General features: G+C 71.8%; 56 protein-coding genes (2 of these 56 cut by a window edge). 39 read left to right on the top strand and 17 right to left on the bottom strand.

The genetic code is table 11. The annotated features are described in order from the left end of the window. Positions 1 to 38: the 3' end of a GDSL-type esterase/lipase family protein gene (locus ACQPZZ_RS18500; RefSeq protein ID WP_432933650.1), read on the top strand. Its footprint begins 1,249 nt before the window's first position; the window shows 38 of its 1,287 coding nt (coding positions 1,250-1,287); its start codon lies beyond the left edge, outside the window; the stop codon is at positions 36 to 38. 70 nt (positions 39 to 108) lie between these two features. Further along, entirely contained in the window at positions 109 to 600 is a 492-nt protein-coding gene (locus tag ACQPZZ_RS18495; protein ID WP_432933648.1) for an AraC family transcriptional regulator, read from the top strand. On the opposite strand, the gene ACQPZZ_RS18490 is transcribed toward ACQPZZ_RS18495, so the two are convergent. Beyond that, positions 593 to 1,084, bottom strand: coding sequence for a metallophosphoesterase family protein (locus tag ACQPZZ_RS18490; RefSeq protein WP_432933646.1), 492 nt, complete (start codon positions 1,082 to 1,084; stop codon positions 593 to 595). The two genes, ACQPZZ_RS18495 and ACQPZZ_RS18490, sit on opposite strands and share 8 nt — an antisense overlap. A 131-nt stretch (positions 1,085 to 1,215) precedes the next feature. Here ACQPZZ_RS18490 and ACQPZZ_RS18485 point away from each other — a divergent pair, with 131 nt between their 5' ends. Beyond that, positions 1,216 to 1,356 carry a hypothetical protein gene (locus ACQPZZ_RS18485; protein WP_363637441.1) on the top strand — a complete coding sequence of 47 codons (141 nt, stop codon included), beginning with the start codon at positions 1,216 to 1,218 and terminating at the stop codon, positions 1,354 to 1,356. An 86-nt stretch (positions 1,357 to 1,442) separates the two neighbouring features. Here the strand turns inward: ACQPZZ_RS18485 and ACQPZZ_RS18480 are convergent, their stop codons facing one another. Together ACQPZZ_RS18480 and ACQPZZ_RS18475 are read right to left on the bottom strand one after the other, a co-directional pair. Then, positions 1,443 to 1,922: a hypothetical protein gene (locus ACQPZZ_RS18480; RefSeq protein WP_432933644.1), complete on the bottom strand. Its 480-nt coding sequence runs from the start codon at positions 1,920 to 1,922 to the stop codon at positions 1,443 to 1,445. A gap of 126 nt (positions 1,923 to 2,048) precedes the next feature. Beyond that, positions 2,049 to 3,002, bottom strand: a complete 954-nt coding sequence (locus ACQPZZ_RS18475; protein ID WP_432933642.1) for a Ppx/GppA family phosphatase — start codon at positions 3,000 to 3,002, stop codon at positions 2,049 to 2,051. Positions 3,003 to 3,146: 144 nt separating this feature from the next. Between ACQPZZ_RS18475 and ACQPZZ_RS18470 the strand changes: the two genes are divergently transcribed. The 5 genes from ACQPZZ_RS18470 (at position 3,147) to ACQPZZ_RS18450 (ending at position 9,905) form a co-directional block, all read left to right on the top strand. Next, positions 3,147 to 4,895 (top strand): RecQ family ATP-dependent DNA helicase, encoded by a 1,749-nt coding sequence (locus tag ACQPZZ_RS18470; RefSeq protein WP_432933640.1) that lies wholly within the window; start codon positions 3,147 to 3,149, stop codon positions 4,893 to 4,895. 112 nt (positions 4,896 to 5,007) lie between these two features. Beyond that, complete coding sequence (locus tag ACQPZZ_RS18465) at positions 5,008 to 5,286, top strand: hypothetical protein (protein ID WP_363637433.1); 279 nt, start codon at positions 5,008 to 5,010, stop codon at positions 5,284 to 5,286. A 219-nt stretch (positions 5,287 to 5,505) separates the two neighbouring features. Further along, positions 5,506 to 7,908: a Tex family protein gene (locus ACQPZZ_RS18460; protein ID WP_432933637.1), complete on the top strand. Its 2,403-nt coding sequence runs from the start codon at positions 5,506 to 5,508 to the stop codon at positions 7,906 to 7,908. A gap of 532 nt (positions 7,909 to 8,440) precedes the next feature. After that, a complete protein-coding gene (locus ACQPZZ_RS18455; protein WP_432933635.1) occupies positions 8,441 to 8,989 on the top strand; it encodes a hypothetical protein in 549 nt (182 codons plus the stop codon). A gap of 85 nt (positions 8,990 to 9,074) precedes the next feature. Continuing rightward, complete coding sequence (locus tag ACQPZZ_RS18450) at positions 9,075 to 9,905, top strand: hypothetical protein (RefSeq protein ID WP_432933633.1); 831 nt, start codon at positions 9,075 to 9,077, stop codon at positions 9,903 to 9,905. Between the two features lie 194 nt (positions 9,906 to 10,099). On the opposite strand, the gene ACQPZZ_RS18445 is transcribed toward ACQPZZ_RS18450, so the two are convergent. The 3 genes from ACQPZZ_RS18445 to ACQPZZ_RS18435 all read right to left on the bottom strand — a co-directional run bounded on the left by ACQPZZ_RS18445 (position 10,100) and on the right by ACQPZZ_RS18435 (position 14,320). Then, positions 10,100 to 11,341, bottom strand: a complete 1,242-nt coding sequence (locus ACQPZZ_RS18445; RefSeq protein WP_432933631.1) for an allantoate amidohydrolase — start codon at positions 11,339 to 11,341, stop codon at positions 10,100 to 10,102. Continuing rightward, entirely contained in the window at positions 11,334 to 12,974 is a 1,641-nt protein-coding gene (hutU, locus tag ACQPZZ_RS18440; RefSeq protein ID WP_432934434.1) for a urocanate hydratase, read from the bottom strand. Before hutU ends, ACQPZZ_RS18445 begins: the two co-directional genes overlap by 8 nt. Before the next feature lie 185 nt (positions 12,975 to 13,159). After that, positions 13,160 to 14,320, bottom strand: a complete 1,161-nt coding sequence (locus tag ACQPZZ_RS18435; protein ID WP_432933629.1) for a MurR/RpiR family transcriptional regulator — start codon at positions 14,318 to 14,320, stop codon at positions 13,160 to 13,162. Positions 14,321 to 14,489: 169 nt separating this feature from the next. Between ACQPZZ_RS18435 and ACQPZZ_RS18430 the strand changes: the two genes are divergently transcribed. Further along, complete coding sequence (locus tag ACQPZZ_RS18430; protein ID WP_432933627.1) at positions 14,490 to 15,608, top strand: MBL fold metallo-hydrolase; 1,119 nt, start codon at positions 14,490 to 14,492, stop codon at positions 15,606 to 15,608. A gap of 23 nt (positions 15,609 to 15,631) precedes the next feature. Here ACQPZZ_RS18430 and ACQPZZ_RS18425 read toward each other — a convergent pair whose 3' ends face one another. After that, positions 15,632 to 16,006 (bottom strand): STAS domain-containing protein, encoded by a 375-nt coding sequence (locus ACQPZZ_RS18425; protein ID WP_432933625.1) that lies wholly within the window; start codon positions 16,004 to 16,006, stop codon positions 15,632 to 15,634. 142 nt (positions 16,007 to 16,148) lie between these two features. Here ACQPZZ_RS18425 and ACQPZZ_RS18420 point away from each other — a divergent pair, with 142 nt between their 5' ends. The 3 genes from ACQPZZ_RS18420 (at position 16,149) to ACQPZZ_RS18410 (ending at position 18,622) form a co-directional block, all read left to right on the top strand. Beyond that, complete coding sequence (locus ACQPZZ_RS18420; protein ID WP_432933623.1) at positions 16,149 to 16,544, top strand: hypothetical protein; 396 nt, start codon at positions 16,149 to 16,151, stop codon at positions 16,542 to 16,544. 94 nt (positions 16,545 to 16,638) lie between these two features. Then, on the top strand, positions 16,639 to 17,313 hold the full coding sequence (locus ACQPZZ_RS18415; protein ID WP_432933621.1) for a DUF6766 family protein: 675 nt from the start codon (positions 16,639 to 16,641) through the stop codon (positions 17,311 to 17,313). 109 nt (positions 17,314 to 17,422) lie between these two features. Continuing rightward, entirely contained in the window at positions 17,423 to 18,622 is a 1,200-nt protein-coding gene (locus ACQPZZ_RS18410; RefSeq protein WP_432933620.1) for a hypothetical protein, read from the top strand. 52 nt (positions 18,623 to 18,674) lie between these two features. Here the strand turns inward: ACQPZZ_RS18410 and ACQPZZ_RS18405 are convergent, their stop codons facing one another. Together ACQPZZ_RS18405 and ACQPZZ_RS18400 are read right to left on the bottom strand one after the other, a co-directional pair. Further along, positions 18,675 to 19,259, bottom strand: coding sequence for a hemerythrin domain-containing protein (locus tag ACQPZZ_RS18405; RefSeq protein ID WP_432933618.1), 585 nt, complete (start codon positions 19,257 to 19,259; stop codon positions 18,675 to 18,677). A gap of 129 nt (positions 19,260 to 19,388) precedes the next feature. After that, entirely contained in the window at positions 19,389 to 20,726 is a 1,338-nt protein-coding gene (locus ACQPZZ_RS18400) for a cellulose-binding domain-containing protein (RefSeq protein ID WP_432933616.1), read from the bottom strand. A gap of 590 nt (positions 20,727 to 21,316) precedes the next feature. On the opposite strand from ACQPZZ_RS18400, the gene ACQPZZ_RS18395 reads away from it, so the two are divergent. Beyond that, complete coding sequence (locus ACQPZZ_RS18395; protein WP_432933614.1) at positions 21,317 to 22,345, top strand: ROK family protein; 1,029 nt, start codon at positions 21,317 to 21,319, stop codon at positions 22,343 to 22,345. 127 nt (positions 22,346 to 22,472) lie between these two features. After that, a complete protein-coding gene (locus ACQPZZ_RS18390; protein ID WP_363637405.1) occupies positions 22,473 to 22,823 on the top strand; it encodes a hypothetical protein in 351 nt (116 codons plus the stop codon). 32 nt (positions 22,824 to 22,855) lie between these two features. Here ACQPZZ_RS18390 and ACQPZZ_RS18385 read toward each other — a convergent pair whose 3' ends face one another. Then, complete coding sequence (locus ACQPZZ_RS18385) at positions 22,856 to 23,551, bottom strand: Lrp/AsnC family transcriptional regulator (protein ID WP_432934432.1); 696 nt, start codon at positions 23,549 to 23,551, stop codon at positions 22,856 to 22,858. A 139-nt stretch (positions 23,552 to 23,690) separates the two neighbouring features. Between ACQPZZ_RS18385 and ACQPZZ_RS18380 the strand changes: the two genes are divergently transcribed. The 6 genes from ACQPZZ_RS18380 to ACQPZZ_RS18355 are packed head-to-tail and all read left to right on the top strand — an operon-like array spanning position 23,691 to position 29,966. Continuing rightward, positions 23,691 to 25,286 carry an ABC transporter substrate-binding protein gene (locus ACQPZZ_RS18380; RefSeq protein ID WP_432933611.1) on the top strand — a complete coding sequence of 532 codons (1,596 nt, stop codon included), beginning with the start codon at positions 23,691 to 23,693 and terminating at the stop codon, positions 25,284 to 25,286. A 22-nt stretch (positions 25,287 to 25,308) separates the two neighbouring features. Next, entirely contained in the window at positions 25,309 to 26,334 is a 1,026-nt protein-coding gene (locus ACQPZZ_RS18375; RefSeq protein ID WP_432933609.1) for an ABC transporter permease, read from the top strand. Beyond that, on the top strand, positions 26,331 to 27,206 hold the full coding sequence (locus tag ACQPZZ_RS18370) for an ABC transporter permease (protein WP_432933607.1): 876 nt from the start codon (positions 26,331 to 26,333) through the stop codon (positions 27,204 to 27,206). The genes ACQPZZ_RS18375 and ACQPZZ_RS18370 overlap by 4 nt, the downstream gene beginning before the upstream one ends. Further along, positions 27,203 to 28,006 carry an ABC transporter ATP-binding protein gene (locus tag ACQPZZ_RS18365; protein ID WP_432933605.1) on the top strand — a complete coding sequence of 268 codons (804 nt, stop codon included), beginning with the start codon at positions 27,203 to 27,205 and terminating at the stop codon, positions 28,004 to 28,006. Before ACQPZZ_RS18370 ends, ACQPZZ_RS18365 begins: the two co-directional genes overlap by 4 nt. Continuing rightward, the gene (locus ACQPZZ_RS18360; protein ID WP_432933603.1) at positions 28,003 to 28,965 is read left to right on the top strand and encodes an ABC transporter ATP-binding protein; all 963 of its coding nucleotides are present in this window, start codon (positions 28,003 to 28,005) and stop codon (positions 28,963 to 28,965) included. Before ACQPZZ_RS18365 ends, ACQPZZ_RS18360 begins: the two co-directional genes overlap by 4 nt. Continuing rightward, on the top strand, positions 28,962 to 29,966 hold the full coding sequence (locus tag ACQPZZ_RS18355; RefSeq protein WP_432933601.1) for a M24 family metallopeptidase: 1,005 nt from the start codon (positions 28,962 to 28,964) through the stop codon (positions 29,964 to 29,966). The genes ACQPZZ_RS18360 and ACQPZZ_RS18355 overlap by 4 nt, the downstream gene beginning before the upstream one ends. A 75-nt stretch (positions 29,967 to 30,041) precedes the next feature. On the opposite strand, the gene ACQPZZ_RS18350 is transcribed toward ACQPZZ_RS18355, so the two are convergent. Next, complete coding sequence (locus ACQPZZ_RS18350) at positions 30,042 to 30,626, bottom strand: DJ-1/PfpI family protein (protein WP_363637391.1); 585 nt, start codon at positions 30,624 to 30,626, stop codon at positions 30,042 to 30,044. Positions 30,627 to 30,807: 181 nt separating this feature from the next. On the opposite strand from ACQPZZ_RS18350, the gene ACQPZZ_RS18345 reads away from it, so the two are divergent. After that, on the top strand, positions 30,808 to 31,476 hold the full coding sequence (locus ACQPZZ_RS18345) for a hypothetical protein (RefSeq protein ID WP_432933599.1): 669 nt from the start codon (positions 30,808 to 30,810) through the stop codon (positions 31,474 to 31,476). Between the two features lie 417 nt (positions 31,477 to 31,893). Then, on the top strand, positions 31,894 to 32,019 hold the full coding sequence (locus tag ACQPZZ_RS18340; protein WP_432933597.1) for a hypothetical protein: 126 nt from the start codon (positions 31,894 to 31,896) through the stop codon (positions 32,017 to 32,019). Positions 32,020 to 32,375: 356 nt separating this feature from the next. Here the strand turns inward: ACQPZZ_RS18340 and ACQPZZ_RS18335 are convergent, their stop codons facing one another. Beyond that, positions 32,376 to 32,570, bottom strand: a complete 195-nt coding sequence (locus tag ACQPZZ_RS18335; RefSeq protein ID WP_363637385.1) for a CsbD family protein — start codon at positions 32,568 to 32,570, stop codon at positions 32,376 to 32,378. 229 nt (positions 32,571 to 32,799) lie between these two features. On the opposite strand from ACQPZZ_RS18335, the gene ACQPZZ_RS18330 reads away from it, so the two are divergent. Then, positions 32,800 to 33,237 (top strand): SPW repeat protein, encoded by a 438-nt coding sequence (locus tag ACQPZZ_RS18330; RefSeq protein ID WP_432933595.1) that lies wholly within the window; start codon positions 32,800 to 32,802, stop codon positions 33,235 to 33,237. Positions 33,238 to 33,498: 261 nt separating this feature from the next. Further along, positions 33,499 to 34,458: a glutathione S-transferase family protein gene (locus ACQPZZ_RS18325; protein WP_432933593.1), complete on the top strand. Its 960-nt coding sequence runs from the start codon at positions 33,499 to 33,501 to the stop codon at positions 34,456 to 34,458. Here ACQPZZ_RS18325 and ACQPZZ_RS18320 read toward each other — a convergent pair whose 3' ends face one another. Next, positions 34,459 to 35,631, bottom strand: coding sequence for an aminotransferase class V-fold PLP-dependent enzyme (locus ACQPZZ_RS18320; protein WP_432933591.1), 1,173 nt, complete (start codon positions 35,629 to 35,631; stop codon positions 34,459 to 34,461). 190 nt (positions 35,632 to 35,821) lie between these two features. Between ACQPZZ_RS18320 and ACQPZZ_RS18315 the strand changes: the two genes are divergently transcribed. The 3 genes from ACQPZZ_RS18315 to ACQPZZ_RS18305 all read left to right on the top strand — a co-directional run bounded on the left by ACQPZZ_RS18315 (position 35,822) and on the right by ACQPZZ_RS18305 (position 38,080). Further along, positions 35,822 to 36,130 (top strand): helix-turn-helix transcriptional regulator, encoded by a 309-nt coding sequence (locus ACQPZZ_RS18315; protein WP_363637377.1) that lies wholly within the window; start codon positions 35,822 to 35,824, stop codon positions 36,128 to 36,130. A gap of 168 nt (positions 36,131 to 36,298) precedes the next feature. Next, on the top strand, positions 36,299 to 37,273 hold the full coding sequence (locus ACQPZZ_RS18310) for a TerC family protein (RefSeq protein ID WP_432933588.1): 975 nt from the start codon (positions 36,299 to 36,301) through the stop codon (positions 37,271 to 37,273). Positions 37,274 to 37,393: 120 nt separating this feature from the next. Beyond that, positions 37,394 to 38,080: a 4'-phosphopantetheinyl transferase family protein gene (locus ACQPZZ_RS18305; protein WP_432933586.1), complete on the top strand. Its 687-nt coding sequence runs from the start codon at positions 37,394 to 37,396 to the stop codon at positions 38,078 to 38,080. 111 nt (positions 38,081 to 38,191) lie between these two features. On the opposite strand, the gene ACQPZZ_RS18300 is transcribed toward ACQPZZ_RS18305, so the two are convergent. Then, positions 38,192 to 39,133 carry an SDR family oxidoreductase gene (locus ACQPZZ_RS18300; protein WP_432933584.1) on the bottom strand — a complete coding sequence of 314 codons (942 nt, stop codon included), beginning with the start codon at positions 39,131 to 39,133 and terminating at the stop codon, positions 38,192 to 38,194. A gap of 122 nt (positions 39,134 to 39,255) precedes the next feature. Here ACQPZZ_RS18300 and ACQPZZ_RS18295 point away from each other — a divergent pair, with 122 nt between their 5' ends. From ACQPZZ_RS18295 to ACQPZZ_RS18275, 5 genes are all read left to right on the top strand, one after another. Further along, positions 39,256 to 39,822: a TetR/AcrR family transcriptional regulator gene (locus tag ACQPZZ_RS18295; RefSeq protein ID WP_432933582.1), complete on the top strand. Its 567-nt coding sequence runs from the start codon at positions 39,256 to 39,258 to the stop codon at positions 39,820 to 39,822. A gap of 316 nt (positions 39,823 to 40,138) precedes the next feature. Then, on the top strand, positions 40,139 to 41,032 hold the full coding sequence (locus ACQPZZ_RS18290; RefSeq protein WP_432933580.1) for an SMP-30/gluconolactonase/LRE family protein: 894 nt from the start codon (positions 40,139 to 40,141) through the stop codon (positions 41,030 to 41,032). A 74-nt stretch (positions 41,033 to 41,106) separates the two neighbouring features. Next, positions 41,107 to 42,120, top strand: coding sequence for a zinc-dependent alcohol dehydrogenase (locus ACQPZZ_RS18285; protein WP_432933578.1), 1,014 nt, complete (start codon positions 41,107 to 41,109; stop codon positions 42,118 to 42,120). 40 nt (positions 42,121 to 42,160) lie between these two features. After that, positions 42,161 to 45,124 (top strand): FAD-binding and (Fe-S)-binding domain-containing protein, encoded by a 2,964-nt coding sequence (locus ACQPZZ_RS18280; protein ID WP_432933576.1) that lies wholly within the window; start codon positions 42,161 to 42,163, stop codon positions 45,122 to 45,124. 256 nt (positions 45,125 to 45,380) lie between these two features. Then, complete coding sequence (locus ACQPZZ_RS18275) at positions 45,381 to 45,803, top strand: hypothetical protein (RefSeq protein ID WP_363637362.1); 423 nt, start codon at positions 45,381 to 45,383, stop codon at positions 45,801 to 45,803. A gap of 50 nt (positions 45,804 to 45,853) precedes the next feature. Here the strand turns inward: ACQPZZ_RS18275 and ACQPZZ_RS18270 are convergent, their stop codons facing one another. After that, positions 45,854 to 46,480: a MarR family winged helix-turn-helix transcriptional regulator gene (locus tag ACQPZZ_RS18270; protein ID WP_432933573.1), complete on the bottom strand. Its 627-nt coding sequence runs from the start codon at positions 46,478 to 46,480 to the stop codon at positions 45,854 to 45,856. 81 nt (positions 46,481 to 46,561) lie between these two features. On the opposite strand from ACQPZZ_RS18270, the gene ACQPZZ_RS18265 reads away from it, so the two are divergent. The 7 genes from ACQPZZ_RS18265 (at position 46,562) to ACQPZZ_RS18235 (ending at position 53,060) form a co-directional block, all read left to right on the top strand. Further along, positions 46,562 to 47,743: a flavin-dependent oxidoreductase gene (locus ACQPZZ_RS18265; protein WP_432933571.1), complete on the top strand. Its 1,182-nt coding sequence runs from the start codon at positions 46,562 to 46,564 to the stop codon at positions 47,741 to 47,743. Then, a complete protein-coding gene (locus ACQPZZ_RS18260) occupies positions 47,740 to 48,189 on the top strand; it encodes a DUF3237 domain-containing protein (RefSeq protein ID WP_432933569.1) in 450 nt (149 codons plus the stop codon). Before ACQPZZ_RS18265 ends, ACQPZZ_RS18260 begins: the two co-directional genes overlap by 4 nt. Positions 48,190 to 48,222: 33 nt before the next feature. After that, positions 48,223 to 49,815: a CocE/NonD family hydrolase gene (locus tag ACQPZZ_RS18255; protein WP_432933567.1), complete on the top strand. Its 1,593-nt coding sequence runs from the start codon at positions 48,223 to 48,225 to the stop codon at positions 49,813 to 49,815. A 309-nt stretch (positions 49,816 to 50,124) separates the two neighbouring features. Continuing rightward, entirely contained in the window at positions 50,125 to 50,424 is a 300-nt protein-coding gene (locus ACQPZZ_RS18250; protein WP_432933565.1) for a DUF6247 family protein, read from the top strand. Beyond that, entirely contained in the window at positions 50,421 to 50,678 is a 258-nt protein-coding gene (locus ACQPZZ_RS18245; protein WP_432933563.1) for a hypothetical protein, read from the top strand. Before ACQPZZ_RS18250 ends, ACQPZZ_RS18245 begins: the two co-directional genes overlap by 4 nt. Before the next feature lie 873 nt (positions 50,679 to 51,551). Then, the gene (locus tag ACQPZZ_RS18240; protein WP_432933561.1) at positions 51,552 to 52,070 is read left to right on the top strand and encodes a hypothetical protein; all 519 of its coding nucleotides are present in this window, start codon (positions 51,552 to 51,554) and stop codon (positions 52,068 to 52,070) included. A 57-nt stretch (positions 52,071 to 52,127) separates the two neighbouring features. Beyond that, positions 52,128 to 53,060 carry an HNH endonuclease gene (locus ACQPZZ_RS18235; protein WP_432933559.1) on the top strand — a complete coding sequence of 311 codons (933 nt, stop codon included), beginning with the start codon at positions 52,128 to 52,130 and terminating at the stop codon, positions 53,058 to 53,060. Between the two features lie 198 nt (positions 53,061 to 53,258). Here ACQPZZ_RS18235 and ACQPZZ_RS18230 read toward each other — a convergent pair whose 3' ends face one another. Further along, positions 53,259 to 53,819: a hypothetical protein gene (locus tag ACQPZZ_RS18230; RefSeq protein WP_432933557.1), complete on the bottom strand. Its 561-nt coding sequence runs from the start codon at positions 53,817 to 53,819 to the stop codon at positions 53,259 to 53,261. A 295-nt stretch (positions 53,820 to 54,114) separates the two neighbouring features. Continuing rightward, on the bottom strand, positions 54,115 to 55,488 hold the 3' portion of the coding sequence (locus ACQPZZ_RS18225) for a hypothetical protein (protein ID WP_432933555.1). It continues 735 nt past the right edge of the window; only the last 1,374 of its 2,109 coding nucleotides appear in the window; the start codon falls outside the window, past its right edge; it ends in the stop codon at positions 54,115 to 54,117.

Here is a 55,488-nt window from a genome sequence, read left to right as displayed (position 1 = left end):
CATACTCACGGTCTGCGCGGACAGCCGTCCCGCGGTGATGGCGCCAGCTACTTCTTCGCGGGTCCGGCCGGTGAATCTGCGGATGCGGGTCCGGCCGGCCCCGGCCTGGTGTGCCGCGAACAGCGCCTCGGCCTGCTCGAAGGCAGTCAGCCCGCGCCGGTAGTCGTCGTCGTTCTCGACCGCCATGTCGATGAACTGCCCGGCGCGGTCGTCGGCTTTGGCCAGGTCGATCAGGCACAGCAGGTCGGGCTGCTGCTGGTGGCGGGCGGCGGCCAGGCGCCGGTTGCCCTTCCTGGCGCCAACCTGAAGGCAGCGAACCTCGACCGCCGGCAGACCGTGGACGAGCTCGCCCACCGCGCGCACGTGTCCCGCCGGACGTTCATCCGGCGCTTTCACCAGGAGACGGACACGTCGCCGATGGCCCGGCTGATCGCCGCCCGCGTCGACTGGCCTTCCGGGCGGCCTTCCACCGCCATGTCGGCATCTTCCCCGCGAACTACCGGGCCGGCCGGACCGCTACGAGCGCCACACCCTCGTCGTCGCCGGCTACGGCCGCCGTCTCGGGTGACAGAGCGGTTCGGGCAGACCTCCGTCAGGTGACGGGGACGATCTCGGCGCGCCGCAGCAGGCCGCCCTCGACGTCGAGTATTCCGATGGTGCCGTGCGGCTGACGGCGGCGGTCGGTGGGCGAGCCGGGATTGAACACCCGCACTCCGTCGCCGGTCACGTCCATGGGAATGTGCGAGTGGCCGAAGACGACCAGGCCGGCCTCCGGAAAACGGCGCCGCATCCGGGCGGTCCGCCCCGCGGCCTGGCCGCTGTCGTGGATCATCGCGACCCGGAGGCCGCCGAGGTCGAGTTCGAGCGTCTCGGGGGCGCCCCAGGCGGCGACGTCCGGTCCGTCGTTGTTGCCGAGCACCGCATGGACCCGGGCGTACGCGGACAGCTCCACCAGGACGTCCGCGGTGCAGACGTCTCCGGCGTGCAGGATCAGGTCCGCCCCCCGCAGGTGCCCGGCGACCGCGGGCGGGCAGGACTTCCAGCGCCGGGGAGCGTGGGTGTCCGCCAGCACGACGACCTTCACCCTTCCATCATCCCTCCCTGAGAAGAGGTGCCAAATCTCATATTCGGGGAATAGAGACCCACGTCCCGCACGACCCTCAGTCCTGCACCCCTACACCGGTCTCCCCCGGCCGGTCCCGCTCGGGAGGAACGATGAGCAGGCAGATCGCCGACGGCTTCCAGGCCCCCACCCTGTCCGAGCTCGAGGCACGCGTACGCGGGCTGGAGAGTCAGGTCGCCCACCTCACCGAGCTCGTCAACACCCTGTCCGGCCAGAGTGGGGAGAGCCGCTGACGGCATCCCTGCAAGAGGCGGCCGCAACGACGGCGTCCCCGCCAGGGAAGACCTGACGGGGACGCCGGCACCGGTGTGGGCCGCGGCTACACGCGGCGCGCGGAGGCGGCGACGGCCCGGACCTTGAGGTCCGCGCCCCGGCCCGCCGTGAGCCCGTTCACGTGTCCGTCGCCGGACCCGTTGACGTGCCCGTTGGCGGGTGCTTTGCCGGACGCGCCGGCGGACCCGTTCGCGGGTGCCTTGCCGGACGCGCCGGCGGACCCGTTCGCGGGTGCCTTGCCGGACGCGCCGGCGGACCCGTTCGCGGGTGCCTTGACGGGTTCGATCACGGACCCGTCCACGGGCGCACCGGTCTTTCCGGACCCGGCGGCCCGGAGGTCCCGCCCGCGCCTGTCCGTGCCCGTGCCCGCCGGGACGGGGGCCACCCGTCCGTAGGGCTCGCGCCCGGTGCTCACCGCCATCGCGCCCAGCCAGACGAGGGTCGCGATCGCGATCACCACCACCGCTCCGAGCACCAGCACCGCCACCGCCGCCAGGGAGACCACGGCTCCCAGCAGCTCCACCATTGAGATTCCTCCAGAGGTCGACCCCGATTACGGCACTCCGGCGGCCGGCGGAAGATCACCTGCCACGTAGAGGAACGAAAATTGCCGGATATTGGTGCCTTGCCCCGTTTGGATGACTCTCATACCTTACTGATCGGCCAGCGAGGGCCTGCCCATGGGCAGGCCGTCGAGCCTGCGCAGGATCACACCCTCCCGCAGCGCCCACGGGCAGATCTCCAGCACCGGCAACGCGAACAGGTCCATCGCGGCGTCCGCGACGACCGCGCCGGCGAGCAGCTGCGCGGCCCGCCCCGCCGACACTCCGGGAAGCTCCGCCCGGCGGGCCGCCGGCATCGCGGCCAGCCGGGCCGTCCACTCGGCCAGGGCCTCATGCGTCAGCGTCCGCTTGACGTACGGGCCCTCGCTGGACGGCGCCGCCCCCGCGATGCGCGCGAGCTGGCGGAACGTCTTGGAGGTGGCGACCGCGTGGTCCGGCCTGCCGTACTTGGCGACCGCCCCGGCGGCCCGCCCGATCTCGGTGCGCACGTGCCGCCGCAGCGCGCGGATCTCCTCCGGACCCGGCGGGTCGGCGGTGAACCAGTCGCGGGTGAGCCGCCCCGCGCCGAGCGGGAGGGAGACGGCGACGTCGGGCTCCTCGTCGATGCCGGAGGCGATCTCCAGCGAGCCGCCCCCGATGTCGGTCACCAGCAGCCTCCCCGAGGACCAGCCGAACCAGCGGCGTACGGCCAGGAACGTCAGCCTGGCCTCGTCCTCCCCCGACAGCACCTGGATGTCCACCCGCGTCTCGGCCTTGATCTGGGCCAGCACGTCCTCGCCGTTGACCGCGTCGCGGACCGCCGACGTGGCGAAGGCGACCAGGTCCTCCACGCCCTTGTCCTCGGCGATGCCGGCCGCTTCGCGTACGAAGGCCCCCAGCCGCGCCGCGCCCTCCTCGCTGAGCCTGTCGCCGTCGACGAGATGCTCGGCCAGCCGCAGCTCCTCCTTGTGGGAGAACGCGGGTATGGGCCGGGCACCCTGATGCGCGTCCATCACCAGCAGGTGCACCGTGTTGGAACCGACGTCCAGGACTCCGAGTCGCATGCCCCCGACGCTACCGTCCGTACCGGGGAGATCCACTCGCCCGCACGGCTCATTCCGGCGCGACGTCCACGAGGTGACGCTATTCCGGTTCGGCCCTTTTCCCTCGGGTAGTTGCAGGCCGACCAGGCGAGGGAGTGCGGTGGCATGAGCGTCAGGCAAAGGTACGGGGGCCTGTCCGGCGGAAGGACCGGTGACAGGCTCGGCGGGACGGGGGGCGGCTGGTCGAGGGACTGGTCGGGAAGCTGGGCCAGCGGCTGGGCCGGGGGCCGCTTCGGCCGCCGTTTCGGGCGCAGAAGCAGGCGCCTGCGGGCCACGGCCAGGGAGGCCTTCGGCTGGCAGCAGTTGCGCCCGGGTCAGCAGGAGGCGATGGAGCTCCTGCTCGCGGGGCGCGACGTGCTGCTCGTGATGCCGACCGGCGGCGGCAAATCGGCCGTCTACCAGGTGCCCGGGCTGCTCCTCGAGGGACCGACCGTCGTCGTCTCGCCGCTCATCGCCCTGCAGCGCGACCAGGTCATGGGCCTGCTCAAAGCGGGGGCCGCGGGCGCGGTGGCGGTCAACTCGGCCGGTTCGGTCGAGGCGGGGCTCGACCAGGTCACGGCGGGCCAGGCCGAGTATGTGTTCCTGTCGCCGGAGCAGCTCGCCAAGCCCGAGGTGGTCGAGCGGCTGGCCGAGGCCCGGCCCTCCCTGATCGCCGTCGACGAGGCGCACTGCGTGTCCGCCTGGGGCCACGACTTCCGGCCGGAGTATCTGCGGCTGGGCAAGGTCATCGAGCGTCTGGGCCATCCTCCGGTGATCGCGATGACGGCCACGGCCGCGCCGACGGTGCGCGAGGAGATCGTCGAGTCGCTCGGCCTGACCGGGGCGCAGCAGATCGTACGGGGATTCGACCGGCCCAACCTCCACCTCGAAGTGCACCGGTTCACGAGTGACGACGACAAGCGCAGGACCCTGGCCAACCACGCCGCCGGCCTGGACGGCGTCGGGCTCGTCTACGTGGCGACGCGGCGTCAGGCCGAGGAGTACGCGGAACTGCTGAAGGAGCGGGGCCGCCGGGCCGAGGCGTACCACGCGGGGATGAAGACGAAGGACCGCCGCCGCATCCACGAGCGGTTTCAGGACGGCGACCTCGACACCGTGGTGGCGACCTCGGCGTTCGGGATGGGCATCGACAAGCACGACGTGCGTTACGTGCTGCACGCCGCGCCCCCCGAGTCGCTCGACGCCTACTACCAGGAGATCGGCCGGGCGGGCCGTGACGGCAACCCCGCCGACGCCGTGCTGTTCTACCGGCCGGAGGACCTGGGGCTGCGCAAGTTCTTCTCCGCGGGCCGGGCGGACGAGGCCCTGATGCGGCGCGTCGCGACGCTGGTCCACGAGCACGGGGGCGAGGTGGCCGCCGCCGATCTGCGCGAGCTCCTCGGCGTCGGGGCCGCCAGGCTGACCTCGCACGTCAACCTGCTTGAGCGGGCGGGCGCGGTCGAGGTCACCCACGGCGGCGCCCTGAGCTACGCGCCGGACGGCCCGCCGCCGGACGAGGCCGCCGCCCGCGCGGTCGAGATCGACGACCTGCGGCACCGGATGGAGGACTCCCGGCTCGAGATGATGCGCGGTTACGCGGAGACGACCGGCTGCCGCCGCCGCTTCCTGCTCGAGTACTTCGGCGAGCCGTACGAGCGGTCGTGCGGCGACTGCGACACCTGCCGCTCCGGGACTGTGACCCCGCCGGAGGCCGGCGACGGGCCGTTCCCGATGCACGCGAACGTCCGGCACGCCGAGTGGGGACACGGGATCGTGATGAGCCGCGAGCAGGATCGGATCACGGTGCTGTTCGACTCCGTGGGCTACAAGACGCTGGCACTCGGCCTGGTCGACGAGCTGCTCGAAATGGTGTGACAGGCGGCCCGGCTGACCAATCATTACCCAGCGTGACCTTGTCGCCACTTGCGGTGATTTGGCCCGATGCCGAGACTCATAGACGGGGGGCGTGAGTTCGGGGGTGGTACCGGTGCGGGAGCGAACCAGCACCAGGGAGACGTGGCCGTTCGAGTGCCTGCGTTGCCTGCGGGTCTGGGCGGAGGAGTACGTCGTCCACCGCGGGCGCGACGAGCACGGTGACGACCTCGTCGTCTGGACCCGGGACGACGCGGCCGTCCAGCCGCCCTGGTCCGGGATGGTCTGTCCCGGATGCGGCTGCGGGACCGTGACCACCTTCCCCACCGGTTATCTGGCCCACCATCCGGAGATCACGCTGGGGCGGCCCGCCCTGAAGACTCCGGCGCCGTAGACGCCCGCCCGGCGGGCGGCCGTTCGCAGGTGACCGTCGGGCGACACCGCGCGGGCGGGACGGGGTGACCGGGCCCGAAGGGGCGAAGCAGGCGACCGGCGCAACTGCGGATTCGCCTGCCCGACCCGGTTGTCCACAGGCAGGACGAGCGGGCCCGCCGGATCCGGCAGAATGAGAGCCCCGGAAGAGGGCGGACCCGGAAGAAGGCGGAACAGGATCGTGACGACGTCCATTCAGCAGCGGATCGCCGAAGAGCTCGGCGTGCGCGAGAGCCAGGTCACCGCGGCCGTCGACCTGCTCGACGGCGGGGCGACGGTGCCGTTCATCGCCCGCTACCGCAAGGAGGCCACCGGCGCGCTCGACGACGCCCAGCTGCGCACGCTGGAGGAACGGCTGCGCTACCTGCGCGAGCTGGAGGAGCGGCGGACCGCGATCCTCGAGTCGATCCGCTCGCAGGGCAAGCTCGACGAGGCCCTGGAAGCGCGGATCATGGAGGCCGACTCGAAGGCCCGGCTGGAGGACATCTACCTGCCCTTCAAGCCCAAGCGCCGCACGAAGGCCCAGATCGCCAGGGAGCTGGGGCTGGAGCCGCTGGCCGACGCGCTGCTCGCCGACCCCTCGCTCGACCCTCAGGCGACGGCCGGGACGTACGTGCGGGAGGGCGTGGCCGACGCCGCCGCCGCGCTGGAGGGCGCCAGGGCCATCCTGGTCGAGCGCTTCGCCGAGGACGCCGATCTCATCGGCGACCTGCGCGAGCGGATGTGGTCCCGGGGACGGCTGGTCTCCCAGGTGCGGGAGGACAAGCAGGAGTCCGGGGCCAAGTTCTCCGACTACTTCGACTTCTCCGAGCCCTTCACCCGGCTGCCCTCCCACCGCATCCTCGCGATGTTCCGGGGCGAGAAAGAGGAGGTGCTCACGCTCACCCTCGATCCGGAGGCCGAGGAGCCGAACGACTACGAGGCGCGGATCGCCCGGCGGTTCGCCATCGCCGACCAGGGACGCCCGGCCGACAAGTGGCTGCTCGACACCGTGCGCTGGGCCTGGCGGACCCGCGTCCTCGTGCACCTGGGCATCGACCTGCGCACCCGCCTGTGGCAGGCGGCCGAGGAGGAGGCCGTGCGCGTGTTCGCGGCCAACCTGCGCGACCTGCTGCTGGCCGCCCCGGCCGGGGTGAGGTCGACCATGGGCCTCGACCCGGGGCTGCGCACCGGTGTGAAGGTCGCGGTCGTGGACGGCACCGGCAAGGTCGTGGCGACCGAGACGATCTACCCGCACGAGCCGAAGCGGCAGTGGGACCAGTCACTCGCGGTGCTGGCCCGGCTGGCGGCCGAGCACAAGGTGGAGCTGATCGCCATCGGCAACGGCACCGCGTCGCGGGAGACCGACAAGCTCGCCGGTGAGCTGGTCAAGCACATGCCGCACCTCACCAAGATCGTGGTTTCCGAGGCCGGGGCGTCGGTGTACTCGGCGTCGGCCTACGCCTCGCAGGAGCTGCCCGGCCTCGACGTCTCGCTGCGCGGCGCGGTCTCGATCGCCCGGCGCCTGCAGGACCCGCTCGCCGAGCTGGTCAAGATCGACCCCAAGTCCATCGGCGTCGGCCAGTACCAGCACGACGTGTCCGAGGTGAAGCTGTCACGCTCACTCGACGCGGTGGTGGAGGACTGCGTGAACGCGGTGGGCGTGGACGTCAACACCGCGTCCGCCCCGCTGCTGACCCGGGTCTCCGGCATCAGCGCCGGGCTGGCGGAGAACATCGTCGCGCACCGGGACGCCAACGGGCCGTTCCGCTCCCGGACGGGGCTGAAGGACGTGCCGCGGCTCGGCCCGAAGGCGTTCGAGCAGTGTGCGGGCTTCCTGCGCATTCCTGGCGGCGACGACCCGCTCGACGCCTCCAGCGTGCACCCCGAGGCGTATCCCGTGGTGCGCCGCATCCTCGACTTCACCAAGAGCGACCTGCGTACGCTGATCGGCAACACCTCCGCGCTCCGCACGTTGAAGCCGTCGGACTTCGTCGACGACACCTTCGGCCTGCCGACCGTCACCGACATCCTCAAGGAACTGGAGAAGCCGGGCCGCGACCCCCGCCCGGCGTTCAAGACCGCCACCTTCAAGGAGGGCGTCGAGAAGCCCTCCGACCTGTCGCCCGGCATGATCCTGGAGGGCGTCGTCACCAACGTGGCCGCGTTCGGGGCGTTCGTCGACATCGGCGTGCATCAGGACGGCCTGGTCCACGTGTCCGCGATGTCGACGTCGTTCGTGAAGGACCCGCGCGAGGTGGTCAAGCCCGGCGACATCGTCCGCGTGAAGGTGCTCGACGTGGACCTCCAGCGCAAGCGCATCTCGCTCACGCTGCGCCTGGAGGACGAGACCGCGGGCAACGGCCGCAGGGGCGGGCCGAACGGCGAGGCCCGCGACGACCGGCAGGGCGGCCCGCAGGGTGGCCGGCGCGGCCAGAACCAGTCCCGGCAGAACCAGTCTCGCCAGAACCAGGGCGGCAAGGGCGGGTCGGGCCGCGGCAACGGCCGGGGCTCGGACGGCGCGCCGCTCGGAGGGGCCATGGCCGAGGCCCTGCGCCGGGCCGGTCTGACCGACCCCGGCTCCGGTGACCGCCGCTCCCGCTGACGGGCCTGAACGACCGTTCCCACTGACGCGTTCCCCCGTCCGCCGCCGCTCGCGCCCGGCGCCCGCCTTCGGTGCGCCGGCACGCCGTGCTCGCCCGCACCGGGCCGCACTGCTCGGAGGACCGCAGGGTCGTGACCAGGCGGATGCCGCGCGCACCCATGGAGGAGAACAGCCCGGGCAGGCCGGCGATCCGGCAGATGTCGGCCGCCTCGTCCGGCGAGACGGTCATCGGCGGATCGAGCCGGCCGCCCATGCGTTCGGCCTCGCTCTCGGCGGCCTCCGGTCGGCCAGGCCGGCGATGAGCGGGGCGGCCGGACGCAGGGTAGGCGTCCGCGAAGGCTGGAGTCTTACCAAAGCGTGGTTCGCCAGTACCTGGACGACGGTTGGGGTGAGAGCCGAGGGATCTCCCGGGCAGGCCGGCCCGGCCATGGCACGCGGCTCGCGCCGGGGATCACCGCCGAGAATCTGCTCGTCGATGCCGAGACGGCCGCACCGTCTACGGGGATCCAGCACCTGGGAGAGGGCCGGCTCAATGAGTGAGCGAGGGAAGAAGCGGGTGGTGGCCAGGAAGCCCGTGTCGATCGTCCTGACCGTTCTGGTGCCGGGGGCTCTGGCCCTCATGGGCATGTCCGTGATCTTCGGCGCCGGGATCGTCCACAACCTCGCGGACGTGCTCGTCTTCTCCCTGATCATGGGGGAGAGTTCGTTCGTGATCTGGTTGCTCGCCTGGCACTCGAAGATCCGGGCGACCCCCCGCAGCCTGTTCGTCGACAATTTCCTCGTCGTCCATGAGATCCCCTGGCAGCACGTCAAGGACATCGCCCTCGGCAACGGCATCGTCGTCGTCCTCGACGACGGCACGGCGATCGGCTCGCTACAGTTCGGCGGATCCGTACTCGGCGGCATCACCGGCTACCCCACCTTCCGCCGCCCGCTGCGCCGCCTCCGGCAGGCCCTCGCCACCTACAAGGGCAACGGCGAACGCGAGGCCCGTGAGAAGAAGACCTACGTCAAATTCCCCTGGATCGCCGCCCTGGCCTGGTTCCTCCTCTATGCCATCCCGTCGTTCCTCCAGCTCTGAGGAATCCGTTCCGGCAGCGGGCGCATGAGGCAGCACTCGTAGTCCGTGTCGCTCTTGTGACGAGTGGCCGGACCGAGGTGAAGGTGTGGTCCGTCATGGTGTCATCGGCGTTCAGGCCGTCGACACCGCGCGCCAGGGTCGCGGCGAAGTGGGCGGCCTGGGATCCGGCCGGCAGCCGCAGGCGGATCTTGGACCACTGTGGGAAGACCATCGTGAATGCCATGAACGTCGGCCGGGCGTCGGGGCAGTCCCGAGGGCCCGCGTCCGCCGGCGACGGAAAATGCCCCGCGAGGCAATGGACGCGGGGCACAGGGCTGATCAGGAACGATGGCCGGTCATTCAGTCACTGCTGCTGTTGCTGTTGCTGCTGACCACCGCCACCCTGCTGTTGTTGCTGTTGTTGCTGCTGATGACGTCTGCGCCTCTCTTGCTGCTGCTGTTGCTGTTGTTGCTGCTGGCCTCCGAAGCCCTGCTGCTGTTGCTGCTGTTGCTGCTGATGACGTCTGCGCCTCTCTTGCTGCTGCTGTTGCTGTTGTTGCTGCTGGCCTCCGAAGCCCTGTTGCTGTTGCTGTTGTTGCTGCTGCTCCCGCCGGTGGTGACGGTGATGGTGCCTGCCGCGGCATCTGCCTCCCGGGCAGTCCCCCGTGGTCGACGGCCGGATGACCTGCTCGGTCGTGCCGGCGGCGTTGGCGGGCTGCGTCTGGATCGCGACAGGGGCGACGAGGGCCGAAGCCGTCATGACGGCAGCAGCCAATGCTTCTTTGAACATGGGTATCCCTCCGTCGGCTCCGTGCTGAGAAAGCGGACGACATCCGAATTCACGGAGCTCGAATCGATCCATCGAACCTTGGATCTGGACCCTGATTCTCACGCTAGAGGCAGCAAACGCCCCAGTCGCCCATCAGGGGGCAAATAAGCATTTTTGGCATCGAAAGTATATGGGCCCGGGAACGCCGCGATTTCGGCCTCCACTCGAACGGACCGGCGATTGCGGCTTTGCCGAGACCCGGAGGGAATTCCCCCTTATTTGGGATTCCCATTGTTGCTTCGGGGGTCTCGGGCGCTCTCACGACCGCCCGGCATCGCCCGTGATTGCGGCCCTCCGCGTGCTCAGCGAGCCGCGCCAGGGCCGACGGCCGTCGTGAGCAGATCCTCCAGGACGACGGCGAGGGCGGCGACCCCGGCGAGGCAGTCGGCCTCCTCGGCGTGCTCGTACGGCGAGTGCGAGACCCCCGTGGGATTGCGCACGAACAGCATGGCCGCCGGAACCACGCCGGCGAGGATGCCCGCGTCGTGCCCGGCCCCGGTGGGCAGCACCGGCGCACCGCCGAGGACGCGCGCGACACGGTCGCGCAGGGCCACGTCGAAGTCCACGACCGCCGTGTAGGACTCCCGGGTCACCTCGGCCCCCTCGGCGGCCCGCGCCGTCTCCTCGACGAGCCTGTCGAGCAGGGCGGCTTCCGGCGCCCGGCAGTCGAGCCAGGCGCTCACCAGCGACGCGATGGCGTTGGTGCCGTTGGGCTCGACCCTGACCCTGCCGAAGGTGGCCAGGGCCCCCAGGCGCTCGGCGCCCGCCCGAGCGGCCAGCACGGCCGCCGCGTAGGCCGGCATGGGATCGCGCCGGTCCTCCAGCCGGGTGGTGCCGGCGTGGTTGGCCTCGCCACGGAAGTCGAAGCGCCAGCGGCCGTGCGGCCAGATCGCGGAGGCGACGCCGACCGGATGCGGTGTGGCGGCGAGACGGCGGCCCTGCTCCACGTGCAGTTCCACGAAAACGCCGATCCGAGCGAGGCGCTCGTCGTCGCGCCCGGCGGCCTCCGGGTCGCATCCCGCCCGTTCCATCGCCGCGGCCAGGGTGACGCCGTCGGCGTCGCGCAGCTCCCGCGCCGCCTCCGCCCCGACCGCGCCGGTCATCAGCCGCGATCCCAGGCAGGCCAGGCCGAACCTGGCGCCCTCCTCCTCGGCGAAGTTGACCACCGCGAGCGGCCGCTCCGGGCGCACGCCCCGGGCCCGCAGGGCGTCGAGTGCGGCGAACGCCCCCGCCACGCCCAGCGGGCCGTCGTACGCCCCGCCGTCGGGCACCGAGTCCAGGTGGGATCCGGTCACCACGGCGTCGCCGGCCGCGGGGTCGCCCATCCAGGCCCACTGGTTGCCGTTGCGGTCGGTCTCGTACGTCAAGCCTCTCTCGCGAGCCTGCCCGGCGAACCAGGCCCGGCACTGCGCGTCGGCCGCCGTCCAGGCGTGCCTGCGGTATCCGCCCGTCGCGTCGCACCGCCCCACCGGGAGCAGGTCGCGCCACACCCGGCGGAAGCCGTCCGCGACCTCCTCAGGCAGGGCCCGCGCCCCCTCAGCCATCGGTGTCCGAGCCGCGCTCCCCCGCCCCCGCCATCGGAACGCGTACGCCTCGCTCACCGGCGACCTCGGCGGCCCGGTCGTAGCCCGCGTCCACGTGCCGGATCACGCCCATGCCGGGGTCGTTGGTCAGCACCCGGCGGATCTTCTCCCCCGCGAGCGGCGTCCCGTCGGCGACGGTGACCTGTCCCGCGTGGATGGAACGGCCGATGCCGACCCCGCCGCCGTGGTGGATCGACACCCAGGACGCACCGGAGGCGACGTTGACCATGGCGTTGAGCAGCGGCCAGTCGGCGATCGCGTCGGATCCGTCCAGCATGCCCTCGGTCTCCCGGTAGGGCGAGGCCACCGAGCCGCAGTCGAGATGGTCACGGCCGATCACGATGGGAGCGGAGATCGCCCCGGAGGCGACGAGGTCGTTGAACCGCTCGCCGGCCCGGTCGCGCTCGCCGTACCCGAGCCAGCAGATCCGCGCGGGCAGGCCCTGGAACCGCACCCGCTCCCCCGCCATCCTGATCCACCGGGCCAGCGGCTCGTTGTCCGGAAAGAGATCGAGGATCGCCCGGTCGGTCGTCGCGATGTCGGCCGGGTCGCCGGACAGCGCCGCCCACCGGAACGGGCCCTTCCCCTCGCAGAACAGCGGCCGGATGTAGGCCGGCACGAACCCGGGGAAGTCGAACGCCCGGGCGTACCCGGCGAGGCTCGCCTCGCCCCTGATCGAGTTGCCGTAATCGAACACCTCCGCGCCGGCGTCCCGGAAGCCGACCATCGCCTCGACGTGCCGGGCCATGGACTCACGGGCCCGGCGGGTGAAATCCTCGGGGTCCTCGCGCGCCAGCGCGGCCATGTCCTCGAACGCGACGCCGAGCGGCAGGTACGCCAGCGGGTCGTGCGCGCTCGTCTGGTCGGTCACGACGTCGATCTCCGCGCCCCCGGCCAGCAGGGCGGGCACGGCCTCGGCGGCGTTGGCCACCACCCCGATCGACAGCGGGCGGCGCGCGTCCCTGGCCTCGTACGCCAGGCGCAGCGCCTCGTCCAGGCTCTCGGCCCGGACGTCCAGATAGCGGTGACCGATGCGGCGATCGACGCTGCGCGGGTCGCAGTCGACGCAGATCGCCACGCCGCCGTTCATCGTGACCGCGAGCGGCTGCGCTCCGCCCATGCCGCCGAGCCCGGCGGTGAGCGTGATCGTCCCGGCGAGACTGCCGCCGAACCGCTTGGCCGCGACCGCCGCGAACGTCTCGTACGTCCCCTGCAGAATGCCCTGGGTGCCGATGTAGATCCACGAACCGGCCGTCATCTGGCCGTACATCGTGAGCCCGAGCCGCTCCAGCCGCCGGAACTCCGGCCACGTCGCCCAGTCGCCCACGAGGTTGGAGTTGGCGATGAGCACCCGGGGAGCCCATTCGTGGGTGGTCATCACGCCGACCGGGCGGCCCGACTGCACCAGCAGCGTCTCGTCGCCCCGCAGCGTGGCGAGCTCGCGCACGATGGCGTCGTACGACGGCCAGTCGCGGGCCGCCTTGCCGCTGCCGCCGTAGACGACGAGCCGTTCCGGATGCTCGGCGACCTCGGGGTCGAGGTTGTTCATCAACATGCGCAGGGCGGCCTCCTGCGGCCAGCCGCGCGTGTTCAGCGTGCCGCCGCGCGGAGCCCGGACAGGAGCCCGAACGTCCGAAACACGAGCGTCCCGAGCACGAGCGTCCCGAGCACGGTCGCCTGGAGCACGGGCGCCGGGGACGCTGCCACCATCGTCAGCCACGGGTCCTCCTTCCGACAGTGCCGCGCACGAGTTCATTCATCGTCGGTGAATGAATAGATTCAGTCAATGAGGAACACCCCGCGGGCGGCGGCCGACGCCTCGAACGCCTCCAGTCGGGCCTGCGCTCCGGGCAGCTCGTCGCACATGGCCTCCAGCAGCACCCGGCCCAGCATCATCGGCGCGCACGCCGTGTCGAACACCAGGTGCGTGCCCACGGCGGCCGCGAGGAGAACGTCCGACAACCCGGCGAGGGACGGCACGCGCCTGTCCGCGACCGTGACGACGCTCAGGCCGGCCGTCCGGGCGGACCGGAGGGCGTCCCCCAGTTCGGCCGGGTAGCGGGGCAGGGCGAAGCACAGCAGGGCCGTCGCCCCGGCCGCCGCGGCCTGCTCGACCCGGTCGGCGAGAAGGGATCCCGCCTCCTGCAGAAGCCGTACGTCGGGGTGGACCTTCGCGGCGAAGTAGGCGAACCCGGCGGCCTGCGCCGCGCCGGCCCGCAGGCCCAGCACGAGGAGCGGCCGCGAGGCGGCGAGCAGACGGGCGGCCGCGGCGACGGGTCCGGGGTCGTCCAGCGACCGGGCGAGGGCGCGCAGGTTGTCGATCTCCGCCAGCACGGCCCGCCGGTATCCCTCGCCCGGGCCCTTCCCCCGGGCCACGTCCCGGTTCGGCGCCGCGGACGCGGCGTCCGCGTAGCCGTCCGGTCGCGGCGACGGCCGATCCGAGCTCCCTGAGCCCCCTGAGCCCCCCAAGCCCCCCGAGCCCCTCAGGTCCCTTGAGTCCCTCGAGTCCCTTGAGAGGGCACGGAGCGGCTTCGCGGGGCCCGGCCGCGGGCCCCCGGCCCGCCCGGTCGCGCCACCGCCGGGCCGTACGCCCAGCTCCCGGAACCTTCGCCGCAGGGCCGGGTACCCGTCGTAACCCAGCGCCATCGCGAAGCGGGTCACCGACGGCTGGCTGACCCCGGCCAGCTCGGCCACTTCGATGCTCGACAGGAACGGCGCCTCGGCGGCGTGCTGCGCCAGGCAGTGAGCGATCCTGCGCTGCACGGGCGTCAGCCGGCGCCCCTCGAACAGCCGCAGCAGCCGCGACGCGGCGTCGCCGTCGTCGCCGCGACCGTCGCGGTCCTCGCCGTGGTCGCCGTGGCCGTCGCGGTCCTCGCCGTGGTCGCCGTGGCCGTCACGGTGGCCGGGCGGGCCGTCGTCCGCGTTGTGGCCGGTGTTCATCGTCCCCCCACGCCTCGGCCCGTCCGCGCCGGACCGGTCGGCCTGCATACTTTTATTCACCACGCAGTCTCCAGCGAGGCGTCGTCCACAGGCAAGGCACCGTCTGCGCGCACCGGCCCGGGGATTGCCTAGGCTGATCGGCAGAATCCAGCAAGGGAGATTTCCGTCGATGACCGGTGGATTGAGAAATGGTGACCTTGGCCGTCGCGTGGGGCTCGTCGCGGGAGCGGCCGCCCTGGCGGCGGCGGTGTGGGTGCTGCGGGACGTCCCCGCCGCGCTGGGCGCGCGGCCGTCGGGCGAGCGGGCACTGCGGGTGCGGCGCTCCAAACAGTTCCGCGACGGCGCGTTCCGCAACACGACGCCCAGCCCCGTCCTCCCTCCGGGGACCAGGCAGCAGGTCGCCCGCGAGTTCCTCAGCCGGACACAGCGCAAGCCCCGCCTCCCCGTGCCCCTGATGACCCCCGGCCCCTCCCAGGGCGGCGACCTCGACGCCGTCTGGTACGGCCACTCCTCCGCCCTGATCGAGATCGAGGGCCGGCGGGTGCTGTTCGACCCGGTGTGGAGTGATCGCTGCTCCCCGGCGTCGTTCACCGGGCCGCGCCGCCTGCACCCCCCGCCGGTGCCGCTGTACGAGCTGCCCGAGCTCGACGCGATCGTCATCTCGCACGACCACTACGACCACCTCGACATGGACACCGTGCGACTGCTGGTCCGCACGCAGTCCGCGCCGTTCCTGGTGCCGCTCGGAGTCGGCGCCCATCTCGAGCGCTGGCGGGTGCCCGCGTCCCGGATCATCGAGCTGGACTGGAACGAGGAGACCACGGTGTCCGGCCTCCGGTTCGTGGCGACTCCCGGCCGTCACTTCTCCGGCCGCGCGTTCCGCCGGGACCAGACCCTGTGGGCCTCCTGGGTCGTCGCGGGCGAGCGCAGGCGGGTCTTCTACAGCGGTGACTCCGGCTACTTCGACGGATACGCCGCGATCGGCGAGGAGTACGGGCCGTTCGACCTGTCCGTGATCCAGATCGGCGCCTACAGCAAGGGCTGGCCGGACATCCACATGACGCCCGAGGAGGCGATCCTCACCCACCTCGACCTGCGCGCCCGGGTGCTGCTGCCGGTGCACTGGGGCACGTTCTCGCTCGCCCCGCACGCCTGGAACGACCCGATCGACCAGCTGTGGCGGGAGGCGAAGGCCCGCGACGTGCGGCTCGTCGTACCGCGCCCGGGCGAGCGCGTCACGGTCGACGACCCCCCGCCGGTGGACGGCTGGTGGCAAACGATCATGTAGTGGAGCCGATCCGCGCCGGCCGGTCAGTTCATCTCGGCCGCGCCGGCGGGCATGCCCGCCGGATGGCGCAACGCGTCGGCGCGGGTCGGATACATGGTGAGCCGCGCGGTGAGACCGAGCAGCGAGAACAGGTGGAGCATGTGCGGGCTCATCCCGCAGACGGCGCCGTCTCCGTCCTTCGGCGGGGTGCGGACGCAGGCGTCGATGAGCACCCGCAGGCCTGCGCTGTCGATGAACCGCAGGCTCTCCAGGTCGAACAGGAGGCGCGTCGCGGGGCGGGCCAGCAGGGGGGCCACCTGCTCACGCAGCATGGAGACCGTGAGCACGTCGAGCTCGCCGCTGAGGGTGATAAGGGTGAAGGGGGGCGACTGCGCCACCGACACCTGGAAATCATGCAAGGGTCCCACCTCCGCTGGTGAGATGACCCACCCGGAACTCCTTCCGGACGCGCCCATATTACGCATAAGGGGCGATTGATCCCATATATGTGACAGAAAGTCTCTTCAGGTTTCACTCGCGTCCCACGGGTAGTCGCGATCCATGGGCATACGAGCAACGGCGGTCGTCTGCCTCGCGGCCACCGCACTGGTCTCCACGGGGTGCGCCTCCGTGGACGACGCGGCGGTCACCACGACCGCGGAGCGGTTCCTGTCCGCGGCCGGGCAGGGCCAGGGAGGGCAGGCATGCCTGCTCCTGGCACCCAGGGCCGCGGAGTCCCTGGACGACTGCGACAAACAGATCGTGTCGGTCGGGCTGCGGGTGGGCGCGGTGCGCGGCGTCGACATCTGGGGCGACGAGGCGCGCGTGCGGGTGGACGGCGACACGATCTTCCTGCACCGGTTCCCCGACGGCTGGCGGGTGCGGGCCGCGGGCTGCGAATCTCGCCCGGATCAGTCGTACACACAGCAGCCGTACGACTGCGAGGTGAGCACGTGAACGGCGCGCGCACGCTCTACGCGGTGCTACTGGTCACGATCGCGCTGGGCCTCGCGTACGTGATCGTCATCGGGCTCGCTCGGAGGTAGCGGCGGTGAAGCGTCTGATCAGGGACAACGCGCTCGCGCTGTGCTTCCTGCTGCTGTTCCTGCTGAGCCTTGCCGGGCAGTCGGTCGCGGGCGCGGCGGCGTTCAACGAGGAGCAGGTGGCCGGCGGCGGCTCCCCCGTCACCTGGGCCGAGTACGTCGCCTCGTCGAGTTTCGCCGTGGACGTGGCGGAGAACTGGCAGTCGGAGTATCTGCAGTTCTTCCTCTGCATCCTCGTCACCGTCTGGCTGGTCCAGCGCGGCTCGCCGGAGTCGAAGAAGCGGGGCGAGCAGGGCCTGGAGTCCGACGCCGACCAGAAGGTCGGCCGCCACGCCGAGCCCGGCTCCCCCGCCTGGGCGGCGGCGGACGGCTGGCGGCGGACGGTCTTCAGCCATTCCCTGGGCATCGTGATGGGCGTGCTCTTCCTGCTGTCCTGGCTGGCCCAGTCCGTCGCCGGACTGGCGGCCTACAACAACGAGCAGCTCGCCCGGCTGGAAGATCCGGTCAGCTGGATCGGCTATGTGACCTCGCCCGACTTCTGGAACCGCACCCTGCAGAACTGGCAGTCGGAGTTCCTGGCGGTCGCCTCCATGGTCCTGCTGGCGATCTTCCTGCGCGAGCGGGGCTCACCACAGTCGAAGAAGGTCGGCGACCCGCACGTCGAGACGGCCTCCACCGGCTGACAGACTTCACGCCACCGGTGACAATCCCGGTCAAAGCTCCGAATGTCCGCGTTTGTCGCATTCCACGATTTGGGTACGCCCAGCGCCAATCGTGGGGAGGAGCACCGAGATGACGTTCAACCCGCTGCAGGAGCGGGGAATCCCGCTGGATCGGCAGCTGCGCAACTGGCGCGAGCTGAATGTCACGCCGATCGATCCCGACCGCGCCGATCCCTACACCCGGTGCCGGATCATCACGATGAACGGGATCGAGATCGAAGCGATCATGTTCAGCCACCATTTCGCCAGGCGGTGCCCGGACCTGGAGGTGCGGCAGCGCCTGGCGGAGGTGCGCTACATCGAGGCCCAGCAGCAGAAGGCAGTCAACTGGCTGCTGCCGGGGCTGGCCTCGGTGCTGGAGACGACCCTCGCCTACGAGCAGGTGGCGGTGGATCTGACCGCCTGGGTGGCCCGGATGGAGCCCGACCCCTATCTCAAGCAGGCCTACCAGTTCGGCGTGCTGGAGGACTTCGATCACCTGTACCGGTACGCGAACCTGTACGAGATGATCGAGCACCGCAAGGCCGAGAAGATCGTCGACCGGCTGACCGAGGTGATGCCTGGCCGGCCGACGACGATGCACCACCGCCACCCGGCCGACAACGTCCGCGAGCACTACAACCGGGAGACGACGCAGGCGATCTCCAAGCTGCACGCGCTGACCATCATGTCCGCCGAGCAGCAGACGATGAACTTCTACATGAACGTCGGCCCGATGTACATGGAGCCCATCGCGCGGCAGCTCTACCAGGAGATCGGGCTGATCGAGGAAGAGCACGTCACCCACTACGAGTCGCTGCTCGATCCGGGCGAGTCGTGGTGGGAGCAATGGCTCAATCACGAGTACAACGAGTGCTACCTGTACCACTCGTTCATGGAGACCGAATCCGACCCGAGGATCAGGGCGATCTGGGAGCTGCATCTGAACATGGAGCTGGAGCACCTGCGGATCGCCGCGGACCTGTTCCGCCAGCACGACGGGCGCGATCCGGAGCAGCTGGTGGCCCGGGAGTTGCCGAAGCCCGTGACGTTCGAGCCGAACAAGGAGTACCTGCGCGAGCTGATCGCCACACAGATCGACTACACGACCCTCGGGACGGGGTACGTCCAGGAGGCCCACGAGCGCTTCCAGCGCTGGCAGGAGCAGCTCATGGGCGGGGAGGAACCGCCCAGCGAGCGCATCATCGACGAGAACCGCGCCAAGTCGGGCGACGAGTACCGCCTGGAGACCGAGGGCACCCACCCCCTCTACAGCCTGCGCACCCACTGAGGCGGCGTCCCGGCCCGGAGCCGCGCCTACGGACCCGGGCCGGGGGCACGCCCTATCGGCGGCGCAGCGCCTGGCGGATGAGGTCGCGCGCCCTGTCCATGATCGCCGCGGGCGGGCCCAGCAGCAGGTTTCGCGTCATCGACTCCACGCCGGGATGCGGACGGGTCGGGGCCATCGCCTCGGCGGCCCGCACCCCGAGGGCCATCGCCCGCCGCTCCGCCGCCGTCGTCTCGGCCCGGAGCTTGGTGAACTCGTAACGCTCCTCGGCCCGGGCGTGTGTGAGCACGGCGATCCGCAGCCTGTCCAGCTCGGGCATGAAGCCGGGGTGCTCCGGGCCCATCTCGTCCAGCCTGCTGAGGATCTCCTTGGCCTCGCGCTCCTCCTCGAGCCGGTCGGCCACAACTCCCGCTCCCCCGTCCACCCGCAGCCGCGTGTAGGGGTGCACGATCTCCTCCTCCGCCGTCTCGTGGACGGCCAGCATCCGCAGCAGCCGCCGGAACGGCTCACGGCGCTCACCCGGCGGGGCGTGCTCCACCTCGTCGAACATGTCCCTGATCATCGCGTGCTGATGGACGAGCAGGTCGACGACGTCGGCTTCCTTCATCAGTTCGGGTATCGGGTGCTGCACGTCGGTCATGTCCCTCTCCCCTCGGATACGGGCGCCCGGCCTCCCCGCGGGAAGGCCGGGCGCCCGGCGAAACGGGACCACGGTCGAGCGTGACCGCGCATGGCGGACACCCGGCTATCTACCCCTGACGTGCGGTGATCAGCAGCCGATCGGGCTCGATCCCAGCGCCACGTCGTCGTACCAGATCGTGTCCGAGTCGCCGCCGTAACTCTCCCAGCCCAGGCGGAACGTCGTGGGCCGCGGCGAGGTGGAATGGCGCAGCCACTGAGCGTCCACGTCGGTGGTCGGCGTGCCGTCCACCCTCAGGCCGGCGATTTCCTGGTCGTCCAGGTACGTACGCATGGCCTGCTGCGTGGTGTCGATCTGGAAGCGCAGGCACACCCAGCGGTTGACGGGCAGCGGGGTGCTCAGCGCGACCCCGTTGGGGCTCTGCTCGGGCAGCGTGGCGTCGTCGGACTCCCGGTTCCACTGGAGAGCGCCGTTCTGGCCGCCGATCCGCAGGTCCTTGCCGCCGTCCCTGGAGTCCGACATGGTGATCATCGCGACGTGGCCCGCCGGGAGCGCGGTCGTGTGCCGCAGCCACATGCGCCCGTACACCACGGGCGAGATGGAGGAGACGTTCTTGGTCGTCGCGGCGAAGATGTGGTTGCAGTAGTTGCCGCCGCCGTTGATCTTCAGCGACTTGCCGCCGCTGTGCACGGTGCTGGAGTCGATCGTGGCGGTGCCGGTGCCCGAGCAGTTCGGGGTGGTCACCTGCCACTCCCCCGACGGCGTGCCCGACTGGTCCTCGAAGCCGGAGCAGACGACCAGTCCGTTGCCCGAGCAGCCGGACGGCGAGGGCGTCACCGAAGGACTGGGCGAGGGCGACGGGGACGGCGAGGGAGACGGCGAAGGAGACGGGGACGGGGACGGGGACGGCGAGTGGTCGACGGTCGGGGACGGCGTCGGCGAGGGTGAAGGAGACGGCGACGGCGAGTGGTCCACGAACGAAGGAGACGGAGAAGGCGACGGCGAGGAGGAGGCGCCGCCGCACGGCACGCCGTTCAGCGACCAGTCGGACGGCGTCGTGAGGCTGCCCGACCAGGTGCCCTGGAAGCCGAAGTCGGCCGTCTGCCCCGTGGCGAGCGAGCCGTTCCAGGTCTCGTTCTTGGCGGTGGCGACCGCGCCCGACTGGCTGACCTTGGCGCTCCACCCGTTGGTGATCTGCTGGCCCGCGCCGACCGTCCAGCTCAGCGTCCAGGAACTGACCGCCGAGCCGAGGTTGGTGAGCCGCACCGACGCGGTGTAGCCGCCCGGCCACTGGTTGGCCGTGTAGTCCACCTTGCACACGGGTGCCGCGGAGGCGCTGCCGGGCACCAGCACGACCACGAGGCCGGCGACCAGCGCGGCCAGGGCCGCGACCAGGCGCGCCGCCGGAGAGCCCGGCAGGCCGCGGGCGGCGGGGCGGACCCATCGGACGGGACGGAACTGCTTCATGCGTACCTCGTTTTCTGCGCATCTGCTCGTTGGCACGCCGCCCGGCACGCGCCGCGCTCCCGCACCGGGCACGGGCGGCCGATCCCGCTCGGACCGCGGCAGGGGACGGGCTCCCTCCTGCGCGTACGGCGGCAGTGACGACACCGGGGACGACACCGGGGACGCCACCGGAGACGACGCCCGGGACGACGGCGGAACGTGCGGTGGGACGACGGTGGGCCGCGCATGAGCCGACCGGCCGGCGACGCGCGCCCGGGTCGCGACGCTGCGGCCCCGGACGCAGATGTTTTCTCCGCGTGGCGGAGCCGGTCAACGGAGGCCGCCGGTCCCCGGCCGGCCCGCCCGCCCGGTGACGCCCCCCGGCGCAGCTCACGGGCACCGCGGCGGCCGGAGACGGCCGGGCGCGGCCACGGGACGAACTGAATCTTTCACCATGGGCACCCGCGTGAGGGCCGCGGTGGCCGGCCGAAGCCCGCACCGTGCGCGCCCGGTGCGGCACGTGCCCGGCCTGTCGCGCCCCGACCGGTGCCCGCGGGCGCCGGCTCTCGTAGTCTTCGCACTGACACGCACGAACGCAAAGGACATCCCCCATGGCAGATGCAGGGTCCTGGGTCGTCGTCGGGCTCGACAACGGCGGGACGAGCAACAACGCGACCGTTCTCGACGCCTCCGGGCGGTTCCTCGTGGACCGGATGGTCGAGACCCCGAGCCTCGTACGGGAGGGTCCCGAGGTCGCGGTCGAGCAGCTCCTGGTAGCCCTCGACAACGTGCTGGAGCTCACCGGCACGCCGCGCTCGACCGTGCGCGCGGTGGGCCTCGACACCCCCGGCCCGGCCAGCGCCGACGGCGTGATCTCCTCGAAGGGCGCGACGAACTTCGTCGATCCCGGCTGGTTCGGCTTCGACTTCCGGGGGGCGCTGGAGGCCCGGCTGGGGGTGCCCGTGGTCTACAACAACGACGGCAACGCCGCCGCCCTCTACTCCCACCACGTACGCTTCGGGCCGGACGCCTGGCAGCACTCGTCGATCTCGGCGATCGTCGGCACCGGTCTCGGCGGCGGCGTCGTCCAGTCGGGGCACGTGGTGAAGGGCGCCGCCGGGATGGCCGGCGAGCTGGGGCACGTCCACATCCCCCTGCAGGGCCTGCTGGAGGAGGACCAGCCGCTGCCCGAGTGCAACTGCGGCTTCGTCGGGGACGCCGAGAGCGTCGCCTCGCTGACCGGCATCGAGAAGAACCTGCTTCCCTACTGGCTGACCCGCTTCCCCGGCCACGAGCTCCACGAGGTCGAGCCCGCCGGGAAGGCCGCCAAGCTGCTGCGCGGCTACGCCGAGAACGGCGATCCGCTCGCGCTCAAGGTCTTCGAGCAGCAGGCGATGGCCATCGGCAGGCTGTTCACCATCGCGGCCAACTTCACCGACCCGGACGCGTACTTCCTGGGCGGCGGGGTGGTCGAGGCGGCCCCGCACTTCCGCGAGTGGTTCCTGGAAAAGGTCCGCGAGCACACCCTGCTGCGCGAGGAGCAGCGGCGGGTGACCACGGTGACGCTGGTCGAGGACCTCGACATGGCCGGCGCCCGGGGCGCGGCGCTCGCCGCCCTCGCCGAGATCGTCGGCCGCTGACACCTGTTCACGCCCGGACCCGGCCGCGGCGTGTGGTCTGGACGGATCACACGCCCGGCCGGGGCTCGGTGAACGGAACGTCCAGAGCAGGTTGCGACTTCCACACAAAACGGCACGATGCGGACTCGTGAACAACACAGACCTGCTCAGCGGCCGCCGCTTCGTCATGATCAGTTCCACGGCCAGCGCGGTGAACGCCGACGCGCCCACGGAGTTCGCGTACGAGGAGTCGGGCGGCGTGATCTGGGGGCACTACACGGGCGACACCGTCGTCCACGGCCGGTTCGTGGGCACGCGGGACGGGGACAGCATCGAGATCTCCTACGTCCACCTGCTGAAGACCGGCGAGCGCGCGAGCGGCCGCAGCACCAGCCGCATCGAGACGGCCCCGGACGGCCGGCTGCGCCTGGTGGAGGAGTTCCAGTTCGAGGGCGACGACACCACCCACGTCAGCGTCTGCGCCGAAGTGGGCTCATGATCCGTCCCCTCTGAGTCGCGTCTGAGTCGCGTCTACGTCGCGTCGCGCAGCGCGGCGCGGCCCTCGGCCGCCCCGACGAACCGCATCTTGCCGAGCGGCAGCCCCTGCCCGTTCCCCTGCGCCTGCCCCTGGCCTTGCCCCTGTCCCTGGCCCTGCTCGGGCTCGGACGAGGAGGCGGGGGCGGGCCGCCGCGGGGCGCCGCGCCCCCGGTCCCGCTCCCGGTCGCTCGGCAGGACGTACGGCCGCCTGAGCACCTCGTCGAGGATGAACACGGTCTCGGTCGCCTTGACGGCCGGGATGTTGGCCAGGCGTTCTGTGACCATCGCGTGCACCTCGGCCACGTCGGCCACCCTGACCTGGATCATCGCGTCGTGCTGCCCGGTGGTGATGGCGCAGTACTCCACTTCCGGCATCTGGGCGAGCTGTGCCCGGAACTGCCGCCACATCTGCTGCCGCACGGTCACGAAGATCAGCGCGACGATGCCGAGGCCGGCCCGCTGGTGGTCGATCTCGGCGGTGAAGCGCCTGATGACGCCGTCGGCGCGCAGCGCCTCGAAGCGCGTGTAGGCGCTGGCCCGGGAGATCCCCACCCGCTCGGCGAGGGCGGACACCGAGATGCGCCCGTTCTCCCTGAGCACCTCGAGGATCTTCAGGTGGGTGGCGTCAAGCTCCAGGCCGATGCCGATCCGTCCAGTGGGGCCGCCCCCGGACCCCGAGTTGCCTGACATTTCGGTCACTGGTTGTACCTCCGCGGGAGATTCGTCTCGGCTTGGCCTCATGAGCTGGACTTTCTGCCGCACAATCCTGGACGATCGGCGACCAAACGTCCATACGGCCAAGAGTTGGCCTGTTTTCGGAGGACACATAATGACGACCCGTTCGTGGCAGGTGAGGGCCGGCCTGCTCCCGGTCGCGCTCACCGGCGCCCTCGCCCTCGCGGCCTGCTCCGGCGGCGGCTCGTCCAGCAGCACCCAGAGCGGCGCCGCGGGCAAGACGCTCGTGATCGACACCTCGTTCGACCTCAAGACGGCGGACCCCGGGCGGACCTACGAGCCGACCGGCCTGATCGTCGACAAGGCGACCTACGACACGCTTCTCACGTTCGAGGGCTCCGACGTCACCAAGCCGGTGCCGTCGCTCGCCGAGTCGTACGAGCTGTCGCCCGACGGCAAGGAGCTCACGCTCAAGCTGCGGCAGGGCGCCACGTTCGGCGACGGCTCCCCGGTGACGGCCGACGACGTGGTGTTCTCCCTCACCCGCGTGCGCGACATGAAGGGCACGCCGTCCTTCCTGCTGGACGGCGTGGAGATCGCCAAGACCGACGACACGACCGTCACGCTGACGTCGAAGACCCCCAACCCGGCGCTGCCGTACATCCTGCCGAACCCGGCCCTCGGCATCCTCAACTCGAAGGTGGCCAAGGAGCACGGCGCGACGAACGACCCCAACGACAAGGCCGAGCAGTACCTGAACTCCGCCTCGGCCGGCTCGGGTCCGTACACGATCGAGTCGTTCAACGTGAGCAGCCAGGTCGTGCTGAAGGCGAACGCGAAGTACTGGGGCGCGAAGAAGCCGTACTACGACAAGGTGGTCATCCGCAACGTCGAGTCGGCCACGCAGAAGCTCAACGTGCAGCGCGGCGACAGCCAGGTGGCGCTGAACCTGTCCGGCGACCAGGTGAGCGGCCTCTCCGGCGGCCTCCAGGTCAAGCGGACCGCCTCGGCGTACGTGTTCTTCCTGCTCGTCAACCAGGACGCGGGCGTCAGCAAGATCACCTCCAACCCCAAGTTCGTCGAGGCGGTGCGCAAGGGCATCGACTACCAGGGCCTGCTGGAGCTGGCCGGCGAGGGCTCGGCGCAGGCGTCGGGCATCATCCCGTCGATGTTCCTCGGCGCGCTGCCCGCCGACCAGGCGGCCAAGCGCGACGTCGAGGGCGCCAAGGCGGCCCTCGCGGCGAGCGGCGTGACCGACGCCACGGTCAAGCTGGAGTACCCCAGCGAGCTGACCGTGAACGGCCTGTCCTTCCAGCCGCTGGCCGAGCGGATCCAGGCCAACCTCAAGGAGGTCGGCATCTCGGTCGAGCTGACCCCCGCGCCGGTCACCACCGCCCTGGACAACTACCGCAACGGCAAGGAGGAGCTGGGCCTGTGGTATTGGGGTCCCGACTTCCCCGACCCCAGCAACTATCTGTCGTTCGCCCCGGGCAAGCTGGTCGGGCTGCGGTCCGGCTGGAAGGCGGGCGCGGACAAGGACGTCGAGGCCGCGGCCGACAAGGCCGGCGCCGCGGTGACCGACGACGACCGCAAGCAGGCGTTCACCGACTTCCAGCAGAAGCTCAACGCGACCGGCCCGTTCATGCCGCTGATCCAGCCCGGCCAGAACATCGTGACGGCGGCGTCCGTCACCGGTGTGGAGTACCACCCCGTGTGGACGATCAATGTCGCCGACCTCGGCGCCAAGTAGACGCCGTACGGGGAGCCGGGCGGTGCGCGGTCCGTTCGCCCGGTTCCTCGTCCGGCGTGTCGTCACGGCGCTGCTGCTGGCGGTGGGGATCACGCTGGTCACCTTCGTGCTCACCAACCTGGTGCCGGGCGACCCCGCGGCGGCCAACCTCGGTCAGCGGGCGCTCGGCGACCCGGCGATCGTGGCCCAGTGGCGCGCCGACCACGGCCTCGACCGGCCGCTGCCGCAGCAGTACCTGATGCACCTGGCAGGGCTGCTGCACGGCGACCTCGGGACGAGCCAGCAGAGCCACCGCCCGGTGCTCGACGACCTCGCCCAGTCCGTGCCGGCGACGCTGGAGCTGGCCGGGGCCGCCATCCTCGTCTCGCTGGTCCTCGGCGTCGGATTCGGGGTGGTCGCGGCGCTGCGCCGGGACCGCTTCTCCGACCACGTGCTGCGGGTGCTGAGCCTGATCGGCATCTCGGTGCCGACGTTCTGGCTCGCGCTGGTGGCGTTCTACGTGTTCTTCTTCCGGCTGCAGGTCACCCCGGGCAGCGGCCGCATCGATCCGGGGATGACCCCGCCCCCGCAGGTCACCGGCCTCTACACGGTCGACGCCCTGCTGTCGGGCCGGTGGGACGTGTTCTCCTCGGCCGTCGGCCACCTGGCCGCTCCGGCGCTCGTGCTGGCCCTCTACACGATCGGCCTGCTGACGCGGTTCACCCGCTCGGCGGTGCTGGAGGTGCTCGGGCAGGACTACGTACGCGCCGCCCGCGCCAAGGGCCTGCCCGGCCGGGTGGTGCTGTTCCGGTACGTCCTGCGCCCGGCCCTGGTGCCGATCATCACGGTGGCCGGTCTGGCGTTCGGCAGCCTGCTGTCCGGCACCGTGCTGGTGGAGGCGGTCTTCGCCTGGCCAGGCGTCGGCCAGTACGCCTACAAGAGCGCCACCACCCTCGACCTGCCCGCCGTCATGGGCGTCGGTCTCGTGGTGGGCGTGGTCTACCTCGTCATCAACCTGGTCGTCGACGTCCTGTACGGCGTCATCGACCCGAGGGTGAGGGTCTCATGAAGCGCGGCCGCCTGTTCGGGCGCACCCGCGTGAGCCGGCTCCCGCAGGCGTGGCGGCGGCCGCTGGCGGTCGTCGGCGTCGTCGTCGCGCTGGTCTGGATCGTGGTCGCGCTGGCCGCGCCGGTGCTCGCGCCGCACGACCCGCTGGCGCAGGAGCTGCCCCGGCTCGCGCCGCCCGGCCCGGGCCACTGGCTCGGCACCGACCAGCTCGGCCGCGACATCCTCAGCCGGATCATGTACGGCGCGCGGGTGTCGATCCCGCTCACGCTGCTGCTGGTCGCGCTGTCGGTGGTGGTCGGCGGCCTGCTCGGCGCCTGCGCGGGGTATTTCGGCCGCTGGGTGGACGAGACGATCATGCGCCTGGCCGACCTCGTGTTCGCCTTCCCCACGGTCATCCTCGCGATGGTCGTCGCCGCCGCGCTCGGGGCGAGCCTCGGCAACGCGGTGCTCGCCGTGCTCGTCGTCGCCTGGCCCGCGTACGCGCGGGTGACCCGCGGCCTCGTGCTCGGCGTACGGGAGCGTGAGTTCGTGCTGAGCGGGCGGCTGCTGGGCTTTTCCGCCTGGCGCTCGCTGCGGGTGGACGTGCTGCCGAACGTCACCGGGCCCGTCCTGGTGCTCGCCACCCTCGACATCGGCACCGCGCTGCTGCTGCTGTCGGGGCTGTCGTTCCTCGGCCTCGGCGCCAAACCGCCGTCGCCCGAGTGGGGCGCGATGGTCGCCGCCGGAGTGGACGTCTTCGACAGCTGGTGGGTCGCGACGTTCCCCGGGCTCGCCATCCTGACGGTGGTCCTCGCGTTCAACTTCCTCGGAGACACGTTGCGCGACGCGCTCGACCCGCGTACCGCACGGGCCATCAAGGAGCGTGCACTGTGACGGCCGAATCACGGACGGCGGCGCTGACCATCGAAGGACTACGGGTCTCCATCGGAGACCAGGAGATCCTGCACGGCGTCGATCTGACCCTGGAGGCCGGCCGCGTGCACGGCCTCGCCGGGGAGAGCGGCTCGGGCAAGACCATGACCGGTCTCGCCGTGCTCGGCCTGCTCCCCCACGGCTCCCGCACCTCGGGACGGATCGCCTTCGGCGGCCGGGACCTACTCGGCATGCCGGCAGGCGAGCTCAACAGGGTGCGTGGCGCGAAGGTCGCCATGGTCTTCCAGGACCCGGCGACCAGCCTGCACCCGATGCTGACGGTCGAGCGGCAGCTCACCGAGCACATGCGCCACCACCTGGGCATCGGCAGGAAGGAGGCGCGGGAGCGCGCCGCCGGCCTGCTCGCCAAGGTGCGCATCCCCGGCCCGGAGGAGGCGCTCGGGCGCTACCCGCACCAGTTCTCCGGCGGCATGCGGCAGCGGATCGCCATCGCCGTCGCGCTGGCCTGCGATCCCGAGGTGCTGATCGCCGACGAGCCGACGACCGCGCTCGACGTGACCGTGCAGGCCGGGATCCTCCGTCTGCTGCGCGGCCTGTGCGACGACCTCGGCCTCGCCGTCCTCCTCGTCACCCACGACCTCGGCGTGATGTCCGCGGTCGCCGACGAGGTGAGCGTGATGAAGGACGGGCTGGTCGTGGAGACCGGCCCGCGCGGCCGGGTGCTGCGCGAGCCCGACCACCCCTACACCCGTTCGCTGCTCGACGCCCTGCCCGTGCCTCCTGGGGAGAACTCACCATGACCATGCCTCTGACCGGGCCCCTGTTGTCCGTGGAGGACCTGGTCGTGGAGCACCGCACGCCGGGCCGCCCGGTCGTGCGGGCGGTGGCCGGGGCCAGCCTGCAGGTCGCCGCCGGCGAGGTGGTCGGCCTGGTCGGCGAGTCGGGGTGCGGCAAGTCCACCCTGGCCAGGGCCGTGTGCGGCCTGCACGGCGCGGCCGCGGGGCGCATCCGCGTGGGCGGGCACCCGGTGACGCCTCTCGGACTGCGCCGCAGGGACCCCGCGCTCACCGGTGTGCAGATGGTGTTCCAGGATCCGTACTCCTCGCTGAACCCGCGCCGCCGCGTGGGCGCGCAGATCGCCGACGGCCTGCGTACGGCGGGCGACACCGCGACCAGCCCCGCCGACCTGCTCGAACGGGTCGGGCTGCCACGCGCGTTCGCCGGCCGTTACCCGCACGAGTTCTCCGGGGGGCAGCGGCAGCGCATCGCGATCGCGCGGGCGCTGGCCGCCCGGCCCTCGCTGCTGATCGGGGACGAGCCGATCTCCGCCCTGGACGCCTCCGCCCAGGCGCAGGTGGCCCGGCTGATGCGCGACCTCGCCGTGGAGTCCGGCGCGGGCCTGCTGTTCATCAGCCACGATCTGTCCGTCGTACGGTTGATCGCCGACCGGATCGCGGTCATGTACCTCGGCAAGGTCGTGGAGACCGGGCCGACGGCGGAGGTGTGGGCCGACCCCCGGCACCCGTACACGCGGGCGCTGCTCGCGGCGATCCCCTCGCCGGACGGCGCCGGGGTGCTGCCCGCCGAACTGCCCGGGGACGTGCCGGATCCCGCCGATCCCCCGGCGGGCTGCCGGTTCCACCCCCGCTGCCCCTTGGTGATGGACGTGTGCCGGGAGCGGGAGCCCTTGGGTGGATCGGCGCAGTTCGCGCCGGTGGCCTGCTGGCTGCACGAGCCGGAGCCGTCCTCCGCGTCATGATCGACCCGATCGTGCTGCGGGACGTACGCGCCGGAATGGCCGGGGCGGGCATCGACGCCCTCGTGCTGCGTCCCTCCCCGGACTTCCGGTACCTGCGGGCGGCCCCGCTGTCGGCGGCGGGCGGCGAGGAGAGCTATCTCGTGGTGGCGCTGGACGGGCCGCCCGCGCCGGCCGGCGATCCCGCGCAGGCGGCGGCTCTGGTGCCGCCCGCGGCCGCCCGCGTGGCGGTCGATCCGCAGATGCACGCCGCCGAACTGTTCGCGCTGCGCCTGGACGCGGAACTCGTGCTCGCCTCGGCCGTGCTCGCGCCGCTCCGCCTGCGCAAGCGGCCAGACGAGGTGACCGCGATGCGGCACGCCGCCGCGGCGGCCGACGCCGTGCTGCTCGCCGCCCGCGAGCTCGCGTGGTTCGGCGCCACCGAGCTGGCGATGGCCCGCAGGCTCCGGGCCATGCTCGCCGAGACGGGCTGCGAGGGAGCGCCGTCCGTGCGCGTCGCCGCGGGCGAGCACTCCGCCGACGAGCGCCACCAGCCGTGCGAACGGGTGATCAACCCCGGCGACGCACTGCTCGTCTCGGTCGGCGGGCGCTGGAACGGCTACTGCGCCGAGGTCGCCCGGGTCTTCGCGGTCGCGGAGCCGCCGGAGGACTTCGACGCCATGTACTCGGTCGTCCTCGCCGCCCAGCGGGCCGCCGTCGACCGCGTACGCCCCGGGGTGGCGTGCGCCGAGGCCGAGGGGGTCGCCCGCGAGGTGATCGACGGCAGCGGCTACGGCGCCTACGCCGCCGCGCGCACGGGCCGGGGCATCGGGCTGAGTCCGGCGGAGGCGCCCTGGCTGGCGGCCGGGGAGACGTTCGAGGCCGGGATGACCGTCTGCCTGGAGCCCGCCATCTACCTGCCCGACCTCTTCGGCGCCCGGGTGGCCGACGTGGTCGTGTGCGGCGAGGAGGGGCCGGAGCCGCTCAGCACCGGCGCCCACACGCTGCACGTCCTCGACCGATGAACCGATCGGGGCCGTACGGGCGGCGCGAAGGCCCGTCGCCCGCCGCGAGCAGGTGAGCGCCGGCTTGAGCGCGGGTCATACGGGAGGCTCGGGGTCGTACTGCATGTGCCGGCGCACCTCCCGGGCCCGCTCGACTCCCGCGAGCCGCGCCACCACGTGAAGCGCCATGTCGATGCCCGCCGACACGCCGGACGAGGTGACGATGTCGCCGTCGTCGACGAAGCGCTCGTCGCGCCGGACGTCGACGGTCGGGTCCAGCTCGGCGAGCAGGTCGAGGGCGCCCCAGTGCGTGGTCGCCGGCCGGCCCGCCAGCAGACCGGCCGCGGCGAACACGAGCGATCCGGTGCAGACGCTGGTCATCAGGGGCACGCGTCCGCGCTGGTCCCGCACCCACGCGAGGTGGTCCGGGTCCGTGAGCTGGGGACGGGTCCCGGCGCCGCCAGGGTGCACGAGGACGTCCAGGTGGCCGACGTCGGCCGCCGACCTGTCGGCGTGCAACGTCAGCCCCTTGGAGGCCCGTACGGCTCCCGCCCGCGGCGCGAACGCGACGACCTCCGCCTCGTCCGGGCGCAGTTTCGCCCACACGCCGAAGACCTCCCACGGGCCCACCGCGTCCAGCTCCTCCACCCGGTCGAACAGCAAGATCCCTATGCGTGTCATGCCCGCCATCCTCGCCCCAAGGGCCGGGAGCGCGAAAGCACCGGCAAAAGTGGGCAAATAGTCGCTATCAGCACCAGCAACCACAGGAGGCTCGATAGAGGATGGAAAGGTCATTTTCCCGAAGCTCTCGCGGGTCGGACAGAGATCCGCGATCGAGGGAGACGCCATCGGGGGAGGATCCATGACCACGACCGAGACGACGCCGGGCACGACCGCGGCAGGCACGACCGCCGGGGCGGGCACGACGACCACGCGGGGCCGGACGTCCCGTGCCCGGACGACGACCAGACCGCCCACGCCCACGCCTACTCCGGCTCCGCCCGGCGGCCCGGGCCCGGAGATGAAGGAAGAGCACCGGCCCCAGCTGGACCTGAACCTGCCGTTCCTGCGGCTCCAGCTGCGGGCACCCGAAATGCACCTGCCGCATGTGGGCATGCCGCACATCAGCGGCCGTGACGTCGGGCACGCCATGGACGTCGCCCGGACGTTCCTTCCGCCGCCGGAGCGCATCATGTACTACGGCGGCCTCGGCGCACTGGCCGCGCTCGGCATCCTCGAGTGGCCGGTGGCGGCGGCCATCGGCGCGGGAACACTGCTCGCGCAGCGCGCCAGGGGCCGCGAGCAACGCTGGTCCCCGCTCAGCGGCCCGCAGAGAGACACCCGCGGGACGACCATGGCCACATCGGGGACGCCCGGCGCCGGCGCCGGGCCCACGGCCATGCAGGAGCCGGCGGCGCAGACGGCAGGGCAGGCGACCGGGAGGAGGACCACGACGGCCAGGGGCGAGGCGAAGACCCCCGCCGGCGCCGCCACCGCCGCCCGGCGTACCCGGGCCACCGGCACCAAGTAAACGAGATGCGCCTCGCGCGGGTCCGCGAACCGGCGGCACCGCGCGATCGGCGCTGCGGCGAAGACCCGGCCCGCACCACACAACCGGGCCGCACCGCAGGACCACTCCGGATCGCAGGCCCGCAGACACGACCGGGCGACACCACAGGACCAGCCGCACCACTTGACCGGGCGCACCGCACAACCCGGCCCGCACCGCAAGACCGGCCCGCCCGCAGCGGGAGCGGCGCCGGGCCGCCGCGTGCCCGGCCTCGCCGGAGCCGGGCCGTGATCAGGAACGCGCCAGGGGACCCATGATCAGGACGTGTATCCGCAACGGTCGCCGGCTGTTCACCGAACGGTAACCTTAACTACGCCGTTTTGGGAGGTTTATGCGTAACTCTTCCCTAGAAGCCGATTTGTCCCACAGAGGTGTGAAGTGACTGAGTTCCTCGCCGCCGTACTCTCCCGGGCGGCCCTCATGGTCCTGGAAGCGCTGCTCGTGCGTCTCATCCAGGCTCTCGTGACGTCGACCTTCCGCATCACGCTGCCGCACGCGGCCTGACCGGCGTCCGTCCACCGCGGGCCGGCGCCACCGGCCCGGAACCACCGCTCTCCCGGAACTCGACGGGATCAGGGGATTCGCCGGATTCACCGAAGCAGCGGCGGAGCCGGGGCGGGCACGTCGCCGTACGAACCGGGCCCGTGCACGCGGAAGCCGGCTCCCCAAGGAGCCGGCCGTTCTTCCAACCGCGCCGTTGTTCCCCGGTCAGGCCGTTCTTTCCCAACCCCACAGGGACGGGAGCGCCGGGAAGCAGCACCCGGCTCGGCGGCCCCTCGTCCCCCCGGCGACGGCCGTCGGCCCGTTCGTCCGGGCCGCGCACGGTCTGTCGCCCGTCGCGTGATCGCCGTACCCGCGGGTCAGTCCTTGAAGGCGTCCTTCACCTTGCCGGCGGCGTCTTTCACCTTCTCGCCGGCCTGCTTCATGTGGCTCTCCGACTGGTCGGCCCGGCCCTCGGCCTCGAGACTCTCGTCGTCGGTGACCTTGCCGAGCCCTTCCTTGGCCTTGCCGGTGACCTCTTCCGACTTGTTGCGGAACTTGTCCTCCATGCTCATCCGGACGCTCCTCTCGGTCCCAGAAGCTGACGAACTCCCTCTTTCCGCTGGTGAAGGGGCTAAACACCGCTCGGCGTGTCGCACGTCACACCACGCAAGCACAATCTCACCAAAACGGGAAAAAGTGACGAACCGGGCGTACGCTAGGAATAAGGACTACAGCACACACCTCTGAAGGGTGGTGTGACGGATGACACACGGCGCCGACATCGGGACTCATCCCGACATCATGCAAATGCGTGCCCGCTACGAGGCCGCCGCGGCGAATCCCGCCGCGCAGCTCGCCGACGGTCTCACGCTCCTGAGCGGCCTGTATCTAGCGCTCTCGCCGTGGATCGTCGGATTCAGCGGCACGCGAACTCCGCTTGCCGTGAACAACCTGGTCACGGGCCTCGCCGTGGCGCTTCTGGCGATGGGGTACAGCTCGGCGTTCGGGCGCACCTACGGAATCTCCTGGGTCGCCCCGCTGCTCGGCATCTGGACCATCATCGCCCCCTGGGTGATCCGCGGCGGCATGGCGACCACCGCCACGATCATCAGCAACGTGGTCGTCGGCGCGCTCATCCTGCTCTTCGGCCTGGCGACCATGCGGTTCGGCATGATGGAGCGCGGACGGCCCGGCGGCTTCGGCGCGACGGGGCCGGCGCACATGGGACCGGCCCACTGACCGGACCCGGCCGATGAAGGGCGGCGCCCCGCCCCGCGCCGGTACGGCGCGCAGGCGCGGCACCGCCGCCCGGGAGATGCGCACCGGCGGCGTGCCCGTGCGTGTCTTGCGTGTCCGTGCGATGGAGATGGCGGTGGGGCGCGTCGATGCCCCAACCCCGCGGGTGCCCATGCCGGTGCCGGTGCGCCGGCGATGCCGTGGCCGCCACGCCACCGGCCCCCGTTACTCTCGTCGTGCAGGAGACGAGAGGACGGTGGCGGCGTGACGACGACGACCCCCGCGAGTCCGGTGGACTTCGCGGCCTACGGCGACTACACGATCAAGGCGGCCACCCGGCCGGACGGGTCGTTCGAACGCCCCCTGTACGGCTTCCGCGACCGCGTGACCGCCGACGGAAGCAGCGGATACCCCGCCGAGCCCGGCCGCTACCACCTGTACGTGTCGCTGGCCTGCCCATGGGCCCATCGGTCGGTCATCGTCCGGGCGCTCCTCGGCCTCGAGGACGTCGTGTCGATGTCCGTCGTCGATCCGGTGCGCGACGGTCGCGGATGGGCGTTCCGCGAGGGACCCGGCCACGGCCCCGACGAGCTCAACGGCTTCACCCTGCTGCGGGAGGCGTACGAGGCGACCGAACCCGGCTACGACGGCCACGTCTCGGTCCCCGTGCTGTGGGACCGGCGCACCCGCCGGATCGTCAGCAACAACTTCCCCGACATCAGCCTCGACCTCGGCCAGGCGTTCGCCCGGTGGGCCAGGCCGGGGATCGACCTCTATCCGAAGGATCTCAGGGGCGACATCGACGCGCTCAACGACCGCGTGTACGCCGACGTCAACAACGGCGTGTACAAGTGCGGCTTCGCCGAGAGCCAGGAGGCGTACGACGCGGCGGTGACGACGTTGTTCGCGGCGCTCGACGAGCTCGATGAGCGCCTCGCGGGCGGCCGCTACCTGTTCGGCGACCGGCTCACCGAGGCCGACGTCCGCCTGTGGGTCACGCTGGCCCGGTTCGACACGGTGTACGTGACCCATTTCAAGGCGAACATCCGCCGCCTGGCCGACTACCCCAACCTCTGGCGCTACGCCCGGGACCTGTACGCGAATCCGGCCTTCGGCGGCACGACGGACTTCGACCACATCAAGCGGCACTACTACGGCACCCACCCGAAGATCAACCCGCTGCGCGTCGTGCCCGCCGGGCCGGTCATCGACTGGAGCCTGTAGTCACGCGGTGGGCAGCGCCTCGCACAGCCGGTCGAGTTCGTCCTCGGTGTTGTAGTAGTGCACCGAGGACCGCACCATCGGGGGCAGCCCGCGGGACTCGAAGTCCCACCGGGCGGAGGGCGGGGCCGCCACCGAGACGTTGATCTTCGCGGCGGACAGCCGGGCGGCGACGTCGCGGCTGTCGTGCCCGTCCACGGTGAACGTCACGATGCCGCACCGCCGTGCGCCGCGGTCGTGCACGGTCACTCCGGGGAGGGCGGCCAGCCGTCCGCGCAGCGCCTCGGCGAGGCCGGTCACCCGCTCCTCGACCGCGTCGAGCCCGAGGCTCAGCGCGTAGTCGGCCGCCACGCCGAGGCCGATCTTGCCGGCCACGTAGCCCTCCCAGTTCTCGAACCGCCGGGCGTCGCCGCGCACCTCGTAGGTGTCGGCGGAGGTCCAGGTCGCGGCGTGCAGGTCGAGGAACGGGGGCTCCAGGCGGTCGAGCATCCGCCGCGAGCAGTACAGGAACCCGGTGCCGCGCGGCCCGCGCAGGAACTTGCGGCCGGTCGCCGACAACAGGTCGCAGCCGATCTCGCCGACGTCGATCCGCAACTGCCCGACCGACTGGCAGGCGTCGAGCAGGTACGTCACCCCGGCCTCCCGCGCCACGGCTCCGATCTCGGCCGCCGGGTTGACCAGGCCGCCCTGGGTCGGCACGTGGGTGACGGCGATGAGCTTGACCCGCTCGTCGATCATGTCGCGCAGCGCCTCGACGGAAAGGGCGCCGGTTTCGTCGTCGGGCACCACTTCCACGCGCACGTCGTGCCGCCTGGCGGTCTGCAGGAAGGCGATCGCGTTGCTCGCGTACTCGGCGCGTGACGTGAGGATGCGGTCCCCCGGCTGCCACCGCAGGGAGTAGAAGGCCATGTCCCAGGCGCGGGTGGCGTTCTCGACGAGGGCGATCTCGTCACGCCCCGCGCCGACGAGCCGGGCCAGCGCGTCGTAGGTCCGCTCGGACCGGCCGAGGGCCTCGGCGGCCGCCTCGTAGCCGCCGGCACGCTCCTCCAGGCGCAGGTGGTCCACAACGGCGTCGGTCACCTGACGCGGCGGCAGGGACGAGCCGGCGTTGTTGAGGTGGACGACGTGTTCGCATCCCGGTGTGTCCGCCCGCACCCGTCCGACGTCGATGGTCACGTGACCCTCCCAGAAGATCCGCGAAAACCCCATTCTGCCCCGGCATGCGGCCGCTCGCCCGACATCGCCGCGGGGCTGACGGCCCGCCTCGCCGGCCTGCACGTGTGGCCGGGCCTGCACGTGTGGCCGCCGCTGGTCACGACGGGGTGGCCGACCTCGGTTTCGCGAATCCGCCATCGCATAATGAGGTATGAGCACCTCCTCCCCCGCAGGCGGCTGGACGTTCCTCACCAACCACGCGCACGTCCTGCTCGCGCTCTCCCGCGATCCCGACGCGCGGCTGCGGGAGGTCGCGGAGTCGGTCGGCATCACCGAGCGGGCGGCCCAGGCGATCGTGTCCGACCTGGAGGCGGCCGGCTACCTGCGCCGTGAGCGCGTGGGGCGGCGCAACCACTACACGATCAACCCTCTCGCGCCGTTCCGCCACCCGATCGAGCGGCACCGGCACATCGGCGAGTTTCTCGAGCTCTTCGGAGCGCCGGTTGACACACGAAGCTGATTTCGTGAATACTTGAACACAGTTCGAGGGGGAGTACCCGGCTTCCTCAGCGTCGTCATCACGGCCGCCTCCGCAGGGCGTCCCGGCGCGAGGGTCACCGCTGGCGGTGGCACGGGGAGACCGTCGGCCTGCCGAGCCCGCCGTACGCGGCGGTGATGGAGGTTGACGATGTCGGTGCCCCTGTGGGTCTGGGCCGCGGTTCTGGCGGTCATCCTGGCCATGCTGGCCGTGGACCTGTTCGCTCACCGCCGGGCCCACGTGGTGGGCACCCGCGAGGCCCTGACCTGGTCCGGGCTGTGGATCGCGCTGGGCCTCGGCTTCGGTGCCGTGGTCTGGCTGGCATGGGGACCGGAGGCGGGCGGGGAGTACCTGGCCGGTTACCTCATCGAGAAGTCCCTGGCGGTCGACAACGTCTTCGTGATCGCGCTGCTGTTCTCGTTCTTCGCGGTCCCCCGCGAACTGCAGCATCGCGTGCTGTTCTTCGGCGTGCTCGGCGCGCTGGTCTTCCGCGCGGCGTTCATCGGCGCGGGCGCCGTCCTGCTCGACCGCTTCCACTGGATCCTGTACGTCTTCGGCGCGTTCCTGCTCTACACCGGCGTGAAGATGGCCAGGCATTCGGCGATCGAGGTGCACCCCGGCCGCAACCCGGTGCTGCGCGCGATGCGCCGGCTCATCCCCGTCACCGACTCCTATCAGGGCCAGCGGTTCCTCGTACGGCGGGACGGGCGGGACGGGCGGGACGGGCGCGGCCGGTGGGCCGCGACGCCGCTGCTGGCCGTCCTGGTGGCGGTGGAGACCAGCGACATCGTCTTCGCCGTCGACTCGATCCCGGCGATCTTCGCGGTCACCTCCGAGCCGTTCCTCGTCTTCACCTCCAACGCGTTCGCGATCCTGGGGCTGCGGGCGATGTACTTCCTGCTCGCGGGGGCGATGCACCGGTTCGGTTACCTGCGGTACGGCCTGGCGGCGATCCTCGTGTTCGTCGGCGCGAAGATGCTCCTGGCGGACGTCTACAAGATCCCCGTATGGCTGTCGCTCATGGTCATCTGCGCCTGCCTCGCGATCGCCGTGGGCGCGAGCGAGTACAGGAACCGCCGCGAGGAGCGGAAAGGCAGGCACCTGGCCGCCGGGGAGCACCGGTAACCCGCCCCCCGGCGGAACCCACGGAGGCGTACGACCGCCGCGAAACGATCTTCCGCCGCGGCCCGGGGATCTGTACTCTCCCCACATGACCGCCGCGCCGAGACAGACGTACGACGCCCGATGATCAGTGACATCCTGCCTCCGTGGGTGGCGTCGGCCGAGAGTTTCGGCGACGTGCCGGAGGAGACGCTGTTTCCGGAGGAGAGACCGCTCATCGCGCGGGCGGTCGACCGGCGGCGGCGTGAGTTCGTCACCGGACGCCACTGCGCCCGGCTCGCGCTGGCCCGCATCGGCGTGACGCCGGGGCCGATCCCGCGCGGCGAGCGGGGCGCGCCCGTCTGGCCGGCGGGCACGGTCGGCAGCATCACGCACTGCCCGGGATACCGCGCGGCGGCCGTCGCCTCCGCCGAGGTCGCGCGCGCCGTCGGCATCGACGCCGAGACGCACGAGCCCCTCCCGGAGGCGGTCCTCTCCATGATCGCCTCCCCCGAGGAGATCGCCGCCCTCGAGGCACTGGGCCGCGCGGACGGGGCCGACGCGGAGGGCACGGACGCCGTGGGCGCGGACGGTGCGGTCTGCTGGGACAGGATCCTGTTCAGCGCCAAGGAGTCGATCTACAAGGTGTGGTTCCCGCTGACCGGCCGCTGGCTCGACTTCTCCGAGGCGGTCGTCGACATCGACCCCTCGGGCACATTCCGGGCGAGGCTGCTGGTCGCCGACCCCGCCATGGGAACGCACACCCTGTCCGGGCGGTGGCTGGTGCGCGACGGGCACATCGCCACGTCGGTCGCCCTCCCCCGCCCCTGAGAAACCCCCCGCCCGAGAAACCCGACCCGAGAGAACTCCACTCCTGAGTCCCCCGCCCCCGGGAAACCGCGGAGGCGGGCGGGCCGGCAGGAGGTGAGCGGTGCGGCCGCGTCACGCGGACGGGCGGCGGAAATAGTGGCCCTTGCCGAGATCGTCGAGCAGCCCCGGCTGAGTCGGCTGCCATCCCAGCAGCTCGCGGGTGAGTGCGCTCGACGCCGGGGCGTCGAGCCCGACCATGCCGCCCAGCCAGGAGAAGTGCTCGCCTGCCTCCTCGGGGGAGATCGATACCACCGGCAGGCCGAGGTGGCGGCCGATCACCTCGGCGACGGCGCTGATCGGCACGCCCTCGTCGGCGACCGCGTGCAGCACCGATCCCGCCGGGGCCTCCTCCAGCGCGAGGCGGAACAGACGCGCGGCGTCGAGCCGGTGAACCGCCGGCCAGCGATTGGATCCGTCGCCGACGTAGCCGGAGACGCCCCTGTCGCGGGCGATGCCGACCAGGGCCGCCATGAAGCCGTGGTCGCCCTCGCCGTACACGGTCGGGGGCAGGCGCAGCACCGACGAGCGGACCCCGTGGGAGGCGAGGTCGAGGGCCCTGAGCGCGGTGGCGTGCCGGGCCCGCGGGCCGTCGTCGTGCGCCGCGTCGGAGCCGGAACCACGCCCGTCCCGTTCGGTCGCCACCCGTCCCGGCGCGAGCCCGAGGAGCCCGAGGAGCCCGGAGGCGAGGACGAACGGGCGATCGGTGCCCGCGAGCGCATCGCCGAACGTCTCGACGGCGCGGCGATCCGCCTCGGCGGCGCCCCGGAAGTCGCCGGTGAAGGCGATGTCGTGCTTGAACGCGAGGTGGATCACTCCGTCCGACGCGGCGGCCGCGTTCCGCAGGGTGTCGAGGTCGTCGATGGTGCCGCGGCACACCTGCGCCCCGGCCTCGGTGAGGGCGGCGGCCGAGGCGTCGGACCGCGCCAGCCCGACGACCTCGTGACCCGCGCCGATCAGCTCGGGGACGACGGCGGAACCGATCCAGCCGGACGCGCCGGTGACGAACACGCGCATGACGTACTCCAAACGGTCGGTCGCCCTCCACGCCGGATAACCACCCGGAGGAGGGCCATGTCAGTGACTGTCATCAACCTAGCACCGATGTCAGCGACTGTCATCAGGGTAGGATCCCGAGCATGGGTCGATGGGAGCCGAACGCGCGCGGCCGTCTCGCGGAGGCGGCGCTGGAGCTCTACGTCGAGCGCGGCTACGAGCAGACCACGGTGGCGGAGATCGCCACGCGGGCCGGGCTGACCGAGCGCACGTTCTTCCGGCACTTCGCCGACAAACGCGAGGTGCTGTTCTCCGGCTCGGACGCGCTGCGGGAGCACCTCGTGAACTCGGTCGCCGGCGCCCCTGACTCCGCGGCGCCGATCGACGCGGTAGCGGCGGCCTTGGAGAGTGTCGGCGTCCTGTTCCGGGAAGGCCGCGAGCGCTCCTTGCGGCGGCAGGCCGTCATCACCGCCAACGCCGAGCTGCGGGAGCGCGAACTGATCAAGCTCGCGTCGCTGTCCGCGGCCGTCGCCGACGCGCTGCGTCGGCGCGGCGTCGCGGATCCGGCCGCGAGCCTGGCCGCCGAGGCCGGGGTCGCCGTGTTCAAGGTCGCGTTCGAGCGCTGGGCCGACGGCCCCGGCGAGCCTGACCTGTCACAGCTCATCCGGGAGTCGTTCGACGAGCTGAAGGCCGTGACCGCGGGCAGGTGACCGTCTCGGCCGATCACGGCCGATCACGGCCGATCACGGCCGATCACGGCCGATCACGGCCGGTCGCGGCCGGTCGCGGAGCGGCGACGGGAGACGACCGGTCGCCGGCCCGGCGGGGCGCCGGAGCCCGATCTCCGACAGGCAAAGACCTTTCGGGGCCGGCCCGCCATTCCGGAAGGTCCCGGCGAATCCCTTTTCTCCCGCCCGATATCGGCTCTAGTATCCGGGACATGACCGCAGTTCCGCTCGCTCCGCCGCGGGCGGTTCCGGGGGACCCGCCGTCCGCCCGTACGGCAGCCGGCGGCAAGGAGGTCTCATGACCAGGCGGTTCACCGCCACCCAGGCCTGTGGCGAGGTGTACGCCCTCGCCGAGGGGCCCGTGTGGGACCCCCTCAGGGAACGCCTGCTGTGGGTGGACATCGACGCGGGCGCGGTGCACGAGGGACGGCTCGACCCCGTGACCGGCGCCGTCACCGCCACCACCGCGCACACCTTCGGCGGCACCGTGGGCGCGGTCGCGGTCTCGGCCGACGGCGAGTTCGTCGTCGCCGAGCGCGAGGTCCTCACCCGGGTCGACACCGCCGGCCGCCGCACCGAGATCGCCCGGGTGCTGCCCCCCGGCGTACGGAGCAGGCTCAACGACGGCGCCGTGGACCCGGCCGGGCGTTTCCTGATCGGCAGCATGGCGCTGGACGACCGGGAGGGCCAGGAGGTCCTGGCCCGGCTCGACGGCACCACCTGCGTCCGCATCGACGAGGACCTGACCCTTTCCAACGGCCTGGCCTGGAGTCCCGCCGGCGACCGCCTGTACAGCATCGACAGCACTCCGCACGTGGTGTGGGAGCGCGACTACGACGCCGCCACCGGGCGGACCGGGCCGCGGCGGGAGCTGTTCAGGCTCGCCGACGGCATGCCCGACGGGATGTGCGCCGACTCCGAGGGCAACCTGTGGATCGCCGTCTTCGGCGGCGGCAGGGTCGAGTGCCGCGACCCCGGCGGGCACCTGCTCGCCGTCGTCGAGGTCGGCGCGCCCAACGTCACCTGCCCCGCCTTCGCGGGACCGGATCTCGACGTCCTCGTCATCACCACCTCGACCAACGAGCTGTCGGCTCGCGACCTGGCCGAACACCCGGGATCGGGTCACCTGTTCACCGCCGAAGTGGGCGTCCGCGGCGTGGCGACGCCCTATTGGGCGCCATCGCGCCCATGAGCTCCGCTCACTCCCGAGGAGAAACAGTCGTGCCCGTCGTTCCCGTCGTTCCCGTCTCGCGGTAGGGCGGGCGGGTGCGCGCATTGGTCATCACCGGCCCCGGCAGGGCCGAGGCCGGGGACGTCGAGCCGCCGGTCGCCGCGCCCGGGCAGGTGGTCGTGGACGTCGAACGGGTCGGCGTCTGCGGCACCGACGTGGAGCTGTTCACCGGCGAGATGAGCTACCTGCACTCCGGTCACGCCTGGTACCCGCTGCGCCCCGGCCACGAGTGGTGCGGCGTCGTCACGGCGCTCGGCGAGGGCGTCGACCCCGGCTGGCTGGGCCGCCGCGTCACCGCCGACACACAGCTCGGCTGCCGCCGCTGCCGCCTGTGCGGCGACGGCCTCCACCACGTCTGCCCCGACCGGGCCGAGATCGGCATCCGCAAGGGCTTTCCCGGGGCGCTGGCCGAGCGGCTGGCCGTACCGGCGTGGGCCCTGCACGCGCTGCCGGAGACGATCGACGCGACGATGGGCGCGCTCGTCGAACCCGGCGGCAACGCCCTGCGCGCGGTGCGCGGCGCCGCCGCAGGCCCCGGCGACCGGCTGCTGGTCCTGGGCACGGGCACGATCGGCCTGCTCGTCGCGCTGCTCGCGCGGGCGCGCGGCGCCGAGGTGCACCTGCTGGGCCGCGACGAGCCCACACTGCGGCTGGCCCGCGACCTCGGCTTCACCGGCGTCTGGACCCGCGCGTCACTGCCGTCCCTGCCGTGGAACGCCGTGGTCGACGCGTCCAACGCGGCGGACCTCCCGGCGCTCGCGATCGACCTGGTCAGGCCCGGTGGCCGGGTAGTCTATATCGGTCTCGCGGGGTCCCCCAGCCGCATCGACACCCGCGACCTCGCGTTCCGGGACGTCACCGCCGTGGGCGTGCTCAGTGGCTCGGCCGGTCTGGCCGGGACCATCGAGGCGTACGCGGACGGATCGGTCGACGCCCGCCCGCTCGTGGCCGCCACCGTGGGCCTGGACGACGCCGCCGGCGTGCTGGCGGGGCGCCGCCCGGCCGGTGCGGGCCCGGGCCCGAAGATCCACATTGATCCCCGGCGATAGAGGGGGCGCATCGGCGCCTCCGGACGGAAGCGTTGAGATCATGAGCCTTATCCACGCCGAACCGCGACGGCCCGGGCCGTCCGACCCCGCTGTGCTCGCGGCGGTGGAGGCCGCCGTCCCGGGGATCACCCGTGCGCGGGCCAGTGACCGGCTCGGCATGGCGCACGACGCCTCGCATTACCTGCTGACTCCGCAGGCCGTCGTGGTGCCGGAAAGCGCCGCGCAGGTGGCGGCGCTGATGCGGACGGGGCTGCCGCTGACCTTCAGGTCCGGCGGCACCAGCCTGAGCGGGCAGGGCGTGAGCGAGCACCTGCTCGTCGACACCCGCAGGCACTTCAGGGGCATCGAGGTACTCGACGGCGGCGCCCGGGTCCGGGTGCAGCCCGGGGCCGTGCTGCGTCAGGTCAACGCCCGGCTCGCCGCGTACGGCCGCAAGCTGGGTCCCGACCCGGCCAGTGAGTCGGCGTGCACGATCGGCGGGGTCGTGGCCAACAACTCCAGCGGCATGACCTGCGGCACTCACGCCAACACCTACCAGACGCTGGAGTCGATGGTCCTCGTGCTGCCCAGCGGGACCGTCGTCGACACCGGCGCGCCGGACGCCGACGCGCGCCTGCGCGCCCTCGAACCCGCCCTGGCCGAGGGCCTGGAACGGCTGCGTGACCGGATTCGCGGCAACCCCGGCTCCGTGCGCCGGATCAAGGCGCAGTTCTCCCTCAAGAACACCATGGGCTACGGCCTCAACAGCTTCCTCGACCACGACTCGCCCGCGCAGATCCTCGCCCACCTCGTCGTGGGCAGCGAGGGCACCCTCGGCTTCGTCGCCGAGGCCGTCGTGCGGACGGTGCCGGCGCACCGCCTCGCCGCGACCGGCCTGGTGGTCTTCCCGACACTGCGGGAGGCGATGGCGGCCGTGCCGGAGATCGTCGCCGCGGCGCCCGCCGCCGTCGAACTGCTCGACGCGGAATCGCTGCGGGTGGCCGGGACCGACCCGTACGCCGACGACGTCCTGCGCACCCTGGAGGTGCGCGACCACGCGGCGCTGCTGGTGGAGTGGCAGGAGTCCGGCCCCGAACCGCTCGCCGCCCGCGAGCGGGAGGCCGGACGGGTTTTCGCCCGCCTTAACCTCGCCGCCCCGGCGCGGCTGAGCGGGGACACGGCCGGCCGGGCGGCCCTGTGGCGCATCCGCAAGAACCTGTACGCCGCGGTCGCGGGCGCCCGGCCCAGCGGCACGACGGCCCTGCTGGAGGACGTGGCCGTCCCGGTGCCCGCCCTGGCCGATCTCTGCGACGACCTGGCGGAGCTGTTCGCGAAGCACAGGTACGAACGCAGCGTGATCTTCGGCCACGCCAAGGACGGCAACCTGCACTTCATGCTGAACGAGCGTTTCGGCACCGGCCTCGGCCGCTACGCCGAGTTCACCGAGGAGATGGTCGACGCCGTGCTCGACCGCGGCGGCACGCTCAAGGCGGAGCACGGCACCGGACGGGTCATGGCCCCCTTCGTGCGCCGCCAGTACGGCGACGAGCTCTACGAGGTCATGCGGGAGGTCAAGCGGCTGTGCGACCCCACGGGCACCCTCAACCCCGGGGTCGTGCTCACCGACGACCCGCGGGCGCACCTGCGCGACCTGAAGACGGTGGTCAGCGTCGAGCCGGAGGTCGACCGGTGCGTGGAGTGCGGCTACTGCGAGCCGGTGTGCCCGAGCCGCGACCTCACCACCACCCCCCGCCAGCGGATCGTGCTGCGCCGCGAGATCGCCGCGGCCCGGGCGGCGGGCGACGACGCGCTCGCACGGCGGTTGGAGGAGGAGTACGGCTACGACGCCGTCGACACCTGCGCCGTGGACGGCATGTGCGCCACCGCCTGCCCCGTGCTGATCAACACCGGCGACCTCACCAAGCGCCTGCGCGCCGAGCGTCACGGGCGTGCGGCGCGAGCGGGGTGGAAGACCGCCGCCAGGCACTGGGACGCGGTCACCCGTGCCATGGACCTCGCGATGGACGCCGCCGCCGCGGCCCCGGCCGGGCTCGTCGAGGGGGCGAGCCGGGCGGCCCGCGCGGCCGGCGACCCCGACACGGTCCCCCAGTGGAGCCGCGACCTGCCGCGCGGCGGCACCCCCCGGCGCGCGGCGCCGCACGACGAGGCCGACGCGGTCTACGTGCCGTCGTGCCTGAACACCATGTTCGCTCCCGCCGGCGGCGGACCCGGGGTGATGTCCGCGGTGTGGCGGCTCGCCGAGCGGGCCGGCCTGCGGCTGCACGTGCCGGAGGGCGTCGGGAGCCTGTGCTGCGGCACGCCGTGGTCCTCCAAGGGCTTCGGCGAGGGATACGAGGTGATGCGCCGCCGGGTGCGGGAGACGCTCCTGACGGCGACCGACGGCGGCCGGCTTCCGGTGATCAGCGACGCCGCCTCCTGTACGGAAGGCTTCGAACGGCTCGCAGCCGCGGGCGTGCCCGGGCCGCCCGCCACGGACGTGAACAAGGCGCCCGGCGCGGGCGTGGCTGACGCACCCGGCGCGGGCGGGTATGAGCCCCCCGGCGCGGGCGTGGCTGAGGCGCCCGGCGCGGGAGGCGTGGGGAGTGCGCCCGGCGCGGCGTCCCCCGTCGTGCGGGTGCTCGACGCCGTGACCTTCGTGGCCGAGCACGTCCTGCCGAGGCTGCCCGCACCGCCAGAAGGCCGCAGGCTGGCCTCGCTCGCCCTGCATCCGACCTGCTCCTCGGTCCGCCTCGGCCTCGACGCCGCCATCGCGGCGATCGCCGAGGCGGTCGCCGAGAAGGTCGTCGTCCCCGACGGCTGGCAGTGCTGCGCGTTCGCCGGCGACCGGGGCATGCTGCACCCGGAGCTGACGGCCTCCGCCACCCGCGCCGAAGCCGCGTCGGTGGCCGGCGGCGGTTTCGCCGCGCACGCGTCGGTCAACCGCACGTGCGAGATCGGCATGACCCGCGCCACCGGGAAGACCTATCACCACCTGCTCGAACTGCTCGACCAGGTCACCGCCTGACGCCGTCACCGCCCTGAGGGACGCCGCGGCTGACCTGCGGGATGTCGACGGCCCACTGGACGCGTGCGCGCGAAGGGGGTCGCCCCGGCGAAGGCCAGGGCCTGCGGACTGGGGTGGGGCGACCCGACCGCGGCAGTGCCGGTCGGCTCCGGCAGGACGCCGTGCTCGCTCGTACGGCCCCGGTCGCCGGTTCCACCCGCCGGGCGAGTATCGTCGCAGGCCGGACGGCACGGACCGACACGGACAGGAGTCGCCGATGAAGTTCATGAAGGCACGGGAGGTGCCGGGCCGCGTCGCCACGGGCGCCTACATCCTGCACTCCGGTGTGGAGAAGTGGAACGGCGGCGACGAGCAGGCCGCCGGTCTCCACGGCATGGCCGTCGGCGCCTTCCCGTTTCTGAAGTCCGTCCCGCCCCGCCGTTTCCTCAAGCTGCTGTCCGCTGCCGAGATCGCGACAGGTGTGGCGCTCCTGGCGCCGTTCGTGCCGGCCGCGGTCGCCGGGGCCGCGCTCACCGGGTTCTCCGGCAGCCTGGTCGCGCTCTACCTGCGGACGCCCGCGCTGCACAAGCCCCGCAGCATCTGGCCGAGCCAGGCCGGCATCGGCGTCAGCAAGGACATGTGGCTGCTGGGCGTCGGGCTCGGGCTGCTCGCCGACGCCGCGAGCCGGCGGCGCGACTGACCCGCGAGGTCCTCACGCGTAGTCAACCGCCCCGGCTCGTCCCGGCGCGACTACGAAAGGTCCGCCGGGCGGGCGCGGAGGATGCGGGACAGCAGGGCCGTCATCTGCTCGCGCTCGGCGGCGCCGAGACAGGCGAACCACTCCCGCTCCCTGACGGCCTGATCGGCGAAGGCCTCGCGCACGGCCGCCTCCCCCGCCTCGGTCAGCGCGATCACCACCGCACGGCCGTCCTCCGGCACCCGGCTGCGCTCGACCAGGCCGCCGCGTTCCAGGGTGTTGACGGCGTTGGTCACCGCGGACCGCGACATGGCGGAGATCTCGGCCAGCCGGACGGGCTGGGTGGGACCGAGCAACCAGAGCTTGAACATCAGCCGGAATCCGGGCAGCGTCAGGCCGCGCGGGCGGTGGACGCGGGTCTCCAGGTCGGTCACCAGCAGGTAGGCGAGCTGCAGCAGGTGATAGGCCAGCGCGAACGCCTCGGCGTCGGCCGGAGGCGACATGGCCGTCAGCCGCTCGCGCGCGTACGCGGCGTACCGCAGATCCGGCGGCAGGGAGGCGGCGCCCGGGGCCGGGTCCGATCGCCCACCGGGGGCCTCCCCACGCCCGGCACGACGCTCCGCGCTGTCGCCGCGGCCGTCCCCGCCGAGGTCAGGCCGGATGTCGCTATCCCTGTTCACCGGTCAAGTCTTGCGCAGTCACAGGGGCGTCGTGAATATTGTTACGGTCATAACAACCCTCTCTCTTTTCCGGAGGCGCGCGTGCGCATCGTCATCGCCGGAGCGGGCATCGGCGGGCTGACCGCCGCGCTCAGCCTGCACGCGGCCGGCTTCGAAGACGTGACCGTGCACGAGGCCGCCCCCGAGATCCGGCCGCTGGGCGTCGGGATCAACCTCCTCCCCCACGCCGTACGGGAGCTGACCGAGCTGGGGCTGGCCGACCGGCTGGCGGAGATCGGCGTGGCCACGGCCGAGCTGGCCTACTTCAACCGGTATGGCACGCCGATCTGGTCCGAGCCCCGGGGGGTGGCCGCCGGCTACGCCTGGCCGCAGTACTCCGTCCATCGCGGGACGCTGCAGATGCTCCTGCTGGAGGCGGTGACCGAGCGGCTGGGCCCGGACGCCGTACGGAGCGGGAGCAGGATCACCGGTCCCGGCGACGAGGACATGCTGATCGGCGCGGACGGCATCCACTCGGCCGTGCGCGCCCATCTCTACCCCGGCGAGGGCCCGCCGCCGTGGAACGGCCTGGTCCTGTGGCGGGGCGTCACCTACGGCGAGCCGTTCCTGACCGGCCGATCCATGATCATGGCCGGGGACGGCACGCAGAAGTTCGTCGCCTATCCAATCGAGACCGGTGAGCGCACGCTGATCAACTGGATCGCGGAGCGGCCGCTGGACGGCGAGGCCCCGGACCGGGGGAACTGGAACCGCCCGGCCGACCTGGCCGAGATCGGCAGGCACTTCGCCGACTGGCGCTTCGACTGGCTCGACGTGCCGGGGATCATCGCCGGGGCCGAGACCGCGTACGAGTACCCGATGGTCGACCGCGATCCCCTGCCCCGCTGGACCTTCGACGGCGTCACACTGCTCGGCGACGCGGCGCACGCCATGTATCCGATCGGCTCCAACGGCGCCTCCCAGGCGATCATCGACGCCCGGGTGCTGGCGTACGCCCTCGCCCGCGGCGACCTCGCGGCGTACGAGGAGATGCGCCGCCCGGCCACGACGGCGCTGCAGCTGTCCAACCGGGAGATGGGCCCGGAGGTCGTCATGAAGCTCGCCCACGAGCGCGCGCCCGGCGGGTTCGACGACATCGAGCAGGTCATCCCCCACGCGGAACGGGCGGAGATCGCCGCCTCCTACAAGCGCACAGCGGGCTTCGATCCCGCCTCGCTCAGCGAACGCCCCTCCTGGAGCATCGATCGGAGCGCCGTCTCGTGAACCTGGAACCGCTCGCCACCTTCCACGTGGAGCTCGACCCCGTCCTCGATCTCGGCGACTCGCAGTGGGGCCACCGCCGCGTGATCAACATCGTCGGCGGCACGTTCGACGGCCCTCGCATGTCGGGCACCGTGCTGCCCGGCGGGGCCGACTGGCAGGTCGTGCACGCCGACGGCATGATCAGCGTCGACACCCGTTACACGCTGCGCACCCACGACGGCGCGCACGTCTACATCACCACCAGCGGCGTGCGGCACGGCTCCCCCGAGGTGCTCGGCCGCCTCGCACGGGGCGAGGACGTGGACCCGTCGGAGTACTACTTCCGCCTGCACTGCCGCTTCGAGACGGGCGACGACCGGTATCTGTGGCTCAACCGCACCCTCGCCGTGGCCTCGGCCGCCCGCAAGGCCACCGTCGTAAGCTACGACGCCTACGCCCTGACCTGACCCGACCCGACCCGACCCGACCCGAGGAGCCTCATGCCGAAGCTCGACCGCTCGCCGCTCCAGGTCACCGTCGAGCACGACGCTCCGATGCCGATGCGGGACGGCACCGTCCTGCGCGGCACCGTCCACCGTCCGGCGGAGGGTGGTCCCTTCCCCACCCTGCTCGTGCGCACGCCGTACGGCGAGGACTCGTTCCGGACGGAGCCGGTGACGCCCGCACTGCGGGCCGGGTTCGCAATGGTGCTCCAGCACTGCCGTGGGCGCGGGAGCAGCGACGGCGAGTTCCGGCCGTGGGCGGACGAGGGCGCCGACGGCCACGACACGATCGCCTGGATCACCTCGCAGCCGTGGTCGAACGGCGAGGTCGTGATGAGCGGCATGTCCTACCTCGCCGGGTGCGCGCTGCAGGCGGCGGCGACGCGCCCGCCCGGGCTGAAGGCCGTGGTCGCCGCGATGACGCCGCACGACTTCCACGACGGCCTCAAGTATCACGGCGGGGCCTTCGCGCTGGGATCGGCCCTGAACTGGGGCGCCTTCCAAACGATGCTCGGGCTGCTGCACGCCGCCGAGGCGGGCGAGGACACCGGCGAGGGGCTCGCCACGGTTCTTCCCGTTCTCGGCGACCAGGACGCCGCGGCGCGGACCCTGCCGGTGGGCGACATCCCGGGGATCCCCTGGTGGCGCGACTGGACCTCGCACGTGGAGCGCGACGCCTACTGGGAGGACCTGGCCGAGACCCTGCGGCACGACCGCGTCGAGGTGCCGGTCATGCACGTGGCGGGCTGGTTCGACCTGTTCCTCGGCGGGACGCTGGAGAACCATCGTCGTCTGGGCGGCCCTCTGGTGATCGGTCCCTGGTCCCATCTCGCACCGGGCGCCGCGGGCACCGGGCGGCTGTTCTTCGGGAGCGCCGCCTCCGCGCAGGCGATCCAGCTGGAGCAGCGGGAGCTCGCGTTCCTGAAGGGCGAGGACACCGGCCCCGCCGTGAAGATCTTCGTGATGGGGGACGACGTCTGGCGGGACGAGGAAGCCTGGCCGCTGGGGCGCGCGGTCGAGACCCCTTACTTTCTGCACACCGGCGGCCTGCTCTCCCCCGAGCCGCCCTCCGTGCGGGAGCCGGCGACCTTCACCTTCGACCCGCGCGACCCGGCGCCCACGGCCGGCGGGCCGACTCTGCTGCCCGACCTCACCAATGTCGGCCCGCAGGACCAGCGCGACGTGGAGCGGCGGCCCGACGTGCTCTGCTACTCGACCGACGTCCTCGCCGCCGACGTCGAGGTGACGGGCCCGGTGACGGTGGCCCTGCACGCGGAGACCTCGGCCGCCTCGACCGACTGGACGGCCAAGCTGGTCGACGTGTATCCGGACGGACGGGCGATGAGCGTGATCGACGGCATCGTGCGCGTTCTCGAGCCCTCCGGGACGTTCCTCATCGATCTGGTCGCCACCAGCCAGGTCTTCAAGGCCGGCCACCGCATCCGGGTGGAGATCTCCAGCTCCAACTTCCCGCGCTTCGACCGCAACCCCGGCACCGGCCGTCCCCACGCGACCGAGGCCGACCTGGTCGTCCAGCACCAGAAGGTCTTCCCCGACTCGTACATCACACTGCCGATCGTCCCCCGCTGACGCGGTCGCCGGTCCTCCCCGGAGTCGGCCTCCCGGCCGTCCCTCCAGTAGTGGCGGGCGACCCCGTCATCCGTCCGGTAGGAGATGCACGCCTCGGCCACGTCCGGCCGCTGGAAGGTCCGTTCCGCCGGGCCGACCGCTCACCAGCGGACGGCAGGAACGAGCTGGGCTTGCCGTGCCACGAGACCGGACCAGCCCGCTCCTGGGTGATGAGCGGACGGGAGCTCACCTGCGGGTCGCCCTTACCTGCTGCTGACGTTGTGAGCAACATCGACAGGCTTCCCACGTACGGCAGATAGATTGGTCGGTATGACCGCTCAGCCTCTGGAATCTTCTGGACGTCATGATCCCGGCGAGGACCCGGCCGCGATCTTCGAGGCGCTTCCGCCGTCGCACCGTGGCCAGTTCCGGGCGGAGTACGAGGAGGCATTGGACGCCGCCCACGACTTGGCCCGCTTCAAGCAGGTGCAGACGCTGCTGCGTCAGTGGCGACTGCGAGCAATCGCTTACGCTCGCCCGGGTTACGAGGAGGCCGTCCAGGACGCGCTCCAGCAGCGAGCCGAGATGTTCGCTCGCTACACCCCTCCGGAGTGGGAAGGCCGGGTGTGAGCTACAAGTTCGACGGTTTCCATGGACGCGCCCTATATGAGCTGAACGGTCTCCCCCAGGAAGTACGAGATGGCGCACTGCTGGAACGGCTCATCGAACTTCTCCGCGATCCATGGGACGCAGTCGCGGAGCGTCCCGGACAGTCGGTGGTGAGACAGGCCTTCTTCGGAAACGACGGCCAGGGGATGATTACGTTCATCCTCGATGAGGCCACCCAGTCATTGCGGATCATCGACATCCTCTGGATCGGCTGACCTCGGGCGCCGCCCCCCAGGCCAGCGCCGAGGCCGTCACCTGCGGACGAATGGATCGGGCACCGATCAGCTTGGACTCTGCCCCGCCCACTCACCATGCGCTGAGATGGTCCTTGCCCCTGACCGCCCCAGCCGCAGGCTGCTTCCTCATGATCGTCGGTCGCTCCTCGCAAAGTCAGCCAGCTCGGTGCCGGGCGGAATGGTCCACCCCCACTCGCGCTCGGCCGGGGTCCATACGTCAAACAGGTGCGGATAGGGATTGGTGAGGCCGAGTTCGGCCGGAGGTGCGGGTAGTTCCACCGCCAACCGCGGCACCCGGTTCCAGTATCTGAACGAGAGGAACCTCCACTGGCCTGGCATCGCGGACGGAGCTCACCAGGAAGATGCTGTTCACCGCCGCTCGGGTGCAGGCCGGGCATCCGGACTGCGTGGCGACTCGCAGCCTGTGGCCCCTGGTCAGGAACCGGTTGCCCGGCCTGGAGGACGAGTGGAAGACGGGCGGCGTCGAGAGCAACACACCCCGAGCTCGCCCTCGACTGCAAGAGCGGCGGGCTGATCAAGTCGCAGGGCCGCTGGTAGCTCACGCCGCTCGGCCGGATCGCCCTTCAGGAGCACCCTGACGCGCCGTCGTTCACAGCAGCCGCTCACACCGGCTACCAGTACTGGGACCAAGTGCGGATGGTGGCGTACCGGATGCGGCACACGCCGACCACATACTCCGGACACAGTGGCTGCACGACCGGCTCGCCGAGGGGTACTGCTCGCTGCCCACGTCGAAGTGCGCGAGCTGCGGTCAGGTGAAGCCTCGCTGAGGGCACTTGCGAACCGGTACGGCGTACGGCCTCGCGCCGGACATTCGATAGCGTGCCGAGCGTGACCGCATACCTGTTGATTCTCGGGGAGCGGGAGGCCGTCGCGTGGGTGCTGCGCGAGTCCAGGATGGCCTTCCCGCCGACCAGTCGCAGCGAGGTGAACCGGCTCAAGGCGGGGGACGATCTCTTCGTCCTGACCACCCGCGGCTGCTGGCACAACCCGACCCGTGACCGGACGAGGATCATCGGCATCGCCGAGGTCACCTCGCAGGTGATCGCCTACGAGAAGCCGGTCACGATAGCGGGCCGGGATTTCACCCGTGGGTGCGACATCGGCCTGCGGTCGCTCACGCCGTACCTCACCGGGGTCGAACTGGCGCCCCTGGTGCCACGGCTGGATGCCTTCCCCGACATCATGTCCTGGTCCATCCGCCTCCGGCGTCCCCTGCTTGGGCTGAGCGCATCCGACGCCGCCCTGCTCGAACGCGAGCTCGGCGGCGTCGCCCGCGAACCCGCCTCGGTCATCCCGGAATACCTGTCCTCGATTCGACCCGTGCGGCAAACACCTACTCGCGCCTGATCCCCGCTACGCTGCGGCGCTCTGGCTAAGTTGATCACGTCCGTGCACAATGCCGTTGTGAAGGCGTACGTCGGGGTGACTGATGGGGGCTGGTACCGCTTTCTGGCCGGGCGTCCCGACCTGAGCGAGGTCAACTTCTGGCGGCCCTCCAGCGGTCGGGAGTTCCGCGCGATCGACCACGGCGAGCCGTTCTTCTTCAAGACCCACCACCCGCACAACCGCGTGGTCAGCGGCGGCTTCTTCAGCGGGTTCGCGCCCCTGCGAGTCTCCGAAGCCTGGGAGTTCTTCGGCGAGGGCAACGGCACACTCAGCCTGGCGGAACTGCGCCGGCAAGTCGGCAAATACCGCAGCCAGCTGATGGAACCGGACGACGATCCGGTCATCGGCTGCGTCATCATCCGCGACGTCTTTTTCTATCCCGAGGACCGCGTCGCCGGGCCGCCACCGGACTTCGCCTCCAACATCGTCCAGGGCAAGAGCTACGACCTGGCCGCCCACCCGGCCGCCGGCTACTTCTACGACCTCCTCGACCGCGCCGGGATAGGCGGAGACGTCGACCTGTCCGAACCGTGGCACCGCCACGGACCCGTCTTCGGCGACCCTCGGCTGGCGCCGCGAAGGCTCGGTCAGCGGGCCTTTCAGGCTGTGGTCCTGCACGCGTACGAACGGCGTTGCGCAATCACCGGCGACCGGATCAGACCGGTTCTGCAGGCCGCGCACATCCGTCCAGTCACGAAAGGTGGCGAGCACCGGCTGGACAACGGCCTCCTGCTCCGCTCGGACGTGCACACCTTGTTCGACCGCGGCTATCTGGCCGTCGATCCCAAGCATCGATTACTGGTCAGCCCACGCCTGCGGGAGGAGTTCGGCAACGGCGAGGAGTTCTACCGCCGGGCCGGGCAGGAGATAAACGTCCCCGGCCGTCCGAAGGACCGCCCGCACAGGGAAGCCCTCGAGTGGCATCTCGACCAGGTCTTCCTTCGTACATAAGCCATACGAGGTGGGCTCCGAAGGCCCCCGTCGATAGAATCGCCGGCGGGGACGAGGTGCACATCACGCGCAGCCCTCTGCCCGGCAGACTCCAGCAGCGCAGCCTGGTCATCACGAGCTGTCGCCGTCGTGATCAGAGGCCGTGCGGTCTCCCCTGGGCGCCCGGCCCAGCGGGAGCCGCGGCACCGCAGGACGACATCAGGAGAAGCCGTCGAGCAGAGCGTCAGAGGACTCGGCCGTGGCGGCCGCTCGGAGCCAGGCAGCCAGTCGGTCGAGGTCGTGACAGCTACGGATCTTCTCCGAAGTATCCTCGGACACCTCGATGCCCCGGGCCGACAGCACAGTCAAGATCGCCTCGGCCTTGCCTTCAGCCTTGCCTTTGGCGATGTTGTCGCGGGCCCAGTCACTCAGGTACTCGTGGGTCTCGGTCTTCAAGTGCCTCTCCAAGTGATCCCAGATCTCCCCGGGCAGCGCAGCACGCACCATGTCAGCGTACATACCCGCCTGATCGCGATCGAGATTGTGCAACGCGGTGAGAAGGGCTTCGAGGATCTCCGGGCCCTGCGGCGTGTCGGCATGATGGATCACCGACAGTACGGCGAGTTCGAGGTCCTCCGCCACCCGGCCGGGGTCGGTGATCACCGGGACCTCGGCCGGCCCGACGACGAGCGGGGTCAGCACCATACCGGGGTGACCCAGCCCGATGGGGCGGGCGCACCAACGGGCGATCGCCGCGTCGGGCGCGACGATCAGGAGCATCACTGGGCTCGAGAGGCCGGAGTTGGTTTCTCCGTGCGATCGGGGAACGGGAGGGCCAAGACTGTTACCGGGAGCCGGCCGGACGGGTGAGGAGGGCTCGGAGGCTAGATGTACCAGCAGGCCCATGGGCCTACCTGGAATCGAACCAGGTGAGAAGGAAGCCACCGAATGGCCTCACCCGCCGGAGCGCGAGGAAAGCGGAAGAGCTGGAACCAGACCGGCGCCCGTACGGGCAGACCGGTTCCCAAAGAGGTGAGAAGGAAGCCCTCCCATGGCCTCGCGCTGGGCAAGATTATCAGGCCGGGATCAGCTCGTGCAGCGTGGCGGGCGTGTAGACCCGCGCCCCCTCCGGAAGGTCGGCGGGCGCCTCAAGCCCGATGTACGTGACGGGCCCGCCCAAGGTGGACTTGGCCCGGAGCAGGTCGGCCAGGTAGCCGACCCGGAGGTAGTCCCGCTCCACGATCGAGCGTACGAGCAGCGACGCGGTGACCCGGTTGCCCTCCACCTGGTTGAACGCCGGATGGCCCGGCAGGTAAAGGTGCAGCCACTTCACCCGCCAGGCGCCGTCGTCCCCGCGCAGGAAGACGAGCGGCAGCGCGACACGGCCGGCCCCGCGCAGGTCGGACTTCATCCGCACCGTACGCGGTTCGAACGGCCTGCCCTCCTGGGCGGCGTCCCTGGTCATGTAGCCGAAGAACGCCTCCTCGGCCTCGTCGAACCGCTCCCCGGCGAAGACGTGCACCTGAGGGATGATGATCGGCTTGGTGGCGCCGGACAGACGTATGTCGATGAACTCCGAGGCTCCGTCGGGGGCCTCGGTGAGGTCGCCCGAGTAGGTCGCGAAGTCGTTGGTGTACGACGTCCACGAGATGTGGGTCGGCTTGTCATAGGCGGCGTCGAGCATGAGCGCGGACAGGTCGTAGTCGGTGCGCCGCTCGGCCTGGCGCCAGTGCACGAAGAACCGGAGCAGCTCGCCGTCCACGGCCGACAGCGAGCCGCGGGGCAGCATCCCCAGCCCGGGCGCCACCGCCTTACCCGACAGAGGGAGCGCCACGTCGAGCACGGCGGGGTCGACGGTCAACTCGCCGAGGTCGGGCAGACGGCGGCCGATCTCCTCGTCCAGGATGGCGAGCGTACGGTTGAGCGCCTCCTCGTCGAGCGGGGCGCGGGTGTCGGGCGTCGTCCACGCTCTGCCGGCCCGATTGGTGAAGACCCGGTTCGCCGGAGCGAGCCGGTTCTGCAGGTGCTCGCGCAGGGAGAGCAGCACCCGGCCGGAGGCGCGGGCGGCGGACCTCTCCGCCGCCTCCAGTACGGCGGAGCCGCCGCCCGCGCGAAGCAGGTGGTCGAGACGGCGCAGCAGCGCGCCGGGCGTGTGCTCCAGCAGCGAGACGGCCTCTTCGGTACGGCCCGCGGCCAGCGCGGCCTCGACGCGGCTGCCGAAGCTCGCCACCTTGCGCACGCCTCTGGCCACGTCGAAGACCTCAGCCGCCCGGGGGAACCGCGGGTACTCGTGGGGGTGCAGTCGCTCGCCGAGCCGTTTCCACTGCTCCCGGTGACGGAGCACGTCCCCGTGCTTGGCGGCAGGGACGGTGTCCAGGGCGGCCAGCAGGATGCGGCGTTCCACGCGGCGGAAGGAGCGCAGGCGGGTGGGGGTGGCCAGGGTGACGTC

Origin of the sequence: Microbispora sp. CA-135349, assembly GCF_050947365.1 — a bacterium.
Taxonomy (GTDB): domain Bacteria; phylum Actinomycetota; class Actinomycetes; order Streptosporangiales; family Streptosporangiaceae; genus Microbispora.
Note: the sequence above shows the minus strand (reverse complement) of the source record. Positions and strands in the feature narration are given on the sequence as shown.

Bases quoted from the DNA above. Each gene is read 5' to 3' on its own strand.
- ACQPZZ_RS18485 (WP_363637441.1), top strand. From the start codon at position 1,216: ATGAGCAGGCAGATCGCCGACGGCTTCCAGGCCCCCACCCTGTCCGAG.
- ACQPZZ_RS18480 (WP_432933644.1), bottom strand. From the start codon at position 1,922: ATGGTGGAGCTGCTGGGAGCCGTGGTCTCCCTGGCGGCGGTGGCGGTG.
- ACQPZZ_RS18475 (WP_432933642.1), bottom strand. From the start codon at position 3,002: ATGCGACTCGGAGTCCTGGACGTCGGTTCCAACACGGTGCACCTGCTG.
- ACQPZZ_RS18470 (WP_432933640.1), top strand. From the start codon at position 3,147: ATGAGCGTCAGGCAAAGGTACGGGGGCCTGTCCGGCGGAAGGACCGGT.
- ACQPZZ_RS18455 (WP_432933635.1), top strand. From the start codon at position 8,441: ATGAGTGAGCGAGGGAAGAAGCGGGTGGTGGCCAGGAAGCCCGTGTCG.
- ACQPZZ_RS18445 (WP_432933631.1), bottom strand. From the start codon at position 11,341: ATGGCTGAGGGGGCGCGGGCCCTGCCTGAGGAGGTCGCGGACGGCTTC.
- ACQPZZ_RS18435 (WP_432933629.1), bottom strand. From the start codon at position 14,320: ATGAACACCGGCCACAACGCGGACGACGGCCCGCCCGGCCACCGTGAC.
- ACQPZZ_RS18430 (WP_432933627.1), top strand. From the start codon at position 14,490: ATGACCGGTGGATTGAGAAATGGTGACCTTGGCCGTCGCGTGGGGCTC.
- ACQPZZ_RS18420 (WP_432933623.1), top strand. From the start codon at position 16,149: ATGGGCATACGAGCAACGGCGGTCGTCTGCCTCGCGGCCACCGCACTG.
- ACQPZZ_RS18410 (WP_432933620.1), top strand. From the start codon at position 17,423: ATGACGTTCAACCCGCTGCAGGAGCGGGGAATCCCGCTGGATCGGCAG.
- ACQPZZ_RS18405 (WP_432933618.1), bottom strand. From the start codon at position 19,259: ATGACCGACGTGCAGCACCCGATACCCGAACTGATGAAGGAAGCCGAC.
- ACQPZZ_RS18400 (WP_432933616.1), bottom strand. From the start codon at position 20,726: ATGAAGCAGTTCCGTCCCGTCCGATGGGTCCGCCCCGCCGCCCGCGGC.
- ACQPZZ_RS18395 (WP_432933614.1), top strand. From the start codon at position 21,317: ATGGCAGATGCAGGGTCCTGGGTCGTCGTCGGGCTCGACAACGGCGGG.
- ACQPZZ_RS18385 (WP_432934432.1), bottom strand. From the start codon at position 23,551: ATGTCAGGCAACTCGGGGTCCGGGGGCGGCCCCACTGGACGGATCGGC.
- ACQPZZ_RS18380 (WP_432933611.1), top strand. From the start codon at position 23,691: ATGACGACCCGTTCGTGGCAGGTGAGGGCCGGCCTGCTCCCGGTCGCG.
- ACQPZZ_RS18370 (WP_432933607.1), top strand. From the start codon at position 26,331: ATGAAGCGCGGCCGCCTGTTCGGGCGCACCCGCGTGAGCCGGCTCCCG.
- ACQPZZ_RS18360 (WP_432933603.1), top strand. From the start codon at position 28,003: ATGACCATGCCTCTGACCGGGCCCCTGTTGTCCGTGGAGGACCTGGTC.
- ACQPZZ_RS18355 (WP_432933601.1), top strand. From the start codon at position 28,962: ATGATCGACCCGATCGTGCTGCGGGACGTACGCGCCGGAATGGCCGGG.
- ACQPZZ_RS18350 (WP_363637391.1), bottom strand. From the start codon at position 30,626: ATGACACGCATAGGGATCTTGCTGTTCGACCGGGTGGAGGAGCTGGAC.
- ACQPZZ_RS18345 (WP_432933599.1), top strand. From the start codon at position 30,808: ATGACCACGACCGAGACGACGCCGGGCACGACCGCGGCAGGCACGACC.
- ACQPZZ_RS18335 (WP_363637385.1), bottom strand. From the start codon at position 32,570: ATGAGCATGGAGGACAAGTTCCGCAACAAGTCGGAAGAGGTCACCGGC.
- ACQPZZ_RS18330 (WP_432933595.1), top strand. From the start codon at position 32,800: ATGCAAATGCGTGCCCGCTACGAGGCCGCCGCGGCGAATCCCGCCGCG.
- ACQPZZ_RS18315 (WP_363637377.1), top strand. From the start codon at position 35,822: ATGAGCACCTCCTCCCCCGCAGGCGGCTGGACGTTCCTCACCAACCAC.
- ACQPZZ_RS18310 (WP_432933588.1), top strand. From the start codon at position 36,299: ATGTCGGTGCCCCTGTGGGTCTGGGCCGCGGTTCTGGCGGTCATCCTG.
- ACQPZZ_RS18305 (WP_432933586.1), top strand. From the start codon at position 37,394: ATGATCAGTGACATCCTGCCTCCGTGGGTGGCGTCGGCCGAGAGTTTC.
- ACQPZZ_RS18300 (WP_432933584.1), bottom strand. From the start codon at position 39,133: ATGCGCGTGTTCGTCACCGGCGCGTCCGGCTGGATCGGTTCCGCCGTC.
- ACQPZZ_RS18295 (WP_432933582.1), top strand. From the start codon at position 39,256: ATGGGTCGATGGGAGCCGAACGCGCGCGGCCGTCTCGCGGAGGCGGCG.
- ACQPZZ_RS18290 (WP_432933580.1), top strand. From the start codon at position 40,139: ATGACCAGGCGGTTCACCGCCACCCAGGCCTGTGGCGAGGTGTACGCC.
- ACQPZZ_RS18280 (WP_432933576.1), top strand. From the start codon at position 42,161: ATGAGCCTTATCCACGCCGAACCGCGACGGCCCGGGCCGTCCGACCCC.
- ACQPZZ_RS18275 (WP_363637362.1), top strand. From the start codon at position 45,381: ATGAAGTTCATGAAGGCACGGGAGGTGCCGGGCCGCGTCGCCACGGGC.
- ACQPZZ_RS18255 (WP_432933567.1), top strand. From the start codon at position 48,223: ATGCCGAAGCTCGACCGCTCGCCGCTCCAGGTCACCGTCGAGCACGAC.
- ACQPZZ_RS18250 (WP_432933565.1), top strand. From the start codon at position 50,125: ATGACCGCTCAGCCTCTGGAATCTTCTGGACGTCATGATCCCGGCGAG.
- ACQPZZ_RS18230 (WP_432933557.1), bottom strand. From the start codon at position 53,819: ATGCTCCTGATCGTCGCGCCCGACGCGGCGATCGCCCGTTGGTGCGCC.